The sequence below is a fragment of the Pseudanabaena sp. SR411 genome, from assembly GCF_002251945.1.
In the GTDB taxonomy this organism is placed as follows: Bacteria; Cyanobacteriota; Cyanobacteriia; order Pseudanabaenales; family Pseudanabaenaceae; genus Pseudanabaena.
Genome location: NZ_NDHW01000255.1, coordinates 1 through 57,671, shown reverse-complemented (window position 1 = coordinate 57,671; position 57,671 = coordinate 1). Strand labels below are relative to the sequence as shown.

56 protein-coding genes, 1 tRNA gene, 1 other RNA gene and 1 pseudogene (1 of these 59 running past the window's edge) are annotated in these 57,671 nt (G+C 42.7%); 31 read left to right on the top strand and 28 right to left on the bottom strand.

All coding sequences use genetic code 11. The features are described from left to right. The 12 genes from B9G53_RS26130 to B9G53_RS26075 all read right to left on the bottom strand — a co-directional run. Positions 1–524 carry the beginning of a hypothetical protein gene (locus tag B9G53_RS26130; RefSeq protein ID WP_094536337.1) on the bottom strand. 601 nt of this gene lie to the left of the window's left edge, so the window shows 524 of its 1,125 coding nt (coding positions 1–524); its start codon is at positions 522–524; the stop codon falls past the left edge of the window. A 124-nt stretch (positions 525–648) separates the two neighbouring features. Next, complete coding sequence (locus B9G53_RS26125) at positions 649–2,112, bottom strand: MBOAT family protein (RefSeq protein WP_094536336.1); 1,464 nt, start codon at positions 2,110–2,112, stop codon at positions 649–651. Next, positions 2,109–2,894 (bottom strand): cell division topological specificity factor MinE, encoded by a 786-nt coding sequence (minE, locus tag B9G53_RS26120; RefSeq protein WP_094536335.1) that lies wholly within the window; start codon positions 2,892–2,894, stop codon positions 2,109–2,111. Before minE ends, B9G53_RS26125 begins: the two co-directional genes overlap by 4 nt. An 8-nt stretch (positions 2,895–2,902) precedes the next feature. After that, positions 2,903–3,706, bottom strand: coding sequence for a septum site-determining protein MinD (minD, locus tag B9G53_RS26115; protein ID WP_094536334.1), 804 nt, complete (start codon positions 3,704–3,706; stop codon positions 2,903–2,905). A 2-nt stretch (positions 3,707–3,708) separates the two neighbouring features. Then, complete coding sequence (gene minC, locus B9G53_RS26110; RefSeq protein WP_094536333.1) at positions 3,709–4,797, bottom strand: septum site-determining protein MinC; 1,089 nt, start codon at positions 4,795–4,797, stop codon at positions 3,709–3,711. Positions 4,798–4,888: 91 nt separating this feature from the next. After that, on the bottom strand, positions 4,889–7,378 hold the full coding sequence (locus tag B9G53_RS26105; protein ID WP_094536332.1) for an ATP-dependent Clp protease ATP-binding subunit: 2,490 nt from the start codon (positions 7,376–7,378) through the stop codon (positions 4,889–4,891). Positions 7,379–7,760: 382 nt separating this feature from the next. Beyond that, a complete protein-coding gene (locus B9G53_RS26100) occupies positions 7,761–8,693 on the bottom strand; it encodes a ribonuclease Z (RefSeq protein WP_094536331.1) in 933 nt (310 codons plus the stop codon). Positions 8,694–8,695: 2 nt separating this feature from the next. Further along, entirely contained in the window at positions 8,696–9,256 is a 561-nt protein-coding gene (locus tag B9G53_RS26095) for an OmpA family protein (RefSeq protein ID WP_094536330.1), read from the bottom strand. Between the two features lie 2 nt (positions 9,257–9,258). After that, positions 9,259–9,459 carry an NAD(P)H dehydrogenase subunit NdhS gene (locus tag B9G53_RS26090; protein WP_094536372.1) on the bottom strand — a complete coding sequence of 67 codons (201 nt, stop codon included), beginning with the start codon at positions 9,457–9,459 and terminating at the stop codon, positions 9,259–9,261. A 148-nt stretch (positions 9,460–9,607) separates the two neighbouring features. Continuing rightward, on the bottom strand, positions 9,608–10,723 hold the full coding sequence (locus tag B9G53_RS26085) for a DnaJ domain-containing protein (protein ID WP_094536329.1): 1,116 nt from the start codon (positions 10,721–10,723) through the stop codon (positions 9,608–9,610). A gap of 135 nt (positions 10,724–10,858) precedes the next feature. Then, positions 10,859–11,743, bottom strand: a complete 885-nt coding sequence (locus tag B9G53_RS26080; protein WP_254923823.1) for a M56 family metallopeptidase — start codon at positions 11,741–11,743, stop codon at positions 10,859–10,861. Between the two features lie 4 nt (positions 11,744–11,747). Beyond that, on the bottom strand, positions 11,748–12,176 hold the full coding sequence (locus B9G53_RS26075) for a BlaI/MecI/CopY family transcriptional regulator (protein WP_094536328.1): 429 nt from the start codon (positions 12,174–12,176) through the stop codon (positions 11,748–11,750). A gap of 191 nt (positions 12,177–12,367) precedes the next feature. Here B9G53_RS26075 and B9G53_RS26070 point away from each other — a divergent pair, with 191 nt between their 5' ends. The 4 genes from B9G53_RS26070 to dprA all read left to right on the top strand — a co-directional run bounded on the left by B9G53_RS26070 (position 12,368) and on the right by dprA (position 17,597). Further along, positions 12,368–14,425, top strand: a complete 2,058-nt coding sequence (locus B9G53_RS26070; RefSeq protein WP_094536327.1) for a serine/threonine-protein kinase — start codon at positions 12,368–12,370, stop codon at positions 14,423–14,425. Between the two features lie 130 nt (positions 14,426–14,555). Continuing rightward, positions 14,556–15,806 (top strand): SufS family cysteine desulfurase, encoded by a 1,251-nt coding sequence (locus tag B9G53_RS26065; RefSeq protein ID WP_094536326.1) that lies wholly within the window; start codon positions 14,556–14,558, stop codon positions 15,804–15,806. Positions 15,807–15,810: 4 nt separating this feature from the next. Then, a complete protein-coding gene (locus B9G53_RS26060; RefSeq protein ID WP_094536325.1) occupies positions 15,811–16,374 on the top strand; it encodes a nucleoside monophosphate kinase in 564 nt (187 codons plus the stop codon). Positions 16,375–16,487: 113 nt separating this feature from the next. Next, the gene (dprA, locus tag B9G53_RS26055) at positions 16,488–17,597 is read left to right on the top strand and encodes a DNA-processing protein DprA (RefSeq protein WP_094536324.1); all 1,110 of its coding nucleotides are present in this window, start codon (positions 16,488–16,490) and stop codon (positions 17,595–17,597) included. Positions 17,598–17,737: 140 nt separating this feature from the next. Here dprA and B9G53_RS26050 read toward each other — a convergent pair whose 3' ends face one another. The 3 genes from B9G53_RS26050 to B9G53_RS27775 all read right to left on the bottom strand — a co-directional run bounded on the left by B9G53_RS26050 (position 17,738) and on the right by B9G53_RS27775 (position 19,638). Further along, complete coding sequence (locus B9G53_RS26050) at positions 17,738–18,256, bottom strand: hypothetical protein (protein WP_254923822.1); 519 nt, start codon at positions 18,254–18,256, stop codon at positions 17,738–17,740. Between the two features lie 324 nt (positions 18,257–18,580). After that, on the bottom strand, positions 18,581–19,498 hold the full coding sequence (locus B9G53_RS26045; protein ID WP_094536323.1) for a hypothetical protein: 918 nt from the start codon (positions 19,496–19,498) through the stop codon (positions 18,581–18,583). Then, the gene (locus B9G53_RS27775) at positions 19,495–19,638 is read right to left on the bottom strand and encodes a hypothetical protein (RefSeq protein WP_176453361.1); all 144 of its coding nucleotides are present in this window, start codon (positions 19,636–19,638) and stop codon (positions 19,495–19,497) included. Before B9G53_RS27775 ends, B9G53_RS26045 begins: the two co-directional genes overlap by 4 nt. A 161-nt stretch (positions 19,639–19,799) precedes the next feature. Between B9G53_RS27775 and ssrA the strand changes: the two genes are divergently transcribed. The 5 genes and pseudogenes from ssrA (at position 19,800) to B9G53_RS26025 (ending at position 24,301) form a co-directional block, all read left to right on the top strand. Then, positions 19,800–20,187, top strand: a transfer-messenger RNA (tmRNA) gene (gene ssrA / locus B9G53_RS26040). Between the two features lie 143 nt (positions 20,188–20,330). Continuing rightward, a pseudogene (locus tag B9G53_RS28820) lies at positions 20,331–20,480 on the top strand (IS1 family transposase); the annotation flags it as partial. A gap of 54 nt (positions 20,481–20,534) precedes the next feature. After that, positions 20,535–22,547, top strand: coding sequence for a prolyl oligopeptidase family serine peptidase (locus B9G53_RS26035; protein ID WP_254923827.1), 2,013 nt, complete (start codon positions 20,535–20,537; stop codon positions 22,545–22,547). A gap of 91 nt (positions 22,548–22,638) precedes the next feature. Beyond that, entirely contained in the window at positions 22,639–23,748 is a 1,110-nt protein-coding gene (locus tag B9G53_RS26030) for an ATP/GTP-binding protein (RefSeq protein ID WP_094536322.1), read from the top strand. After that, a complete protein-coding gene (locus tag B9G53_RS26025) occupies positions 23,741–24,301 on the top strand; it encodes a DUF3226 domain-containing protein (RefSeq protein WP_217901684.1) in 561 nt (186 codons plus the stop codon). The genes B9G53_RS26030 and B9G53_RS26025 overlap by 8 nt, the downstream gene beginning before the upstream one ends. 223 nt (positions 24,302–24,524) lie before the next feature. On the opposite strand, the gene psbO is transcribed toward B9G53_RS26025, so the two are convergent. Further along, complete coding sequence (psbO, locus tag B9G53_RS26020; RefSeq protein WP_094536321.1) at positions 24,525–25,367, bottom strand: photosystem II manganese-stabilizing polypeptide; 843 nt, start codon at positions 25,365–25,367, stop codon at positions 24,525–24,527. Positions 25,368–25,601: 234 nt separating this feature from the next. Between psbO and B9G53_RS26015 the strand changes: the two genes are divergently transcribed. Then, the gene (locus tag B9G53_RS26015; protein WP_094536320.1) at positions 25,602–25,922 is read left to right on the top strand and encodes a hypothetical protein; all 321 of its coding nucleotides are present in this window, start codon (positions 25,602–25,604) and stop codon (positions 25,920–25,922) included. A 198-nt stretch (positions 25,923–26,120) separates the two neighbouring features. On the opposite strand, the gene petG is transcribed toward B9G53_RS26015, so the two are convergent. The 5 genes from petG to B9G53_RS25990 form a co-directional block, all read right to left on the bottom strand. Further along, complete coding sequence (petG, locus tag B9G53_RS26010; protein WP_071590170.1) at positions 26,121–26,219, bottom strand: cytochrome b6-f complex subunit V; 99 nt, start codon at positions 26,217–26,219, stop codon at positions 26,121–26,123. Between the two features lie 189 nt (positions 26,220–26,408). Next, complete coding sequence (locus B9G53_RS26005) at positions 26,409–27,479, bottom strand: response regulator (RefSeq protein ID WP_094536319.1); 1,071 nt, start codon at positions 27,477–27,479, stop codon at positions 26,409–26,411. A 148-nt stretch (positions 27,480–27,627) separates the two neighbouring features. Next, the gene (locus tag B9G53_RS26000) at positions 27,628–28,011 is read right to left on the bottom strand and encodes a DUF1636 domain-containing protein (protein WP_094536318.1); all 384 of its coding nucleotides are present in this window, start codon (positions 28,009–28,011) and stop codon (positions 27,628–27,630) included. Between the two features lie 114 nt (positions 28,012–28,125). Further along, positions 28,126–28,404 (bottom strand): DUF2973 domain-containing protein, encoded by a 279-nt coding sequence (locus tag B9G53_RS25995; protein ID WP_094536317.1) that lies wholly within the window; start codon positions 28,402–28,404, stop codon positions 28,126–28,128. Between the two features lie 77 nt (positions 28,405–28,481). Then, entirely contained in the window at positions 28,482–28,799 is a 318-nt protein-coding gene (locus B9G53_RS25990; protein WP_094536316.1) for a DUF2605 domain-containing protein, read from the bottom strand. A 111-nt stretch (positions 28,800–28,910) separates the two neighbouring features. Here B9G53_RS25990 and mazG point away from each other — a divergent pair, with 111 nt between their 5' ends. Next, positions 28,911–29,732, top strand: a complete 822-nt coding sequence (mazG, locus tag B9G53_RS25985) for a nucleoside triphosphate pyrophosphohydrolase (RefSeq protein ID WP_094536315.1) — start codon at positions 28,911–28,913, stop codon at positions 29,730–29,732. Positions 29,733–29,759: 27 nt separating this feature from the next. On the opposite strand, the gene B9G53_RS25980 is transcribed toward mazG, so the two are convergent. Further along, positions 29,760–29,939, bottom strand: coding sequence for a hypothetical protein (locus tag B9G53_RS25980; RefSeq protein WP_094536314.1), 180 nt, complete (start codon positions 29,937–29,939; stop codon positions 29,760–29,762). A 115-nt stretch (positions 29,940–30,054) separates the two neighbouring features. After that, positions 30,055–30,135: transfer RNA gene (locus B9G53_RS25975), tRNA-Leu, on the bottom strand. A gap of 204 nt (positions 30,136–30,339) precedes the next feature. Between B9G53_RS25975 and B9G53_RS25970 the strand changes: the two genes are divergently transcribed. The 6 genes from B9G53_RS25970 to B9G53_RS25945 all read left to right on the top strand — a co-directional run bounded on the left by B9G53_RS25970 (position 30,340) and on the right by B9G53_RS25945 (position 34,933). Beyond that, a complete protein-coding gene (locus B9G53_RS25970) occupies positions 30,340–31,251 on the top strand; it encodes an alpha/beta hydrolase (protein WP_094536313.1) in 912 nt (303 codons plus the stop codon). Between the two features lie 227 nt (positions 31,252–31,478). Continuing rightward, on the top strand, positions 31,479–31,694 hold the full coding sequence (locus tag B9G53_RS25965; protein WP_094536312.1) for a hypothetical protein: 216 nt from the start codon (positions 31,479–31,481) through the stop codon (positions 31,692–31,694). A gap of 70 nt (positions 31,695–31,764) precedes the next feature. Then, entirely contained in the window at positions 31,765–31,992 is a 228-nt protein-coding gene (locus B9G53_RS25960; protein WP_094536368.1) for a DUF2281 domain-containing protein, read from the top strand. Further along, on the top strand, positions 31,989–32,282 hold the full coding sequence (locus tag B9G53_RS25955; protein WP_094536311.1) for a type II toxin-antitoxin system RelE/ParE family toxin: 294 nt from the start codon (positions 31,989–31,991) through the stop codon (positions 32,280–32,282). Before B9G53_RS25960 ends, B9G53_RS25955 begins: the two co-directional genes overlap by 4 nt. Positions 32,283–32,381: 99 nt before the next feature. After that, positions 32,382–34,430, top strand: a complete 2,049-nt coding sequence (locus B9G53_RS25950) for an endonuclease MutS2 (RefSeq protein WP_094536310.1) — start codon at positions 32,382–32,384, stop codon at positions 34,428–34,430. A 47-nt stretch (positions 34,431–34,477) separates the two neighbouring features. After that, positions 34,478–34,933, top strand: a complete 456-nt coding sequence (locus B9G53_RS25945; RefSeq protein ID WP_176453363.1) for a nitrate reductase associated protein — start codon at positions 34,478–34,480, stop codon at positions 34,931–34,933. 30 nt (positions 34,934–34,963) lie between these two features. On the opposite strand, the gene B9G53_RS25940 is transcribed toward B9G53_RS25945, so the two are convergent. Further along, positions 34,964–35,641: a response regulator transcription factor gene (locus tag B9G53_RS25940; protein ID WP_094536366.1), complete on the bottom strand. Its 678-nt coding sequence runs from the start codon at positions 35,639–35,641 to the stop codon at positions 34,964–34,966. 528 nt (positions 35,642–36,169) lie between these two features. Between B9G53_RS25940 and hemL the strand changes: the two genes are divergently transcribed. The 3 genes from hemL to B9G53_RS25920 all read left to right on the top strand — a co-directional run bounded on the left by hemL (position 36,170) and on the right by B9G53_RS25920 (position 39,007). Continuing rightward, positions 36,170–37,477, top strand: a complete 1,308-nt coding sequence (gene hemL, locus B9G53_RS25930) for a glutamate-1-semialdehyde 2,1-aminomutase (protein ID WP_094536365.1) — start codon at positions 36,170–36,172, stop codon at positions 37,475–37,477. A 181-nt stretch (positions 37,478–37,658) separates the two neighbouring features. Beyond that, entirely contained in the window at positions 37,659–38,285 is a 627-nt protein-coding gene (locus tag B9G53_RS25925; protein ID WP_094536308.1) for a hypothetical protein, read from the top strand. Positions 38,286–38,428: 143 nt separating this feature from the next. Beyond that, complete coding sequence (locus tag B9G53_RS25920) at positions 38,429–39,007, top strand: hypothetical protein (RefSeq protein WP_094536307.1); 579 nt, start codon at positions 38,429–38,431, stop codon at positions 39,005–39,007. A 45-nt stretch (positions 39,008–39,052) separates the two neighbouring features. On the opposite strand, the gene B9G53_RS25915 is transcribed toward B9G53_RS25920, so the two are convergent. Together B9G53_RS25915 and B9G53_RS25910 are read right to left on the bottom strand one after the other, a co-directional pair. Next, entirely contained in the window at positions 39,053–39,610 is a 558-nt protein-coding gene (locus tag B9G53_RS25915) for a pentapeptide repeat-containing protein (protein WP_254923820.1), read from the bottom strand. 220 nt (positions 39,611–39,830) lie between these two features. Continuing rightward, positions 39,831–40,283, bottom strand: coding sequence for a DUF29 domain-containing protein (locus B9G53_RS25910; protein ID WP_094536306.1), 453 nt, complete (start codon positions 40,281–40,283; stop codon positions 39,831–39,833). A 361-nt stretch (positions 40,284–40,644) separates the two neighbouring features. On the opposite strand from B9G53_RS25910, the gene B9G53_RS25905 reads away from it, so the two are divergent. From B9G53_RS25905 to B9G53_RS25875, 7 genes are all read left to right on the top strand, one after another. Then, the gene (locus B9G53_RS25905) at positions 40,645–43,359 is read left to right on the top strand and encodes a valine--tRNA ligase (protein ID WP_094536305.1); all 2,715 of its coding nucleotides are present in this window, start codon (positions 40,645–40,647) and stop codon (positions 43,357–43,359) included. A 134-nt stretch (positions 43,360–43,493) separates the two neighbouring features. Then, positions 43,494–44,315: an ATP-dependent sacrificial sulfur transferase LarE gene (gene larE / locus B9G53_RS25900; protein ID WP_094536304.1), complete on the top strand. Its 822-nt coding sequence runs from the start codon at positions 43,494–43,496 to the stop codon at positions 44,313–44,315. A gap of 774 nt (positions 44,316–45,089) precedes the next feature. After that, positions 45,090–46,157 (top strand): septal ring lytic transglycosylase RlpA family protein, encoded by a 1,068-nt coding sequence (locus B9G53_RS28815; RefSeq protein WP_254923819.1) that lies wholly within the window; start codon positions 45,090–45,092, stop codon positions 46,155–46,157. Positions 46,158–46,382: 225 nt separating this feature from the next. Further along, entirely contained in the window at positions 46,383–47,960 is a 1,578-nt protein-coding gene (locus B9G53_RS25890; RefSeq protein WP_094536302.1) for a bifunctional pantoate--beta-alanine ligase/(d)CMP kinase, read from the top strand. Continuing rightward, entirely contained in the window at positions 47,957–48,568 is a 612-nt protein-coding gene (locus B9G53_RS25885; protein ID WP_254923818.1) for an LptA/OstA family protein, read from the top strand. The genes B9G53_RS25890 and B9G53_RS25885 overlap by 4 nt, the downstream gene beginning before the upstream one ends. 94 nt (positions 48,569–48,662) lie before the next feature. Beyond that, on the top strand, positions 48,663–49,391 hold the full coding sequence (gene lptB / locus B9G53_RS25880) for an LPS export ABC transporter ATP-binding protein (protein ID WP_094536301.1): 729 nt from the start codon (positions 48,663–48,665) through the stop codon (positions 49,389–49,391). Positions 49,392–49,460: 69 nt separating this feature from the next. Continuing rightward, positions 49,461–50,648 carry an LptF/LptG family permease gene (locus B9G53_RS25875; RefSeq protein WP_094536300.1) on the top strand — a complete coding sequence of 396 codons (1,188 nt, stop codon included), beginning with the start codon at positions 49,461–49,463 and terminating at the stop codon, positions 50,646–50,648. A gap of 27 nt (positions 50,649–50,675) precedes the next feature. Here B9G53_RS25875 and B9G53_RS25870 read toward each other — a convergent pair whose 3' ends face one another. Then, positions 50,676–51,254 (bottom strand): Uma2 family endonuclease, encoded by a 579-nt coding sequence (locus tag B9G53_RS25870; RefSeq protein WP_094536299.1) that lies wholly within the window; start codon positions 51,252–51,254, stop codon positions 50,676–50,678. 88 nt (positions 51,255–51,342) lie between these two features. Further along, the gene (locus tag B9G53_RS25865) at positions 51,343–51,984 is read right to left on the bottom strand and encodes a hypothetical protein (RefSeq protein WP_094536298.1); all 642 of its coding nucleotides are present in this window, start codon (positions 51,982–51,984) and stop codon (positions 51,343–51,345) included. A 340-nt stretch (positions 51,985–52,324) separates the two neighbouring features. Here B9G53_RS25865 and B9G53_RS25860 point away from each other — a divergent pair, with 340 nt between their 5' ends. The 4 genes from B9G53_RS25860 to B9G53_RS25845 all read left to right on the top strand — a co-directional run bounded on the left by B9G53_RS25860 (position 52,325) and on the right by B9G53_RS25845 (position 57,440). Next, positions 52,325–54,550 carry a GAF domain-containing protein gene (locus B9G53_RS25860; RefSeq protein ID WP_094536297.1) on the top strand — a complete coding sequence of 742 codons (2,226 nt, stop codon included), beginning with the start codon at positions 52,325–52,327 and terminating at the stop codon, positions 54,548–54,550. A 48-nt stretch (positions 54,551–54,598) separates the two neighbouring features. Then, positions 54,599–56,245: a YARHG domain-containing protein gene (locus B9G53_RS25855; RefSeq protein ID WP_094536296.1), complete on the top strand. Its 1,647-nt coding sequence runs from the start codon at positions 54,599–54,601 to the stop codon at positions 56,243–56,245. A 188-nt stretch (positions 56,246–56,433) separates the two neighbouring features. Then, on the top strand, positions 56,434–56,862 hold the full coding sequence (locus B9G53_RS25850) for a hypothetical protein (RefSeq protein WP_094536295.1): 429 nt from the start codon (positions 56,434–56,436) through the stop codon (positions 56,860–56,862). 116 nt (positions 56,863–56,978) lie between these two features. Then, positions 56,979–57,440, top strand: coding sequence for a hypothetical protein (locus tag B9G53_RS25845; protein WP_094536294.1), 462 nt, complete (start codon positions 56,979–56,981; stop codon positions 57,438–57,440). Positions 57,441–57,671 lie beyond the last annotated feature (231 nt).

Here is a 57,671-nt window from a genome sequence, read left to right as displayed (position 1 = left end):
TGACGAATATGTTTAGGTATATATTCTGGATAAATAGAATATTTGTCAGGGATAACTATAAAAAGATAGGGAATACCCTGTTGTTTTAACCATGCATGTTTTTCTTCTAATCCAATTTTCCAACTTCTAAGTTCCTCTGGTGTCAAAGGATCATTTCTTCGATAATCCTCAAGACTATTACCCGCCGCAGGATTAATATAAAACAACCAATCATCAACTCCAATCAGTACTTTAGGATTAGAGGAGCTTTTCAAGAGAATGCTATAGAGGGAATAAATCTGAGTGAGTTGATCGCGTAATCCGAAATGGTCATTAAAGAATAATTCAAACTGTGATGGAAATTTAGTTAAAGCTCTTGGACTCCATTCTAATTTAGGAAAATCAGCAAGCTTACGTTTTTCTGTAAGCGATTCTTTACGGTTATGGGTTAAGACTAGAGGTAAAAACAGACCAATGATAAAAGTTGCAATCAATAGATTGTCAAATGTCCGAGATACTTTATTTTTATGATCTTCTGTCTGCATAGAGCAAGCAATTTGTCTAGAGATTTGTAAATTAAAAGAGGATTTGGAGACCAAATCCCTACATATTTGTAAAAGTAGGGGCTTGGTCTCCAAGCCCCAATCTCAGCGTTCCACGTAACATCTATTAAAAGCGATAATAGATAAATGGATTATAAGTTCCTGCGGCTAAACTAGCAGTGGAAAGTATAAATAGACTCAATAAAAGAGAATAATACCCACCATACAGCACAGGCTGAAGTTGACTAAATTGAGGAGAAATAATTCTCTCTTGTAATTGTTTAGTAACCCAAATAGCTATTGGTGTTGCTAATATACAGCCAATGATTAAGTTGAATAGAGTTTTGAGATCAAAATAGAGCAGTGTAAAGTATTCGACCCCATCGGCATTAGTAACACCAATCATACTTCCTAAATATTGGATTGCTTGGCTCACAGATTCTGATCGAAAGAATACCCATCCAACCATTACTAGTAATAACGTGTACAAATGCCTTAGTGGTTGCCACAAGCTATCAAGATATTTATGCCATCCCATTCTCTCAATTACCAAATAGGCTCCGTGCAAGGCTCCCCAAATGACAAAATTCCAACTCGCGCCATGCCATAGCCCACATAGTAGAAACACTATCCACAAATTGAAATATGTCCTCAGTGCAGAGCCACGATTGCCGCCCAAAGGAATATATAGATAATCACGAAACCAAGTTGATAGAGAAATATGCCATCTGCGCCAAAAGTCTCGCATGGATTGAGCCACATATGGATAATTAAAATTCTCTAGAAATTCAAAACCAAAAAGTCGCCCTAATCCGATCGCCATGTCGGAATATCCTGAGAAATCAAAATAAACCTGTAATGTATAGCAAACAATCCCTAACCAAGCCATGCCTGTTGTAACTTCACTGACTGGGACGGCAAAAATTTTATCAGCGACTTCCCCTAATGGATTGGCAAGCATTGTCTTTTTAGCTAACCCAAAAATAAATCTCTGAATTCCTGCCGAAAATTGTGGTCTAGTGACAGTTCGCGACACAATCTGCTTAGCAACATCATGGTAACGGACAATCGGTCCCGCAATGAGTTGGGGAAATAGACTCACGTATAGTCCACAATTAATCGGATTTAACTGCACATCGGTTTCTTGACGATAAACATCAATCACGTAGGACATCGCTTGAAAAGTAAAAAAGGATATCCCTATCGGTAATGGAACTTGAGAATAGGCGATCGCTGGAATTGAAAGATTGTGTAGAACTAAGTTGAGATTGTTAATAAAAAAATTGGCATATTTAAAATAGAATAACAACCCTAAATTAATCACAATTGAGCTAAAAAGGATCTGCTTTTCGTTAATGAATGGGAACAGTTTTTGACGCTGAAAATGTAATAGTAGCCCTGATATATAATTCAGCAATATAGAAGCAATCATGAGGAACACATAAACTGGTTCTCCCCATGCATAAAAAATCAAGCTCATGATCAACAGAAAAATATTCCGTAGATACAGTAACTTTGAGCTAATCAGGAAATATCCTGCTAAGGTGAGCGGTAAAAATAGAAATAGAAACAGAGCTGATGCAAAAATCATGTTTCGCGATCATTACACTCTTGCTCTTGGTTATAAAGTTTGGGAGATTCTTCAACTAATACTTCTTGAGATTCTAGAGAATCAGGTAAACCTAAAGATAACTCCAACTGATCACTTGACTGCTCATTAAGTTCTTCTAATTCTTCATGCTGATCATTAACAGAGTCCTCTAATACAACGTCAGAATTAGCTGACTCAGAACTTTCAGCAATATCCATAATGACATTTTCATTTTGGGGTATATCAGCTTCTACTACGGCGCGATCGCTGAGTTCCTCATTTTGCGACTTATTTGCAGCAGTTCTGATTTTGCTAGTAACTTCGATAGTCCGTTCTGCAATTACCGCAAGACTCTCAGGAGAAATATCCTCTGTGGTCGATTTGATATTTTCCTTTGCCGCGATCGCATCAAGAGCATCTTCAGCTGACTGATCCATTTCTAGAGATAAGGATTCAGAATTATTTGATGTATTGACTTCTTCAGTGGGTTCATCAAAAAGACTAACCAGATCAGGTAGATCTTCACGTACCATCCTGATTGGTAAATTTGCAATCAATGCTGTCATCCGCTTATCAGACTCTAGGCGAATATCTAAAGTATTTTCATCAAGTTCCACATATTTAGAAACTACACGCATAATCTCATGGCGCATATTTTCAAATACCTGTGGCTCGATCGCCGCACGATCATGGGCAAGGATAAATTTCAACCGCTGCTTGACTTTTGCCCCACTTGGGACGTTACTTCTTTGAAATAGGCGATCGAGCAGTGTTGAAATCATCTCAAACCTCAGGAGTTCCCACTAATCCAGCTTGACAGACGCGCCAAAAATCCTTTAGGAGGAGCTTCGAGCTGTAAAAACTCAATGTTTTTTCCCTCAAGACGTTTTGCCACATTTTCATAGGCAGTGCCTGCCAGAGATGGTTTATCTGACAACACCAATGGTTCCCCTTTATTAGTAGAAACGATCACCTGTTCGTCATCAGGAATTACGCCAATTAATTTAACAGACAAAATATCTAGTACATCTTCGACACTCATCATGTCGTTGTTTTTTACCATAGCTGGGCGAATACGGTTCAAAATTAATTTAATATCCGTAATTCGATTTGCTTCTAGTAAACCAACCACGCGATCGGCATCTCGCACCGCCGAAATTTCGGGGGTCGTCACAACGATCGCCTCTTTTGCCCCAGCGATCGCATTTTGAAATCCCGACTCAATACCAGCAGGACAATCAATTAAAACATAATCAAAATATCGACCCAAAACTTCAACTAAAGCTTTCATATGTGCAGCCGTAATTGCAGTTTTATTGCGAGTTTGGGGAGCTGCTAATAAAGACAGATTAGGCTGACGCTTATCTTTAACTAGGGCTTGGTCGAGTTTACATTCTCGCGCAATCACTTCTAAAGCTGTATATACAATGCGATTTTCTAATCCCAATAAAAGATCGAGATTGCGTAAGCCAAAGTCAGCATCCACCAAAACCACTTTGCGTCCTAGTTTGGCGAGCGCCATGCCGAGATTTGCTGAAGATGTGGTCTTGCCGACACCACCTTTACCAGAGGTAACAACGATAATGCGACTCATGTTTACGAATTACTGATTAGCGATGGATAGTTTAGCGAAGAATGATTAAATGCTGAAAAATCAACAACTTGGACAATTTTAATCGCAGGAGTACCTTGCGTACTTACAAATGCGACTTCTGGGCAGAAAGAAGTAGTCGGACTCTCAACACGGGCAATAAAACTCGCAATCCTAACTTGGGTTGCATTAAGGTGTAAAGCCATGACTACGGCTTGGGCATTGCCTTTAGCACCTGCATGAGCCATGCCTTTGAGCTTGCCGCACACAATAATATCACCTTCAGAAATTAGTTCTGCACCAGCATTGACATCACCGAAGACAATAATACTGCCAGAGTGACGAATTTCTGTACCCGATCTTACGGTCATCTTAATGTATAGCGGATCATCCGTCGGTGCGTTAGGAATTGGATTAAATCCTAGCAGCTCACGAAAGATTGTCCCTTGCTCTACGCAGAAGCCCATACTAGCAGCATTAACCGCAGTTTGACGGCGATTGGTGACTATACAATGCAGCAAAAGTTGATAATTTTGCAAGGCCTCAGATAATTCTTGGAGTTGGCGCGTGTCCAAGAGGCGATCGCCTGATTGCAAATATACTTGTGTACGCGGTTTCCAGTCATGCCCACTCGCCGCCATACGTTGCTCTAGCTGAGAAAGTATTTCTTCCCAAGTTAAGGTCAGCAGTGAAGTCTCAGAATTATTGAACTGATTGCTATCCAGCCCAATTGGAGGAATTTCGCCGTTATCATTCGATTTATTAAATGGCAACTTGATCTTCTTGTCAGTTGGTAACAACAGATTCAACTTGCCATCAAGGGTCTTAAAACGAACTTGCGAGATTTCAGGATCAGGTTCTGGATCGGGCTGAGATTTTTTGGTAAGTGAAGTCGGAATTGGTTTAAGTTCACCACCCTCAACATCGGCGATCGTCAGAGGAGCAGGCACATTCCCCAAATACTCCTCATTCTGGTCAGCCACTACAATAACTTCAGGCATCTCCGCAGATGACAAATCCCCTGCAACCGACTGTAATTTTGTAGGAGGCAGAGGATTAGATTTCACGGCAATATTACGCTGGTTGGCATTCATGAAGCTTGTTTTAAATTTAGCGCTATGCAAGTTACCTACATCTAGATAAATGCAAGCCCTGCGCTGAGCGTAGGGCTTGCATTTATCAATCTTAAGCTGATGGCAGCAACTGAAGATTATTTTCAGAGCCACTTAGAGCTTCTTGTTCGATCACTTTGACTTTGCCATCGTCATCGACATCTACTTGCACCGATGCACCTTCACGGACTTTACCCGTCAAGATCTCTTCAGCAAGAGAATCCTCGAGTAAGCGCATGATTGCCCGACGTAGTGGACGCGCACCGTAGCTAGGGTTATAGCCTTCTTGAACAAGCAAATCCTTGAATCGCTCGGTCACCGTAAGCACGATATGCTTATCGAGCATCCGTCTGAAGAACTCGTTGAGCATGAGATCGGCGATCTCCTTGACTTCGGGTTTAGTCAACTGACGGAAGACGATAATTTCGTCAAGACGGTTGAGGAACTCTGGACGGAAGTATTGCTTAAGTTCTTCGTTAACCAGAGATCGAATGCGGGTATAAAGCGCATCCTCTTGGCTAGCCGCAAAGTCAAAGCCAAGTCCACCACCACCTTTTTCGATGACTTTAGAGCCGACGTTAGAGGTCATGATCAACAGGGTGTTCTTGAAGTCAACGGTGCGACCTTTCGAGTCGGTCAAGCGTCCATCTTCAAGCACTTGCAATAGCAAGTTGAAGACATCAGGGTGAGCTTTCTCGATTTCGTCGAATAGGACGACGGTGTAAGGGCGACGACGTACGGCTTCGGTAAGCTGACCACCTTCGTTGTAGCCGACATAGCCAGGAGGTGAACCGATCAGCTTGGATACGGTGTGACGCTCCATGTACTCCGACATGTCGAGACGAATCATCGCATCTTCGGAACCAAAGAAGTAAGCGGCGAGTGCTTTGGTTAACTCAGTTTTACCAACACCTGTAGGCCCTGAGAAAATAAAGCTGGCGATCGGACGGTTAGGACTCTTCAGACCCACACGGGCGCGACGGATCGCACGGGAAATAGCTTTTACTGCTTCATCCTGACCGATTACGCGGCTATGCAGGGTTTCTTCCATCTGCATCAGCTTGACGGACTCGGATTCGGTAATCTTGAGGACAGGTACGCCAGTCCAAGAACTGACGATGTAGGCGATGTCCTCTTCGGTCACATGGATTTCAGGTACATCTTCGGCGGGAGTTTCAGCCTTTTTGGTTTGGCTGAGGGCGCGAATTTGTTGTTTGAGGTCGATTTCCTTATCGCGCAATTCCGCAGCTTTATCAAAGTCTTGCTTACGAACAGCATCATCCTTATCTTTGAGAGTTTGACGCAATTCTTTGTCAAGTTCTTTGGCAGCAGGAGGCAATTGTGAGTTAATCAATCGCACACGCGAACCAGCTTCATCGATTAAGTCGATCGCTTTGTCTGGCAAGAAGCGATCGCTGATGTAGCGATCGGATAACTTCGCCGCAGCGACTAGGGCTTCATCGTCAATCTTCAGCTTGTGGTGTTCTTCGTAGCGCTGACGTAAACCGATCAGAATTTCAATGGTTTCTTCAACACTAGGCTCACCGACCATCACGGGCTGGAAGCGGCGCTCAAGGGCGGCATCACGTTCGATATGCTTGCGATATTCATCAAGGGTAGTTGCACCGATGCATTGCAGTTCGCCACGGGCAAGGGCAGGCTTGAGAATGTTGGCGGCATCGATCGCACCTTCCGCAGCACCAGCACCAATCAGGGTATGGACTTCATCAATTACCAAGATCACATTACCAGCCGTGCGAATTTCTTCCATGATCTTTTTGAGGCGTTCCTCAAATTCACCACGATATTTTGTACCCGCGACCAGTAAGCCGATATCTAAAGTAACAACCCGCTTTTCTTGCAAAATGTCGGGGATATCACTATTAGAAATACGCTGAGCTAAACCTTCAGCGATTGCGGTTTTACCCACACCTGGTTCACCGATCAAAACAGGGTTGTTTTTGGTACGGCGACCGAGAATCTGGATGACTCGTTCAATTTCTTTTTCACGACCCACAACGGGGTCAAGTTTGCCATCTTGGGCTAGCTGGGTCAGATTGGAGCCAAACTCGTCAAGAGTGGGGGTTTTGGTGCGTCCTGATGAGCCGCCACCTGCGGAGACTTCGGCAGTCTCACCCAACATCCGAATTACTTGGGTGCGGACTTTGGACAAATCTACGCCCAAATTTTCTAAAACTCTAGCGGCAACACCTTCGCCTTCGCGAATTAGTCCTAGCAATAAATGCTCAGTACCGATATAGTTATGTCCTAACTGGCGAGCTTCTTCTAAGGACAACTCTAGGACTCTTTTGGCGCGAGGTGTGAAAGGAATTTCGACTGCGACAAAACCAGAGCCGCGTCCGATGATCTTTTCAACCTCAATGCGGGCATCTTTGAGGTTTACACCCATCGACTTCAGTACTTTGGCGGCAACGCCAGTTCCTTCTCCGATCAGACCCAATAGGATTTGCTCTGTGCCGACAAAGTTATGACCGAGGCGGCGAGCTTCCTCTTGAGCCAGCATGATGACTTTAATTGCTTTTTCTGTAAAGCGTTCAAACATGGCGTTTCCCCATACTTTGCTGCGTTCTGGTTAAAGTTAATACTAGCACAGCCTTAACAGCATTCTGTGTGTACGGATCTCACTCCTTTTTAACCAAAACTTAAAGCTATGTCTTAGGGATAATTTTTACTTTTTACGGGCTATTTAACTCAATATTTTTAGTTTTTTGTTGCTTGTGAAACCGATTAAAGAGCCTCTTTGCTGTATTCGGATGTGATATAGCAACGCAAAATATGAGTGGCGGCGCGAAGCGCCGCCACTCATATTTTGCGTTGCTATATTGCTTTAAAAACAGTTCGCCTACTCGCATATTAAGTAAGGTTATGTAACATAAAAGTTATGTAGCATAGAAACAAGATTTTTGAATCGATAATTACCTCGATTAATGAGAAGGAGATATCTCGTAAGTCATAAAGTCATAGGCAGGAATGGTATTCGCAAAAATCATTCTCGCTTCATTAACTAAATCTTCTAATAGAATGGGATTACCAGGGGAATAGCGAGGACTGAAATGAGTCATGATTAGTCGCTTCACATTAGCTAATAGCGCTACTTGGGCTGCCATCGTACTAGTGGAATGTAACCGCTGAAAAGCCATGTCAGAATCTTGATGAGCAAAGGTGGTCTCATGGATTAGCACATCCACATTTTGCGCTAATTCCACTGAACTGTCGCAAAAAATTGTATCTGTACAGTAGGCAATCTTCCGCCCGATCTGGGGATCTCCACAGAATTCTTTTCCATCTATTTTGCGCCCATCGGGAAGCGTCACCGTTTTACCTTGCTTCAGTTCACCAAAAATAGGACCTGGGGGAATATTCATAGCGATCGCCTTATCGACATCAAACTTACCAGCGCGATCGCGTTCCACCAAGCGATAGCCATGGGCTGTCACCTTATGCTTGAGAGGAGCAGCCATCATATAAAATTCTGAATCTTCGCAAACTAGTCCCGCCTTGACCTTATGCACCTTGATCGAATAGGAGAGGCGCGTCTCGCTATAGCGCAAACAAGCATCAAGATAGTCACCTAAGCCTGATGGTCCATAAATATCAATATGGCTAACATTCCCCGCCATGCCACAACTTGCCAGCAACCCTGGTAAACCAAAAATATGATCGCCATGCATATGCGTGACAAAGATCTTGGTGATTTGACTAATTTTTACATCACTTCGCAGTAACTGGTGTTGAGTTGCCTCACCACAATCGAGCAGCCAAACTTCGGCACGTTGAGGTAGACGCACTGCCACACTGGAGACATTGCGTCCGCGTGTAGGCACACCCGAACTAGTACCGAGAAAGGTGATTTGCATATCTAGTCATCTACAAAAATCTCGATGCGACGGTTACTTTTGCCATTGCTATCAGCCGCACTACTAGCCAAGGGACGACTAGCACCATAACCAACCACCATCCAATAATAGGTCTGATCTCCGCGTAGTCTTGCCAAATAGTCCTTAACGGCTGTAGCTCGTAAATATGAAAGAGTTAGTTCATCCCCTGCACTACTTAAATCCATATGACCATTAATCCTGACTCTTTTGCCCGTAGATAATGGCAATTGAGCAGCGACCTCATCGAGTAAGCGAAAACTTTCTGGGCGAATACTTGACTTGTCCACATCAAACAACGCATCAGAAGAGAGGGTAAATTGCTGTTTTTTGTAATTTAAAAAGTTAAAGGAGGGTTGCCATACTAAATCTGGTCGCGTAAAGGCGATCGCTAAGCCAATGCTCGTACCTGCGATCGCACCCACGCCCAGAACCACGCTGCGAACGATAAATGTCACAGCCGAGCGTCCCGCTTGACTAAAATCGCCAGATGGTTTGCCCGAAGATTTACCTATTGACTTATCTGGAGTCGGTAAATTTGCCACAATTATTTCTTCTTCGCCTTAGAGCTAACGGTCGTATCAATCAGTTCTAACTCCGTAGCGCGAAACGAAACAATCTTTTCCCAGTTACCACCACCAAAAATCACGGCGACACGACCATCGGTTACCCGTTGCACTTGTCCCTGAAACCCATAATAGGTATCACCTTCATTGATAACCCGCACCGCAGAACCTGGAAAAATGATTGGCTGCATACTCTCTCAAAACTCCTTGCTATGGTTTTAACTAGGTTCATTCTATATCTTTTGCCGCCGCTCTGTGTACTGTTGCGATCACGACTACCCAGCAATTCTCATAAAGATGGTGTGCGGCGCGAAGCGCCGCACACCATCTTTACTTACGTGAGTCATCACGATCATCGGATGAAGTCCATCCGAGCAGATTGGACAGCCAGCCGCGTTTTTGTGGCGGTGGTAGAGGTGCTTTTTTGGTACTCACATTTGGCTTAGGCTCACTTTTCCTATTGTCTTTAGAGCCAGTTTGACTAGTATTTGGGCTAGGATTTGGATGATTAAGCTCTTTAATATGTTTGAGTGCTAATGGCTCTTGAGGATTAATCTGAAGCGATCGCTGCAAGCTAACTTTTGCCATTTGCGGCTGATTGATATTTTTATACACCACACCGAGCATGGCGTGACATTTACTATTATTTTTGTCAAGTTGCAAGATCTCTCGCAAATCCTTGAGTGCAGATTTCCAATCACCCTGACTAATATAGATTTCACAGATTCTCAGGCGATCAGCGATCGCGCTAGGATCACGCTCCTCAATTCTGGTTTGAATTACGGTTTCATCGGGGTCAGGTTTCCGATTAGTGGGAGGCTGGTAACTTGAGTATTGAGGAGGCTTTGGATAACTAGTTTTTGGGGTTGAAGTAGGATAGGGCGCTACATAAGGATTGGGGGTTTTGGTAGGTGACATGGGCATCAGCACTGGCGGCATATTGTCTGCGCCGTATTGATAGCCCTCTTTGTAGAGAATATAAACCAGATTTAGTTCACTGATTTGGGCTGTATATTCCAGAATAGTTTTGATTGATTGATACTGTACTTGCGCGATCTTGGAAACTGAGCGCTCGTAAAGACCATCGTTAGGAGCCATCATTAACTCACAGGCGATCGCCGAATGAATCGGGACATTGCGCGATTTTTGCATTAACCGTTTAGCAAGCAACTTAAAGATGCCTTGATAAGCTTTGCGCTCTTCCTCCTTCATCAGGACGTTATAGGCTGGGTTAACTAGTTTCGCTAGGTATTGCGTAGCGATTTCCTTTTCTTCAGCCGAAAAGCCATAAACATCGGGATGGAGTATGCGCGCAATGCTCAAATAGACATGGCGAATGTAAACAGGACTGCTAATGATTGGCAAGCCCAGTGCGGCGTAGTAGTCATGATTGAACTGACTAATACCTCGATCAACGCGGATAAACTGGGGCTTGGGCTGATTCATGTTTACTCGCTTTGCTCATGGCTAGATGATGGTGGCGATCTGATTTATCGAGATTTATTTAATACTTATACCAATAAAACCAAAAAGTAGAGAGAGCCTTTCATGCCCTCTCTACTTTTTGGTTTAATACTAAATTTAATAATGCAATGGCAATACAGTAAGCGGTAACAGGGAAAAGCCAATCCAAAAGAGCGATCGCCAAGAAAATTGTGGTAATGGTTCAGGCTCGGCAAGTAAAAAACTCACCCGTTCCTCTAGGCGATCGCTCGTATTGGTTGCACCAAAGGCTGCGGCAAAGGTTGAGTTTGGTTGCATATTGCTACTAACCATCGCCAGTAATGACTCGGCAATTAATAACCCATCTGTATATTGAGCTGCCCAGCGATCGGCGCGAAGTTCTCGCAATAGTAGCAACTCTTCCCATAAAGCCTGTGTATTTGGCAGCCAAGGCATCACTTGACGCAGGCAACCAAGCCAGAAAAACCAGAATGTATCGCGGTAGTGGGCATGGGCGCGTTCATGCCATAAAACTGCTTCAAGATGATCGGCATCAAGGGTGTCAAGTAAACCTTGGCTCACAAAAAGTTGCGATCGCCAAAACCCAATTTGAGCGGCAAATAGCATCGGCATATTCAGCAAGCGGATAGGTTGATTAACCGAGTTAACATTCTCAAAATCGGTAACCATCTCTTGCAGTTTTTGCAAAGATTGCCAGCCGCTCCAAGCGAGTTGACCACTCCGAACCATGCTGTAAATCAAAAATATTAAGGCGATCGCATAGCTGAGCCGTCCTGCTTGCAAGCCGATCATTTGTCCTTCGGCTCCCATACATAGCACAGCGATCGCGGTCATCACCACTAGCAATGGCGGCAGCACAAAGCATACTAGCGCTTTCTGCCAACGCATCTGCCAACTTATAGGGTAAATAGCATCACTGCTATTTTGCCAACCATAGCGCAGTCCCCATGCAAGGCAGAGAGAGCCAAACAGCATCACAAAATGTATAGAGAAAAAGGGCATGGGCTTAACCTTCTTGTGACTGTTCTCTCGATTGACGGATGTTTTTAAGACGGACAGCGATCGCTTCAAGCTTGTCCATACTGGCATGATCAAGATCATTAGCAAAAGCAGCGACAATATCTGCATCACCTACTTCTAAAAAGCGATTGAGTTGGTGATAGGCTTCCAATGCTTGGGCTTCTTCGCGAGAAATTCTTGCTTGCCAATAGAGCGATCGCCCTTCTTTTTCGCAATGAATCCAGCCCTTCTGCTCTAGTCGGCGCAGTACCGTCATCACTGAGCCATAGGCTAATTCGCGATCGGGATCAGACAAGATGCGATCGTGAATATCTGTCGCACCTAGCCTTGTATTATCCCAAATAATATTGAGGATTTCTGACTCTAAACGTCCTAAAGATAATTGTTTAGGGCGATATTTCGGTAAAGGGGTCATAGCGTCTTAAACTGCACTTTAGCTATCACTATACTGCTTTAAGTTAGCGCAAAGCTGTGCTTCGTAAACCTTTAGAATATGAGCGCAAAGAGCAGTAAGACTGGTGACAGCCATAGCAAAAACTTACATTGCTACATAACTTTTGTATGGCAAGATTGTAATCAAGTCCAAGACATCAATAGAAATAGGTTATGAGTCTTACAACTGGGCAAATAGTCGGTGGGCATTATGAAGTTACGACACGTTTGGGTGGTGGTGGATTTGGGGAAACCTATCTTTCACAGGACATACACCTGCCCGATCGCCCCACGAGAGTAATTAAAAGACTAAGTCCGCACATCAAAGAAAAGAGTGTCTTGCAACTATCACGACGACTATTTGAAACTGAAGCTCAAGTTCTCTATCGACTCGGAACTCATCCCCAAATCCCCCAACTATTTGCCCACTTTGAAGAATTATCAGAATTTTACTTAGTTCAAGAATATATTGATGGCAAAGATCTGAGTCATGAACTACCACGAGGCAAGATTTGGGAGCAGTTTGCAGTTGCGGATTTATTACAGAACCTCTTAACTGTTCTCAGCTTTGTCCATCAAAATAATGTAATTCATCGTGACATTAAGCCCGAAAATATTATTCGTCGTCGGGATGGAAAGCTTTTTTTAATTGATTTTGGGATAGTGAAGCAAATCATTACACCCACGGCAATATTGGAGGGACAATCAGACGATGGCGGCTATACCGTAGGAATTGGTACTCCTGGATATATGCCCAGTGAACAGGCGCATGGTGAGCCAAAATTTGCTAGCGACATCTATGCGATCGGAATGCTTGGCATCCAAGCGCTGACAGGTATTCCACCCAGTCATCTGATGAAGGATGAGAACTTAGAAATAGAGTGGCGTGCATCGGCTCCAAAAGTCTATCCCGAATTTGCCGATATTCTTACACGAATGGTAAAGTTTGATTTTCGGCAACGCTATCCTAGTGCGGAAGCAGCCTATGAGGAGATCAAGGAATTTATCGATCACTATCCGAGTTCTCAGGTCAATCACAGTTTGCCAACGGTACTGATCAGTGCAGAGGCGACTCAAGCCAGCAATCACAGAAGCTCTGCTAACAATGAGACTGTGCGCGATCGCCATTCAGCCCAGAAACAGGGAATATCTAAATTAGGTATTTGGCAACATTTTCAGCCTTGGCACTTGGGCTTAGGAATCATTACTCTAGGAGCTATTACAATTACGGCTCTAGTTCTGATGTTTGGATATTCTAAATCAATAAATTCCAACAATAGTCCTGACGAGTCTTTAGAAAAAGCGGGATTGTCAGAATCTCCAACTAATTCATCGAATATAGTTCCATCCTCAGTCAGAGAATTTACAATCGATGGAGCCAAGGATGCAATTTATGGAGTTACGATTAGTCCTGACAGTAAAATCTTGGCAGGGGGAAACTCAGAGAGGATCATTGAGCTATGGAACTTACAAACAAATCAAAAATTGCGGACTCTGAAAGGGCATACAGGAAGAGTCTATGATGTGAACTTTAGTCCCGATGGCAAGCGTTTAGTCAGTGGCAGTGACGATCGCAAAGTGATTATTTGGGAAGTAGCCACAGGGAAAATTTTACATGCTTTAGAAGGACATCAAGAACGGATATACACTGCCATCTTCAGTCCTGATGGGAAGATGATCGCTAGCTCTAGCGGCGATCGCACCATTCGTTTATGGAATGCCGAAACGGGTAAACCGATCAGGACGCTATCTGAAAAATCATGGGTTTATGATGTTTCCTTTACACCTGATAGCAAAGTTTTAACTAGTGGTAGTAAAGATGGAGCAATTAGATTATGGAATGTGGAGACAGGAAAAGCCCTCAAAACCTTAGTGGAAAGTGGTAGCGCTGTGCGCTCAATTGTCTATAGCAACGATGGTAAAAATATAGCTAGTGCAATGGAAGATCATACTGTTCGTCTATGGGATGGAGGGACAGGACAGTTAAAGGAAGTTCTCACAGGACATAACGGAGAAGTACATACGATCGCTTTTAGCAATAATGGGAATTTACTAGCTAGCGGCAGTGCCGATAAAACGATTCGGATTTGGTTTTTAAAAAACAAGCGATCGCCTCAAGTTTTATCAGAGCATGAGCGCGGTGTGTCATCGGTCGGATTTAGTACTGATCAAAAAATGTTGATCAGTGGCAGTCTTGATGGCAAGATAAAAGTCTGGAAATTAGCCAACTGAATAGACAGCGCTTTACTCTTTGTTCAAAACCCCAAAAAGGATGAGGTGGCGCTTCGCGCCACCTCATCCTTTTTGGGGTTTGAACTGTTAAAATGCAGGTAGCAGTTACGACAGCAAGCATCTAAGCCTCATGACATTAACCTACGAAAAGACCTTGGCAGATCGGGTCAGAGCAGACTTTGAAATTTTAAATCAAGAGGTCAACGGCAAACCCCTCATTTACTTTGACAATGCCGCCAGTTCGCAAAAGCCTAAAGCAGTAATCAATGCTTGGAAATATTATTATGAGCATGACAATGCCAACGTTCATCGTGGCGCTCATACTCTTAGCGCAAGAGCCACTGATGCATACGAAGGAGCGCGGGAAAAGGTTGCCAAATTTGTTAATGCTAAGTCATCTCAGGAAATCATTTATACCCGTAATGCCAGTGAAGCAATTAATCTAGTTGCCTATACTTGGGGTTGGGCAAACTTGAAAGCGGGGGATGAAGTGATTCTCTCGGTCATGGAGCATCACAGCAATATCGTACCTTGGCAATTAATTGCTCAGCGTACAGGCGCAGTTCTTAAGTTTTTAGAACCGACTAGTGAGGGAATATTGAGCGTAGAACAGTTCAAATCCTTGCTCAATCCTAAAACCAAATTAGTTTCAATTGTCCATGTTTCCAATACTCTCGGCTGTGTGAATCCAGTGGAAGAGATGATTCCCTTAGCTCATGCACAGGGCGCGAAGGTATTGCTGGATGCTTGCCAGAGTGTGCCACATATGCCGATTGATGTAAAGGCTCTCGAATGCGATTGGCTCGTGGCTTCAGGGCATAAAATGTGTGCGCCGACGGGAATTGGCTTTCTCTATGGTAAGCGTGACTTATTGCTAGAGATGCCTCCATTTATGGGCGGTGGTGAAATGATTGCCGATGTGTTTCTCGATCATTCCACCTATGCTGGTTTACCTCATAAATTTGAGGCAGGAACTCCTGCGATTGGGGAGGCGATCGCCCTCGGTGCAGCCGTGGATTATTTAACATCGATCGGCATGGATAAAATCCACGCTTACGAACAGGAATTAATTAATTACTTGATGGATTATCTTGATGATATTCCCGACATTAAAATTTATGGTCCCCGTCATAATCGCGCAGGTTTAGCCTCATTCACGATCGCTCACGGGATTCATGCTAATGATCTATCAGCAATGCTCGATCAAGATGGCATTGCGATTCGTTCAGGACATCACTGCACTCAACCATTGCATCGCTTTTTAGGAATTAGTGGTACGGCAAGAGCAAGTGTTTATTTCTATAACACTAAAGCCGAAATCGATACCTTTGTTGCTTCTCTAAAAGATGCGATCGCCTTTTTTAAAAATGTAATGGCATAGACCTATGGTAAGACTTGTTCTATTAGGCGCTTCTGGCTCAGGGAGAACTACCCAAGCTACACATCTACAAGCTTTGCTAAATATTCCTGTGATCTCAACTAGCGAAATTTTGCGATTAGAGATGGCAACGGAGACGGATTTAGGCTTAGAGGTGAAAAGCTTTGTTGATGCGGGTGAATTTGTTCCCGATCTACTGATGATTGCGCTGATGCGATTACGGTTGCAGATGGAAGATGCTCAGCAGGGATGGATTTTAGAAGGTTATCCCCGCACTGCGTTTCAGGCCGAAGAGTTAGATTTTTTGCTGGATGAGTTGGGCTGTCCTCTTGACCAAGCCATTTATTTACAAGCTTCGGAAGAGACATTAATGCAGCGATCGCGATCGCGTGGTGGTTCCGATGACACCATTGAGGTAATTCAGAAACGGATTGAGCAGTTTTTAGATCTAACTATGCCTTTATTGGAATATTACGGCTATAAACAGAAATTACTGACTATCGATAGTGAGTACGATGTAGCCACTGTCAGCGCTCGTCTAGAGCATGGTATTAATCATTTACTGAAATAAGCAGATGGACATAATTAATTACAAACCCAAACCCACAAAGTTGCGCCCCTGCGGGGCGCAACTTTGTGGGTTTGGGAATTGATTTTGCACGAGTACTTAACACCGTAGAATTCATGAGCCTTAGCCCTAATTCTGAAAGAGCATATTGGTTAGCATGGTCGCAAATACGCGGTATTGGGCCTGTGTTAATCAAGCGACTATATCAAGCTTTTGGCTCTATGTCAGAAGCTTGGCAGGCTTTGCCGAGCGATTTGCAAGTAGTGGAAGGTATTGGCGGTCAAACGTTAGAAACCATTCGTCAAGCTCAGCGCGAAGTCGAACCCTTGTCACTATTGGCGATCCATGAGCATAATAATCTCAATTTCTGGACTCCCAGCGATCGCGAATATCCGCAGTTACTTTGGGAAATCCCTGACCCACCACCAATTCTCTACTATCACGGACATCTCATCGATTGGAATGAAAGGAATACAGTCGCGATCGTCGGGACGCGCAACGCTACACCCTATGGAAAGCGTTGGACAAAGAAACTAGTTTCAGCTTTAGCAGGTCGTGGTTTCACAATTATTTCTGGCATGGCGGAAGGTATCGATGGCGAAGCTCACAAAGCTTGTTTGGAAGTTGGCGGTCAAACATTGGCAGTAGTGGGTACAGGCGTTGATCGCATTTATCCCTACAAACACAAATCTCTTTACGAACAAATCGTCGCTTCAGGGTTAGTGGTGAGCGAATATCCCCAAGGTACTGCACCTGATAAAACTCATTTCCCTGCCCGTAATCGGATTATCGCAGGATTGAGCCGTGTTACTTTAGTAATGGAAGCCCCTGAGCGATCGGGAGCCTTAATCACAGCCTATCAAGCCAATGAATATGGACGCGATGTCTATGCTTTACCGAATTCCCTTGAAGTGAGCGAAGCAAAGGGTTGCTTGAAATTATTGGGTAAAGGCGCACAGGCGATTTTAGGTGTAGATGAGCTATTGGAAGCTTTAGGTATGTTACCAAATCTAGATCAGCCTACACCTGCGATCGCTATTTCGGATTTGCCCCTATTACAACAAAACATTCTCCAAGTGATCGGTTTTGGCGATCCCGTTGGCTTAGATTGGATTGTCGAACAAACAAAGTCACCTTCGGGTGAGGTTTTGGGCGCTTTAACTCATTTAGAACTGGTGGGTGCGATCGCGCCATACCCTGGAATGCGATATCAACGTTTAGCATAATCCCTGTACCAAGAAAACCCTTAAAAGTATGGCTTAGCGATACTTTTAAGGGTTTTCTTGGTTTGAGCGCAAAGCGCTGTAGGTTACTTATGGGGCATGACTTCCAATTTTTAAGTGGATGGGGTCAGCAGAGAAATTTACTAAAAGCGTAACTGACTAGAATGAATCAATCCCATTGAGCCACATACATCGGTGTAGTACCATTCCCCATTTGCACCATAAAGGTCAATGTTTTGAGGCGATCGCACTACACATAAAATATTACCGTTAGGAGAGACCCTCACATTTGATGGAGGATCAAAAACAAAAGCAGAATCTGTGCGACTAGAGGGTCGTGTATCAAAGTTACAAACATAGTTAAGCATCTTCATCGTCGCCACCGATTGAGGACTATAGACAGCGCGTTCAGGGAAAGTTGTCCATACTCGATCTTCGCAATTGGCTTGGCTTTCAATGCGATCGCTGCCTAAATAATAGACAAAATCAACACTACGATAACTAGCTCTCGAAATGGAACAAGTATCAATATTGATCGTTTGACCACCTACAGCTCTACCCGCGTAATAGTTACAAGATTGTGCAGCCGACGATTCGCTAAACAGGAAACTAGCAGCGATCGTGGCAAGCAGGATCGGAATAGAAAATCTGCGAGGCTTCATATATACCTCCAAACTCCCACGAGTATATCCTTAATTGTATCATTTAATACAATTAAGAAGAATGACAAATACATAGCTTTACTTACAGCAATAATCAATCAAACTATAGCTATAGCAATCCTAAATGGTTTGTGGAAGGACACCCCGATGGGGTGTCCTTCCACAAACCAAAAAAATCCACAAATGATATAGGACTGCTATATAACCATAAGAAATTTTTTAAAAGCGTTGCAAAGCAACGCTTTTAAAAAATTTCTGGGTTTGAGTTACAACGCAAAATGCTGTAAGTATTGCCTCATATTTCGAGCAACTTCTCAAACACATTCAATAAGAGCAATCAACCCCAGTACAAAGTCTTGTAAACCAGTTTTTCGAGATTACTCTCAGAGCAAAGTCATGTCCTAATGAGCCACCTGTAACCGCATAGCGCAATGCAAATTCTAGGCTTGGATTGTATTGATCTCTCACGATTGGACGCAATTTCTTTAAATCAAAGACAGGAATTTTAAAATTACTAGGAAGCTCTCCCGCTTCCCATAATTCCTGAAGCGCAGTCCATCGGTGATGTCCAGAATCCAGCATCATTTTTGTTGAATCTTGGCGATCGCCAATCATCAGACTTACAAGGGGAATTCCCCTCCATCCATCTGTCAAGATACTCGATTTATATTCATTTACTGCATCTGGACTGTCTTTGCCACCCTTACCATATTGACTAAAAGCCTTGAAAAAATCTTTAGGCTCAAACCAATAGGAAGCTGCCAACATTTTTTTGACTGTGGTAACTGCATGTAATTGCTGCTCTTCTGAGGATTGATCATCATCTTCCTCTCTAAAATGTTCCCATTGAAAATCAACCCAATCCGCAGTTTGTAATAGCGATAATCCATGCTCAAAATCAAAGGCATTTGCCTTAACGACAGACTCAACAATAGCGGTAGATTTAGCAGGTACAACCACATCAATATTTTGCACAGCCTCGACATTGACAATCGATTGTTTGCGTTTAGTGGTTGATGATTGTTTCTTGCTTTGCCATTCAACGAATGATGGATCGTCTAAAACTGCATTAACTCGATCAATGCGATAGAGTTTGAGCAGAGTTGTACTCTTGCTTTTTGGATTTTTCTCCGTCTTGTCACATTCACCCAAAAACTTTTTGATCGCGGGGTCAGTAAAACCATGCAACTCTTTGAGTTCCTTAGATGATATATATTCCGTCTCTGTGCTTGCAATCGTCACTTTATTACCCTTTCCTTCATGCCCAGTAAATTAGTGAAATCAACCGTAGGATGTGGGCTAGCGATCGCTAACCCATGCTTGATATTTACCGTAATTCTCCCAGAGCCGATAAGCGATGGAAACACCAAAATCGGTTTCATAATGAGAATTGCTGTGACATTTACTTTGATGAGTAAACATCCTAATTTAATATCGCGATCCGAAATGAATTGTAAGATTTGGAGGGTTGTGAGAGTGCGCCCCTTCGGGGCGCACTCTCACAACCCATTTAGGATTGCTATATGCTATATTTAAAATATAGGGGATCGTAAGGGTTTCGACGTGTTAGTAGAAGCTATCCCTTGATGCAGGTCGAGAGCGGGCTATCTCTCGTAAATCAATGGCTCAAACAAGTACATGCGAACAACATTGTATCTTTCTCTCGTAAAGCAGCTCCTGTAGCCGCCTAAGAACCTTTTCGGTTTCGAGGTGTGATGTATGACTCCGTTAAATATGTCACTCCAACCCCCAACGGATGCTGCTTATAACTTTCTCTGGTAGGTTATTCGCTCAAGACTTTATCAGTGCATCTTTCGTTGCTAGAGATAATTAGCAATTCCCTCCGTGAGGATCAAATCGGATAAACCTGTGAATGACTGGGAGGTTAGGCGCTAGTGCGGACGGCAGTTCGACTCTGCCCGATTCCATTAACCTAATAAAAAAGGCACTTGCTAAGCAAGTGCCTTTTTTATTATCGGTGTTTCCAGTACCTTCGACACTGGAAACACCAAAACCGATTTTTTGAAAGCCCGCCTACGGTGGGCTTTCAAAAAATCGGTTTTTATAATGAGAATTGCTGAGACGGTGCAGCGCTTATCGACGTAGACAAAACCTGTATGCTAAAAATACAGAAGAATTGCCACAAGCAGTTACAGTAAAACGATCAGTTCACAACTGGGTGAGACATCATGGGGGCTTAGGGAAGAACAAGACTCCAGCTATGGTGAATAGCGTAGCCATTTTGTATTTTGATATTAATCTCCCCGTTAACTTAACTATGAAGAAGACCGCAACCATTAAATCCAAGTCTATGAATAAGCGATCGCTAATTTTCCCAATCATTTTTGCTAGCCTTGCACTTACCACTTTACCTGCGGCAGCTCAATATACGGGCTTAGGTAAAGATAGTCTTGATCCTGCAATTCTCAAGCGCTATGCTCCCCCTGCATTACCGCCAACGGTGACGCGACCGATTGAGTCAATTTTGGATGTGCGATCGCCAGGGCTAGGCATGGTGACACCCGATGGCAAGCAGATGTTTTTTACTTGGGGAATTACAGGAACATTACAGGTATGGCGATTGGATGGGGCGCAAAAATTTCCTGTACAAGTAACGGGAGGACAGGATGCCACAACTATTTCAGGGATGACTCCCGATGGTAAATATCTCTTACTATCCCGCGATCGCCAAGGTGAGGAAAATCCGGGATTATATTTGCAATCAACTAAGGGGGGCGAATTAGAAGAAATTCAACATTTAGCAGGGGTGAGGACTTCGCTGCAATATATCGGAAATGACTCACGCACGATTTATTTCAGTGCCAATGATATTAAGCCCGACTCGGTTGTAATCTATCGCTACGATTTACAAACCAAGAAAAAAGTCCAAATCTCTGGTGGTGATGGCATTTGGTGGATTGCCGATGTGTTTGTCAATCTAGAAACAGGCGATCGCGAGAAGTTTCTCTTTGCCAAAGCAACGGGCAGTCTATCCCGCGAATATTACGAATACGATGTCAAGACTCGTCAAACTACACCACTGCTTGGTCAGAATGAGCAGGAAGAGTATGGCGTTACCTATGGTGTTAGTAAAGACGAATATCTTGTATTAACCCCAAAATTCGGTGAATTTCGTCGCCTTTATCGTTACAAAGACAAAAAATTCACGCCAATTACACCAGAGCTAAAAGCGGATGTATCTGACTTTGATATTGATGATCAGCGCCAGCGCATTCTTTACTCAATTAATGATGGAGGGTACACACGCCTTAAAGCGATCGCGACAAATACTTTGGAGGAAATAAAACTACCTGAATTTGCCAATGCCGATCATATCTATACAGGCTCCACCACTCGCAATGGTCGCTTTACAACTATCGGTGTCGAAACTGCTAAAGCCCCACGCCTCAGCTATGTTTACGATTGGCAGACTCAGAAACTCACCCAATGGGTATTGCCTAGCACGCCCGAAATCGACACCAGCAAGTTTGCCAAGGCTAAGCTCGAAAACTACACAACGCGGGATGGCATATCAATTCCCATGTTTATCTATAACTCACCGCAATGTGAAAATACTGCTCAAAATCCTTTGGAAAAGCCTTGTCCTGTAGTTGTGCATTTTCATGGGGGACCAGAAGGACAAAGTACGGCTGGATTTAATCGGTACGCCCAGTTATTTGTGAATGCAGGATTTGTATTTGTGGAGCCGAATGTGCGCGGTAGTGATGGCTATGGCAAAACTTGGCTGAATGCTGATAATGGTCGCGATCGCCTCAAGGTCATCACCGATATTGAAGATGCAGCAATCTACATTCGCAAAAACTGGCAAATTAATGGGATCACTCCCAAAATCGGCATCGTTGGCGGTAGTTATGGCGGCTATGCAGCACTGATGGGTATGTCTAAGTTTGCAGGCAGTTATGATGCAGGTGTATCAAGTGTTGGCATTAGCAATCTGCTCACATTTTTAAACAATACTGCTCCCTATCGCCGCATTTTGAGAATTAGCGAATATGGTGATCCTGTCAAAGATCGCGAGGCTCTGATTGAGTTATCACCTGTAACCTATAGCGATCGCATCAAAGCCCCATTACTCATCATCCAAGGTGCAAACGATCCGCGCGTTCCTGTTGGTGAAGCCATCCAAATTCAAAAAATCCTAGAACAGAAAAAAATCCCCTCGCAACTAGTCATTTTCCCCGATGAAGGTCACGGCTCCAGCAAGCGCAGCAACCAAGTACTAGAAATTGGCTATACTCTAGACTTCTTTAAAAAATATTTACAAAACTAGCCTTTAGAGAAGGGGTAGTTCTGCGACTTACCCTTTCTCTCTTTCAGCCTAAAATATTGTTTTGTTGTGTTCTAGTAAATCGACAAAAACTATGATTAGAGATATCTCAATTCAAAATTTCAGATGCTTTGAAAATACCTCAATCTCTGGGTTTAAGACAGTCAATCTTATTACTGGTAAAAACAATGCAGGGAAAACGGCACTCCTAGAATCATTATTTGTAGCTAACTCGCCACGACCAGAAACAATTATTTCTCTTAAGAGATATCGTCGAGAATCACCAGAGTTTGAACAAACTTTACCTGAAAGCTCTTGGGATAGTCTATTTTTTAATCAAGATAAATCCAAAAAGATTTCTATCCAAATTAATGAGGAAAGAAATCTTTTTAGTAAGGTCGATATATTTATCAACAATGAGCTTGCTGATTCTCTTATAGAAATAGATGAATCAAATAGTACTTCTGGAAGAATAGCAAAAAGATACATAGATCCATTCCTAAATAGTAAGTCTAAGAGGTCTGGTCTTCAAATAAGTGTAACTGTTAATAATAACACCTATTCTGAAGCTAGCTTGCTTGCCACCAGTCAGAATATTACAGTTCTGCCTAAAAATGTTGAATTCCCAAATATTAAAAATGTATCTTTAATATTAGCATCTGATCTATTTCTAAATATATACCTTGCTAATGAATATGATAAGGCTAGATTTAATAATAGAGATCAAGAAGTATTAAAAGGATTTAAAATCATTGATTCCTCTATACAAGTTGTTGAATCTTTTAACATTGGTAGTCCTATGATTTATCTACAAAAAGAAGACAAAAAAAGATTCCCGTTATCATCATTTGGAGATGCGATCAATAGAGTTGCTGCTATTATTCTTTCGATGGTAAATAACCATAGTAGTGTTCTACTTATAGATGAAGTTGAAAACGGTATTCACCATACTAACCAAGCTAAACTATGGGAAATGATCTTTCGTTTAGCTAGAGAGTTAAACGTACAAGTATTTGCTACTACACATAGCTTAGAAATGCTCACAGCATTTACTAAAGTTGGTTTAGACAATGAGTTTAGTGACTTGGCTGCACACTTTGAAATGGCTCGAAGTGTAAAAACTGGTCAGATTATTGGTATTAAACGCGATATGGAAACTCTTGAGTATAGCTTGTCTCATAATAGGGGGGTTAGAGGTGAGTAATCGTCTAATTGTTGAGAGTAAGAACGATAAATTTTTTATCCAATCTATAGTGAATTACCTCAATATAAGCAATGTAGATGTTTTAGAAATCAATGTAACTGAAAATGATTATTTAGATTTAGATGGTCTAAGTGTAGCTTCTCTAGAAAGAGAGTTAAAAACTATAGAGGCTGATGCTCAAAAAAGTTATGTAAATAAAGTAGGGATAATTTTAGATGCAGACGACTCTCAATTAAAAAATTTAAACAAAATAAATGAAGCGATCATCAAAGTGAAAGTGTTTCCTCAAAATCAAAAGCTAGAAAGAATTAGTCATTTTGTTCCTATTCATTCTATAAATCTTGAAGACCCAATTCAAATAGCTTGTTATTTTGTTAATGTAAATGGAATAGGAGAGCTAGAAACATTATTAAAAGAGATTAGAGCTAAAGATGCAACCTATGCTGATTGTCTTAATAGGTGGCAAGTTTGTCTCCAGAAAAACGGTAAAGATCCAGTATCTTCAAAAGATTTTGATAAATTTTGGATTAGCAATTATCTAAGGTTTGATTGATACTTGCTCTAATCGTGACAAAAAGCAATCTGAGAGAAAGTGTAGTATGTCAGGATTTAGTTACGTTATGACTAAAAAGCTAGATATTTGGAATTTTGAACATCCTGCTTTAAATGAACTCAAAGAGTTTTTAAAATTATTTGACTAAAACAAACTCAAGACTAAAAGTAGAAAATAAAAAAGAGCGCTTTCTAATTAGAAAGCGCTCTTTTTATAGACAAGATTAAGAGTTAACTTTGCCGTAGAATACGCCGCGAATGATTACTTCCTTGGGTTCAACACCACCGAGGTCGTTGTCAGAGGTTTGCTCAGTCTCGAACGTACCAGCGATTTCGCCAGTATCAGCATTCAACTTAGCGATTTGTAAGGACATCGTACCTTTGGAGGTGGAATCATCCTTTACACTTCTGTTGTCAAAAGAGTTGCGCTTTGCAGGTAAAGCTTCAGCAGAGTCATAACCGATCGCTAGACCACGACCCTTAGGATCGATAAAGCCAGAACCACGATAGGTAGGTACATCAGTAGAACCAACGAAATCAACCGATGTGGTGATGCCATTTACACCAGGAGCAGTTTTAGCGTTGAAACCTTTGATCGTGAATAGGATTGCTACCAGTTCACCACCAGGCATTTTGACAGTGATCGGTTGATAGTCTAAACCATCGGTTTCCACTAAGCTGAGGCTACCATCGCTATTGCCAGTAACAGTTGCCTTCACGAAGTCAAGACTAGAGGTTGAGCGAGTCATTAACTTGCTAGCTACAAACTCAGATTTTTTGCGCTTATTGCTGGATTCTTCTTTAACAAAAAAGGAGGTTGGCTCTAGGCAAAGATCTGTAATTTCTACAGATTCACCAGCACCGACGGGAATAAAGTTACGCCCACCACGAGAGGAACCCAAAATGTCGGAACATTTGTTAGCTAAGCCAGTATTTACAATTTGGTCGTAGGTCAAGCCTGGTTCAACAGCAGCGATCGCATTACTTGCAAACACGCCGCTTGCTACTAACATACATAAACTGATACACAATGTAAAAATTGCTTTCGTAAAACTACGAAATTTCATAAATAACCTCTTCTTAATTTAATGGGATTTAACGGGTAGTATTTTAGAGTTAGGACAGATCACGCAAAGCGCAGCCTATGATAACTCTGTAAAAAAATACGATCTAGTTTGGGATTTTAAATTGAGATCGTTAAGGAGTTGGCGGTGCTTTAGACTAGCCATAGAGGTTAGCTAACTAAAGACTTAATTTGTAAAATTCCAATCATCATATTATCGCGCACGAGGGTACTTAGCTTGGCACAAACAGAAATCCAATCACAACAGGGGCAAACTGCTAATTTATCTGAGCTTGAGGCAATCAGCGATCGCCTATGGCAAATTGCTCAGGATCAGCAAAGCGATCCAGCTAATCTTTTGCAAATATTGCGAGTCATAGAATCAATCCATAAACGCATTCGTGACGATTTATTTCAGCCTGCTTTACCGACTAGTCGGCATGAGCTATTTAATCTTTTGCGCGATATTGAGACAAATGGGGGCTGGCCGCATATTTATCGGATGAAAATCAATGAGATTTGTCGATATTTAGCACAGCCTGAAGATTTAGAAGAATAAACTAATATTTCTGGCAAGAATTACTCCTTAAAGCGCTTTACTCTCAAATCCAAACCAAGGAAATGTTTAAAAGTGTTGCTTAGCAATGCTTTTAAACATTTCCTTGCAGTTCATTTGATCAGCAATTGCTGTAAGTTTGTACCAAAAAGCAGAAGAGGCATTTTCAGCCTCTTCTGCTTTTTGGTTTTTATGCTAGAACTAGACGCGGCGATATTGCTGATAAGCAGCAAAAAACAGCCCGCCAAGGGTAATGAAAATAAGACCGAGGCAAATGCCTGACAAAATTGGTTCTACCATAAATATTTATTAAACTCACTGACTTATATCCTACATTCAGCAGGTGATCTGGACAAAAAAATATTTGCCACTAAAGAATGAGGGCTTCAGAGACCCTATTCTCAATAAGAGGATTTTTATTGAATGTACTGGCAATTAAGTACTTATTTGCGATCGCTTAATAGAACGTTAGTCATCCACAAAAGTTGACTAACGCTTACTATACTTTTCTACAGTTGTTAATAATTCCTTCTCTCCAAACGGTTTGGTTAAATATTCCGTAGCTCCCACCATCCGCGCTTTGACGCGATCAATAAAACCATCTTTGCCCGTTAGCATGATAATCGGAACCTTGGCAAACGCACTCGACTTACGCAGCATTCCACATAGCTCATATCCATCAATCTCTGGCATCGTGATATCACACAAAATCAGATCAGGATTATGTTGAAAAATCAAGCTTAAAGCCTTAATCGGACTAGACACCGCCATAACTTGAAAGCCGTGATTATGCAGAATATACTCCACAGCCCGACAAATTGTCACACTATCATCAATGCATAAAATTCTGGGCGACTGTACCTTTACTTGTTGTGGCACACTCATCGCTAATGGCGTAATTGCAACCTGTCCAAGAGCGATCGCTTCACAGATCAACTGTCCAATTTGGCTAATATCCTTCCCCGCATATCGTGACAACTGACGAATTGTCGTTTTGCCATCAATCCAAGAACTTAAAGATGGCAAAGACTCTTCAGTGAGCAATACAGGACATTGATCGATCGACTGTAAAACTGGATAAAATTTCTTCCATGTTTGCAGTTGGCGTAAATATTCTGAACTAAGCTGCGAAAACTTGAATCTGGTTAACTTTGGCGTGAGTGCAGCACTAATTTCAAAAACAAATGTACCTTGATAGAGACCGATAATATCAAAAAGCACCTCTCGGATTGTGCTTTCCAGAATTGTCTTAGCCTGATCAGGACTGAGAATTTTGGATTCTAGAAGCGCCCAAATTTGTCCATACTCTAAAACATTAATCCCCAGTTTCGAGCTAGATAACTGATCGAGCGCATGATCTAACCCCAACCCATGCAAATAATCGCGCAGACGAGTCAAGTTGCTATCAGTATCGGTAGCATAGATCAATTCTCCGTTATCAAAAAATAAAAACCAGAATTTCCCTGTACTAGATTCAATCAACAACTCACCAGTTCGCTGTCCAAACTCGATCAGGTTGATAATGGTATGTACGTCAATTTCTCTGAGCGTGCCTTGCATGAGGTGTTACAAATTTGAGTTTTATCTTGGATGTACAGAGATCTGTCTACATTACCAGAATTTCTTTTAGCCCCTTGATTTTAAGGCTTTTTTAGCAGTAATTCCCATGATAAAAATCATAAAAAAAGAGCGTCAAGCGCTCTTTTTTCTATAAAGGGGGTATACGGGCAATTACACCACTTTTTAGTGGTTCAGGACGCTCTTTCCAAGCAAGCATCCCATCTGAGCGATCGCCATATATTTCGGCACAGGACAAGATTGCTGATGCTGTAGTTGCCATATTGTCCACATCACTGGGTAAATCTCCAAACAAGTAGGAATATTTGCCCTCAGATGCGAAGGCTACGGCGCAAGCATGGCTACATGCACTCATACAGGAAACTGCGAGAATTTCAAACTGCGATCGCCATTCCCAATTTTGATGTAACTGAGAAAGCTCTTTTAGCAATGTTTCACCACCACTAACACCTACCTTTTTGCCATTTTGCCAAGTGCTGGCACAGGTAGTACAAACTAATAACCTATGGATCATCCGTACCTCGATAACAAAGTTTCAGCGCTTCGCACTAAAACCACAAACAAGATTTTAGTTAAAAGTGCTGCTTTGCAACACTTTTAACTAAAATCTTGGCTTTACAAATTACCATTATTTTTCGCCACTAGGTGACGAGTTATAGAGAGCATCAAGTCTGGAACGCGCATCATCAACATTAATTGATTTAATTACCATTAATGGCTCATCGATATATTTACCATCTTTATCCCACAATTCAGGATGAGCATATTGAGGCGATACTCGGCGACTACGATTATCTTGATAGCCTCGTGAATCATTTTGGGAAAGCGCGATCATGCTGCGAATGAGATTACTAATCGCGAAAATAGAGAGGATCGTAAAAGCGAGTATATAAAGAATCTGTACCATATCTACTTTCCTAAAAAAATATGTAAATTAAGTGAACTAAGGTTTAAGAGGAGAAATTAGGGATCAAAATTAAAGTTTTAAATTGCTTGATTACGATAGTAGCGCATCCCCACGGCTTGACACTCCATAAGTAGTTGATGCCAAGGTTTCATTGTTGCCATGTCTACGCCAACTTGATGTCCTGTAACGCGAAACAAGGAGATCGCTACAGCAACTTCTTTAAGAGCGTTTTCGACTCGTTCCAGCAAATTTCTTTGTTCTGACTCTTGTAAAAAATCTATGCGTTCACTAGAGAGTAGTTTTTGAGAGCGGTCAAACCAATAGGTGAAATCTTCTAGTAATGGCTCTAGAAGTTGTCTAAGCATTTCAGGATCAGGACTAGCAGTATTACTCATGGGTCAGATCTTTAGCAGCAAGATTGGTGCTGTGTATAGTTTGTTAAAAGCAGTATTTTTATACTGGCTATTATAGCATTTTGTTACTTTTCTTAACATTAAACAAATCTTATGACTTTTGAGCCAACCGTTGAAGCTTCGGCGAACTTGATCGCACTACAACACTTAATCGATGTGGTGGCAAAGTTACGATCGCCTGATGGTGGATGTCCTTGGGATTTGGAGCAAACGCCTAAAAGCTTGATTCCCTATGTGATTGAGGAAGCCTATGAGGTGGTGGATGCAATTCAGGGTGGTGATAGTAAGGCGATCGCCGAAGAGTTAGGTGACCTGTTAATGCAAGTGGTCTTGCAGTCCCAAATTGCCAGTGAAACTAATCAATTTGCGATCGCCGAAGTTGCCGAAGGCATCGCCCAAAAGTTAATTCGTCGCCATCCCCATGTATTTAGCGATATTAAAGCCGACAGCATGGACGAAATTCATCAAAACTGGGAAAGGATTAAAGCCGAAGAAAAGGGTGAAGATTTAGCCGACACTCAAAAACTGAGCTACAAACTCAAGCGGTATGCGCGATCGCTTCCACCTTTAACGGCTGGGATGAAGATTTCTCAAAAGGCTGCCGCAAATGGGTTTGAGTGGGACAATGCCGATGGAGTATGGGCAAAGTTTCATGAAGAGTTAGATGAGCTGCGCCATGCACTAGAACATGAGTCTAAGGAAAATCAACAGGCGGAATTGGGAGATTTATTATTCACGCTGATCAATGTGGCTCGTTGGTACGATCTCGACCCATCGGAGGCTTTGCAGTCAACTAACCGCAAATTTATTCAGCGTCTAGAGATGATTGAAACTTTAAGCGATCGCCCCATTGATAGTTTCACTGCCGAGGAGCTAGATAATCTCTGGAAACTTGCCAAAGAAAAGCTCAAATAAATAAAGACTCGCAAAGCGAGTCTTTATTTATTTGGTGGTGGGCGCATCTGGAGGCAGAAAACGGGAATCAGAAATTTCAATCAACTTATCAATTGAGGTTTCAGCTAGGAGTTTACGGGCTTTAGCTAGATATTCTAAATGTGGGCATTTATCCCCAAGGACACAGCCATTGGTGCATTCTTCTTGACAATTAACTTGGCGAGACATGGATTTTAAAGCGGTTTATAAACTAAGATTCAAGGCTACTACAATCTCAGAACAGTCTCAATGCTGACCGCATAAAATAAAAAAGAGAGCGCTTTGCGCTCTCTTTTTTATTTTATGCGGTCAGAGAGACTCGAACTCTCACAGCTTTCGCCACCACCACCTCAAGATGGCGTGTCTACCATTCCACCATGACCGCAATTGCTTTTTTAGTGCTTAACTATATTACAGCAGTGGTGCATATTTGCAATACATTTTTGCGCTTTCTAAAGATAAAATCCAAAAACCTGTGGCGCACGCTGCGCGTGCGCCACAGGTTTTGAATCTGGGTTTCATTATGCCTAGCTACTTAACCTGAAATTTTACAAATACCTTCACTGACACTATGGAATCTAAAACTTCAATGACTGAATCATCTCTGCAAAATGATCAGAGCGGGAAGCGATCGCCGAAGCGTTGGTTGCGTCCTGTGGGGATTGCGGGAATTGCGATCGCTAGTTTTTATGGTTCAGTTTGTGCAGGATTATGGTTTGGGCAAACAAAGCTGGTTTTTTCACCAGAAAAGGAAATTACTACCACTCCCGCTCAGTTTAATGCCAAGTACGAGGATGTCTTAATTCCAGTCAAAAATGCTGATGGTACAAGTGAAAATATTCATGGTTGGTGGTTACCCAATGCCAAACAGGAAGAAAAAGCAAATTTAAGCGATCGCCAAGTAATTTTGTATTTGCATGGCAAGGGTAAAAATATTAGTGCTAATGCTAAACATGCCAATCGATTGATGCGAATGGGCTTCTCAGTATTATTGATTGATTATCGGGGCTATGGCAGAAGTGAAGGTGGATTTCCTAGTGAATCATCGGTGTATACAGATGCCCAAACAGCTTGGGACTATTTAATCCAAAAAGGATATCAGCCAAATCAGATCATGATCTATGGACATTCGTTAGGTGGGGCGATCGCGATCGATCTTGCTATTAAGCATCCAAATGCCTTAGGAATGATTATTGATGCTTCGTTTACATCGATGAGTGATATGGCTCAAATCGATCCTAAATATCGAGTTTTCCCCATTGATTTATTAATTCATCAGCGCTTTGATTCGATCGCTAAGGTGCGATCGCTCGCTATACCTGTACTTTATATTCACGGTACTGCGGATGATTTGATTCCTGCGGTCATGTCTCAGCGCTTATATGAGGCAACCCCAACTAGAAAACAAATTGTGCTTATTCCCAATGGCGGACATAACAATAACGCCTCTACCAATGAGCCGTTATATTTAAATTCTATTCGCAGTTTCTTTAAGCTGTAGACACTACTCCCTTCCTAGTCAAGGATTGGTGGTGTAGGGCGAAGCCCTGCACCACCAATTATTAAGTATTGCGTCAAAAGATTACGCTTCGTATCTAGACACATCTACTGAGATCGCCTGTATGATAAGTTCTATATCGAAAGTTATAGAAGAGACTTCTCTTAATCTAAACAAAACGAAAGATTAGTCTTAGAAAATTTACATTTAGTTTACATTCACATAATCAAATGAGAGGTAATGCGGTGACTAATAAATCTGTAGCGTTCAAGCAAATTGATGTACAAGGCGATCTGAGTGAATATGTCGCACATTTACAGTTACACATGGCATTACAAGCCCGTAACCTCGTCCCGAATTTAAGTGGCGATCGCGCTCAGGATAGCCGTAGCAGAATGCTATCAAGTACTCAAGCCGATTTTGAGAGATTAGCTTCTCGCTTGTAATTTAAAAAAGGGGAACGCGATGCGTTCCCCTTTTTTTATTTGCTATGATTTAGAAAAAACAGTCAAAGCAATGACTACAAAAGAAAAGCTTATTCAAGAAATCGAAAAAACCCCCGATATACTGCTAGATAATTTATTGGATTTTCTTCTGTTTGTTAGAAATCGTTATGAAGATAATCAAATTTCTGAAGACAATGAAATTTCTATAGAAGAGCAAGAAATTATTATTGCTTCAAAGCAAGCTTTTGCATCTGGAGATTATCTTACGCTTGATGAGTATCTAGTCGGTCAGGTATGAGCTATCAAGTTATTATTCCGCAACCTGTCCAGAAACAACTGAGCGTTTTTCCAAAATTATTTCAAAGTCGAATTATCACTGCTATTCAGCTTTTGGCTGAAAACCCTCGTCCAAACGGAGTTAAAAAACTCAAGGGGTATGAAAATACATATCGCATTCGGGTAAATGATTACCGTGTTATTTACGAAATTCAAGATCAAGAGTTAATAATTCTTTTGCTAAGTTGTAGTCATCGTAAGGATGCTTATTTACAAGCAAATTTTTACCTTGATCAAGAACAAGGGGCTTAAGCCCCCTGTTCTTCAATTTTTTGGCACAATAGAAAAGTATGATCAAGACAAGTCAGCACTGCTGACTTGTCTTGATGAAAAAAGCTATTTTGAGGTGTCATGCAAGCTGAGACGTTGGATCTGTTGGAATGGAATCGTTTATGTCAGCATTTATCAACATTTACAACGACAAAGCTGGGGGCGATCGCCTCGGCACATTTACCCATACCTGATCGCTATGAAGACACCTTAGAGTTACTCACCCAAACTAAAGAAGCCTATGCCCTCGAAGAGCGAAGTGCAGGCGTATCTTTAGATGGGATTCAAAATATTACGGAAGCGGTATTTCGTGCTGAAAAACAGGGGATTTTGTCGGCTGCTGAGCTATGGGCGATCGCGACGACTTTGGCAGGAGCGCGAAACTTGCGTCGTCAGCTAGACAATGCTGATTACTGCCCAAATTTGCAAATACTGGCTAGCGAATTGCGGACTTATCCTGATGTTGAACAGGAAATATATCGCTGTATTGATGAAGGCGGAAATGTACTGGATCGGGCTTCGGTGCGGTTAGGGGAAATTCGCCATGAGTTAACTTCGGTACGCGATCAGATTATTACCAAGCTGCAAAATATTATGCAGCGTAATGCTAGCTCGCTACAGGAGCAGATTATTACCCAAAGGAGCGATCGCTATGTTTTATCGGTGAAGTCGCCTCAACGCGATCGCATTCCTGGGGTAATTCATGATACTTCCAGCACAGGGATGACGCTATTTGTGGAGCCGAACTCGATCGTACAGTCCAACAATCGCTTGCGGCAATTGCTAAAAATGGAGCAAGCCCAAATCGAGATTATTTTGGCGGAACTGAGTGCCAAGATTACGGCGATCGCGGAAGACTTGCAAAGATTGCTAATTATCGTTACTAAGATCGATCTTGCCGTGGCGCGTGCAAGGTATGGCTATTGGCTAGGAGCAAATCCGCCACATTTTCTAGAGGGTGAGGCGATCGTCTTGCGCCAGTTGCGTCACCCATTACTGGTATGGCAACAACAAAACGAGGAAGGTCGCGAAGTTGTGCCTGTGGATGTGTTGATTTCACCGCAGATCTCCGTAGTTGTGATTACGGGACCCAATACAGGCGGCAAAACTGCAACTTTAAAAACTTTTGGCTTAGCGGCTCTGATGGCAAAGGCGGGAATGTTTATTCCCGCTAAAGAACCTGTAGAAATGCCTTGGTTTGATCTCGTACTTGCTGATATTGGTGATGAGCAGTCACTACAGCAAAATCTATCGACTTTTTCGGGGCATATTCGCCGCATTGGGAGAATTTTGGACTCACTTTCGCACCAATCTCTAGTACTTCTAGATGAAGTTGGGGCAGGGACTGATCCATCCGAAGGCAGTGCGATCGCTACAGCATTATTAGAATATCTAGGCGAACATACAAGACTCGCGATCGCCACGACGCACTTCGGCGAACTCAAGGCTCTGAAATACCAAAATCCTAAATTTGAAAATGCGTCTGTGGAATTTGATGATGCATCCTTTGCGCCCACCTATCGTTTGTTATGGGGTATTCCTGGACGTTCTAATGCCCTTGCGATCGCAGGTCGTTTAGGTTTACCACAGGACATAATCGAAGCCGCCCAAGTGCGTGTCGGGGTTGGATCTGCGGAAATGAATGACGTGATCGCCGAACTGGAAGCTCAGCGCCGCGAACAAACTCAAAAAACCGAAGCAGCAGCACATTTACTCGCGGAAACCGAACGCTTGCATAGAGAAATTTTGGCTCGTGCGGAACTAATGCGATCGCAGGCTAAAGAATTGCGTGAACGGCAAGAAAAAGAGGTGAATGCGGCGATCGCCCAAGCGCAAAAGGAAGTCGGTCGCGTAATCCGCAAGCTGCAAAAAGGTGAACAATTAGGCGAACAGCTAGTTGCGGATGTCCAACGTACTGAGCAGAGAATTGAGGAATTAACTAAGCGCCATATGCCTATTACTCCTGAGCAAAAAGTTGAGGTGCAAGTAAAAATCGGCGATCGCGTTCGCATTCCTAAATTTGGCAAAATTGCTCAAGTATTAACAGTTCCAAATAGTTCAGGTGAATTTTCTGTAAGGTTAGGAACTATGAAGCTAACTGTTAATATCACAGACACCGAAAAAGTCTAAAGTAAAAGCGGCGCAAAGAGCCGCTTTTAATGTTTGGGGTTTTGATGATGTTGCAATTTTTTGAATTTGAAGCCGATTTTGTCACTGCCTTGCGCTGTATTCCTATGCAAGTACGTTACAAACTCGATACCTGTGGCATTAAACTCAAACTACAACATTGGTTAAGTTTTTCCACCATACAACGCCAAAAACTAATTGATTTGCCCTGTACTACTAGCGAAGAAATCGAAAAATACAGAGAACATCTGCGATCGCAAGTTTTTCAAAATTTCAACATATACCCTAGCGACTTGCCCATTGAACAAGATCCTGCGTGGATGCAAACCAATGTGATTCCCCTTAGTGTTTTACAGCAAGCTCAGAAGTTAAACATGACAATCGCCCTAACTCAATGGCAAAATCTCACCCCACTACAACGTTTCGCTCTAATTAAGCTCAGTACATCCGATCACGAAAACAATAATTTCTTACCTGCCTTGCAAGAATTTGGACTTACCACGTAAAAAAAAAGGAGTGCAAAGCACTCCTTTTTTTTATGAAAGTTGGCTCAAACGATAGCCAACACCGTGAATCGTTTCGATCAAATTGTGAGGCGCAGCAGCACCCTTCAACTTGTTCCGTAGACTCTTGATCGTGGCATTGATCGTATCTTCTCTAGGTGGATCAGTAAGCGACCAAACATGTTCCACAATCGTGATCCGCTTCAGGACTTGGCGACCATGATGGAGCAACAACTCTAGGATGTTGTATTCCTTAGGAGTCAAATGCACAGATTGCCCAGCATAGGAAACCTCATGCATACCAGGATCGAGTTGCAGTTCCCCCCAACGCAAAACTGTGGGTTCTGCAATCTGAGCGCGACGTGACAAGGCACGAATACGAGCCATCAACTCAGGTGGATCAATTGGTTTGACGAGATAATCGTCAGCACCAGCATCTAGCCCCTGAACCTTGTCAGTACTCATATCCAGCGCAGTCACCATCAAAATCGGGATGTTATTGCCATGCGCCCGTAAGCGACGACATAAGTTAATCCCATCCAGCTTTGGCAGCATGACATCTAGCAAGATCAGGTTATAGTCGTCAGCTTGAGATTTCTCCCAGCCTTCTTCACCGTCTCTCGCAATATCTACAACACAATGTTGACTAGTTAGCACTTCGGCTAACGTGTCAGCTAAATTGGCATCATCTTCTACAAGGAGAATTCTCATTGGATCGATCAAATCTCAGTTATTTAAGTTTGATAGGTGCTTAGCTATATGCTAACGGATACCTTTACAGGTTTATGAAGAATATGAACTTTATAAATCTCGTTAACATGATTCACCCCTATCTAATTGCATCATATACGAAAGATCGAATGCTTTTTCATAAATGCAAAAATTTTAAGTATTATTGCGACAAAAAAAATCCGCGGTCGTTTTTATTTAAGAAATTTTAAATAAAAAAATCATATACGGTACTTAGTACTGCATAAAAAAACAGAGAAATTTTTGAAAGCGGCGCTTTCAAAAATTTCTCTGGGCTACGGCAACTTTCTATTTGATTTCTGTGACGCTTGGATCGTTGCTGAGTTAAATTGATTCTATAGGTAGCTAGCTGGGCATCATTATCATTAAAAACCAGAGCCAAAACCTGTGGCGCACGCAGCATGTGCGCCACAGGTTTTGGGGATTTATATTTAATTGCACCTAGCTACTTATGGACTCACAAACCCTCAAAATCTTTGTTAAAAAATGATTGCGAATTTATCTACCTTTAAAACAACAGCATCTCAAGAAATTTTTGCTAAAGCCAAGGAGCTAATGCCCGGCGGCGTAAGCTCTCCCGTGCGAGCCTTTAAATCAGTTGGTGGTGAGCCAATCGTGTTTGATCGCGTAAATGGTGCTTATGCATGGGATATCGATGGCAACAAATACATCGACTATGTTGGTTCATGGGGACCTGCGATCGTCGGACATTCCCATCCTGAAGTCATCGAAGCACTACATAAAGCTCTCGAAAAAGGTACAAGTTTCGGCGCTCCCTGCGTTCTTGAAAACCAACTTGCCGAAATGGTGATCGAAGCTGTACCTAGTGTTGAAATGGTGCGTTTTGTGAACTCTGGTACAGAAGCCTGTATGTCAGTACTGCGGCTGATGAGAGCTTTTACAGGTCGTGACAAAATCATTAAGTTCGAAGGCTGCTATCACGGTCACGCGGATATGTTCTTGGTCAAAGCAGGTTCAGGTGTCGCGACCCTCGGCTTGCCCGATTCCCCTGGTGTACCTAAATCCACAACAGCGAATACCCTCACTGCTCCTTATAACGATCTGGAAGCAGTCAAAGCCTTATTTGCGGAAAACCCCGATCAAATCTCTGGCGTAATTATTGAACCAGTAGTCGGTAATGCTGGCTGTATTGTGCCTAAAGATGGATTTTTACAAGGTTTAAAAGAGCTTTGTCAGGCAAATGGTGCTTTGTTAGTATTCGATGAAGTGATGACAGGATTCCGCCTTTCCTACGGTGGCGCACAGGCTCGTTTTGGCGTTACTCCTGACTTGACCACAATGGGCAAGGTCATCGGTGGTGGTTTACCCGTAGGAGCTTATGGTGGGCGCAAAGATATTATGTCGATGGTTGCTCCTGCTGGCCCCATGTATCAGGCTGGAACATTGTCGGGTAACCCTTTGGCGATGACCGCAGGTATTAAAACCATGGAAATCCTCAAACGGACTGGTTCCTATGAATATCTCGAACAGATTACCAAGAAATTAGCCGAAGGTATGTTGGCGATCGCCCATGAAACTGGACATGCTGCAACGGGTAATATTGTTGGGGCGATGTTCGGGATGTTTTTCACTAGTCAACAAGTCTATGACTATGAAGATGCCAAAACCAGCGACACAGCTAAGTTTGCTAAATTCCATCGGGGAATGTTAGAGCATGGCGTTTATCTTGCGCCTTCACAGTTTGAGGCTGGTTTCACATCCCTTGCCCATACTGATGCTGATGTGGAGGCGACATTAGCCGCGACTCGAGCCGTATTGTCGCAAATTGCCGCTTAAAACAATTTTGATGAGATGGGCTTTACTCATCTCATCAAAAATTGTTCATCTTGTAACAGCTTTCGCAAAAAGTCATTTACAATGTTGGTTAATTATTTCTAGGCTGATTCGCTTAAGCTCATTTCGCAAGTCAATTCAGCTTAGAACATCAAAGCATTGAAATTTCTCCTACACAAATCTGATGCTGACAGAAAACTCAACTGCTAGTACTAAATCTAATAATGGTAATTACAACGGCTCTCCTGCGCCTTTACCAAGAGCCGATTACTACATGAGCTTACACAAAGAGCTAGACCATCTTGAAGAAATGGTGCTGGAAAGTGGCCCTCGCGTGATGGGTCATACCGTCATCGATGAAGAAAAACTATGTCAGCAAATTGATCGCGTGAGATTGTCTGTACCTGAGTCGATCGCTAAAGCCGAAGAGATCCTGCTCTACAAACAAGATTTAGTTGCCGAAGCCCAACAATACGCTGAGGATTTGATTAAGTCGGCTGAGCTAAGAGCAAGTCAGCTATTAGAAGAGTCAGTAATAATTCTTCAAGCGGAGCAGGAAGCCAGTCAAATTCGTCGCGAACTCCAAGAGGAATGCGAACAGGTGAAATCGCAAACCCTTAATGAAGTTAACCAAATGCGCCGTCAAGCCCAAAAAGATCTCGATTTATTGCATCAACGGGTAACGGGTGAAGTCCAAGATATGCAGCGGGGTGCTGATGAATATAGCGATCGCGTGCTAGGCAATCTGGAATCTCAGCTAATCGACATGATCAAAATTGTGCAAAATGGACGCAAGGAGTTACGACTATAGTAAGCACTCCTCGATTTTTGATTGGAAATTAAGATGGCGATCGCGGTAGATAAGCAAAATAAATCAGATCTCTTTGAGCAGAAGTTATGGAAAACTAACGAAGCAAGCTAAAATCTACGTCTTAGAGCCAATATATTTGTGTCATGAGAAAATTTGCAGCGCGATCGCTAATTACCCTTGCAGCTATGACCACCGCAATGTTAGCTGCGTCAATATCTGTGCGATCGCAGACCAAGCCAAACACAATGCCAAGCGCAACACCAAACACAACAACGTCAGTCGAGATCTCGCGACCAGAGAAACCAGCAATTCCTTCAAGCAAAAAAGCTAGTTTCGTAAAAATGTTTGAAGATATCGCGATCTCGCCGAAATTTACCCCAAAGGAAATCGAACTGCGGGGCATTAGTGGTGGCGGAGTCGAAACTCAAAAAAAATCAGGACGTAAAGTAACCGAGACAGGCGACTGCATTGGTTTTGTTGACGCAGAACCCGATCACAAAATCACCCTTACAAAACCATTTCGTTCTCTAAAAATGCAGGTCAAAAGCTCTGGCGATACAATTCTGCTAGTGCGCGGACCTGGGGGCAGTTGGTGTAGTGATGATGTTAGCGATCGCAACCCAGAAATTGGCGGCGACTGGCTAGCAGGAACTTACGAAGTATGGGTTGGCTCCTACGAAGAAAACACCTCTTTTCCTTATTTACTTCAACTTACCGAGTAACCATAAAACAATTATGGGCGGCGCTTCGCGCCGCCCATAATTAAATTAAATTGGACAACCTAAAGTTTGGCGGCTGTCATTTTTGGTGAATGGATGCGTACCACTCGCGATCGTACAAAGATATAAACGAGTGCGATCGTCCAAGTTCCGCACGCCACTAAACTCTGTATCCGCACAGGTTCGCAAGTTCTTGAAGATTGCACCACGTAAATTTGTCCCACGTAGATTAGACCCCTTCATAATTGAGCCTGTAAAATCCGCTTCTATCAAATTTGCTCCACTAAAATTAGTGACACTGAGATTAGCCCGAATAAATTTACTATTAGAAGAGTTTGACCAAGTTAAATTTGCCCAGCTTAGGTCTGCATCCGAAAAATTGGCTCCCCTTAGTAAAGCACCTCTCAGGTTTGTCTCAATCAAGTTAGCCCCTGTCAAATTTGACTCAATTAAATTAGCACTACTGAGGTCAGCTTTATTCAAGGTCGAGCCACGCAAATCAATACCAATCAAGACAACGCTGCGTAGTTGAGCGTTGCTAAGATCTATGTTAGAAAAGTTACGTTGTCCCTGTCTGTATAGTTCCAACAGTTGCGCGACTTCCAAAGCGATTACTCCTAACAAAATGATATTGCTTAATTATCTTGAGTTGCTAGCAATAAAAATATAGCGATCACAGGCAACTAGCAAATTTATTTGACAATTTCGGTCTGGGCTAAAATTTTAGCTTACTTTAAGCTTTCACCTCAAGCCAAACTCTGAAAGTCAGAGTATAACAACAAGCTAACAAATAGCGGCTATTCAGTGCGATCGCTATTCCCAAAAATCAATCCCAAAAATCAACATTGAGCATTGTGTCGATATCGCGACCAAATTGCCATGTATCTGGGAATTGGTAGTCAGGATATTCAATCTTGATCCGCTTTAAAGAATTTTCAAAGCAATCATCAAACATTTTTAAGAAGTGCCGTTTCAGACTGGGAGATTGCCGAATCAGCTTATTAATATCTCTACGTTGATCAAATATTGTCAGCAACCAGCCTCTATAGCATTCAGGCATATCTACATAGCATCGTTTGAGAATATGCTCGATTAATCGCTCTAATCTATGCTCAATCTCACGCTTGTTACTGCCTGACAAACCCTCTAACTCCTCTATTAAATTTTCGACATCAAGATTGTGAAAGTCACCCGCCTTCAATTGGGCGATCGCAGTCTCTAGCCATAGATCAAGATCGCGATCGTACAAAGATAATGATGGTGCAATTGCTTGAGTCATATTGCCTCATTTGATTTTTAGTTACAAATTCTATATGAATAGCATTAGGACAGATTGAGCTACTCCCTTCCCAGTCTACAACTAGACATTAAAACCTTAGTGATGCGGCGCTTCGCGCCGCATCACTAAGGTTTTAATGTCGCTTCTATGAATACCATCAGGGGCTTTCCTATGGTCTGGGAAACACTATAAGATATAAGCTAAATATAAACTTTAATTACAGCAATTTCCGAGTAGCCGAACCAAGAGATTTTTAGAAAGTGTTGCTTTGCAACACTTTCTAAAAATCTCTTGGTTCGAGTCTGAACGCAAAGTGCTGTAAGTTGCCCATTACTTTTGTCTAAATTTTCAGTAACCTGCTATGAGTACGACCGAACTTCCTAAACAATATAATCCTCTCGAATCTGAAGCCAAATGGCAAAAATATTGGGAGGAAAGTGGCGTATTTGTAGCTGCCAGCGAAAGTGAAAAAGAACCCTACTGCATCATGATTCCGCCACCCAATGTCACGGGTAGTTTGCATATGGGTCATGCTTTTCAAGAGGTATTAATCGATATCCTGATTCGCTATCATCGGATGCGTGGGTTTAATGCCCTGTGGTTGCCAGGTACAGATCATGCCAGCATTGCTGTGCAGACGATTCTCGATAAACAGATCAAAGCTGAAGGCAAAACCAATCAAGAGATTGGACGCGAGCAGTTTTTAGAGAGAGCATGGAAATGGAAAGCTGAATCGGGCGGTACGATTGTTTCGCAGTTGCGGCGCTTAGGTGTATCCGCCGACTGGACTCGTGAACGCTTCACGATGGATGAAGGCTTATCGAATTCGGTAACCGAAGCTTTTGTCAAACTCTACGAGGCTGGTTTGATTTATCGGGGCGAATATCTAGTTAACTGGTGTCCCGAATCACAATCCGCCGTATCTGATCTAGAAGTTGATAGTAAAGAAGTAAATGGTCACCTTTGGCATTTTCGTTATCCTTTAGCCGATCGCTCTGGATATCTAGTGGTTGCGACTACCCGACCAGAGACAATGTTGGGTGATACGGCTGTGGCTGTCAATCCTGAAGACGATCGCTACAAGCATCTAATTGGCAAGACAATCTTGTTACCAATCATGAATCGCGAAATTCCGATTATTGGCGATCAATATGTAGATAAAGCCTTTGGCAGTGGTTGCGTCAAAATTACCCCTGCCCATGACCCTAATGACTTTGAGATGGGTAAACGTCATCAGCTTCCACTGATCAATATTCTCAATAAAGATGGCTCGATCAATGAGAATGGCGGCGAGTTCCAAGGACAAGATCGCTTTGTAGCGCGTAAAAACGTCGTAGTAAAGCTCGAACAATTGGGCTTATTAGAAAAAATTGAAGACTATACCCATACTGTTCCCTATTCAGAACGGGGTAAAGTGCCTGTCGAACCATTGCTTTCAATTCAGTGGTTTGTGAATATCAAGCCGCTTTCAGACTTTGCGCTTGAACAATTTGATAAGCAGAACTCGCCCACCTTCGTACCCGATCGCTGGGGAAAGGTTTACCGTGATTGGCTAATTCGTCTTAAGGATTGGTGTATTTCCCGTCAACTATGGTGGGGACATCAGATTCCTGCGTGGTATGCCCCTGACGGCACAATTTTTGTAGCACGGACTGAGGCTGAGGCATATGCCCAAACTAAAGCAAAATTTGGTGAAGATGTAACTTTAGAACGTGATCCAGATGTACTCGATACATGGTTCTCGTCAGGTTTATGGCCATTCTCGACTTTGGGCTGGCCAGAGCAGACACAGGACTTGGAGACTTTTTATCCCACAAGTGTGCTAGTTACTGGGTTTGACATTATTTTCTTCTGGGTCGCACGGATGACGATGATGGCAGGCTATTTCACGGGCAAGATGCCTTTTCACACGGTCTATATTCATGGACTGGTGCGAGATGAAAATAATCAGAAGATGTCCAAATCCAAGAATAATGGCATTGATCCATTAGTTCTCATTAATAAATATGGAACTGATGCATTACGCTATTCGCTTGTTAAGGAGGTAACAGGCGCAGGGCAGGACATTCGCCTTGACTACAATCGCAAAACCGATGAATCAACAACCGTAGAGACAGCCCGAAACTTTGCCAATAAGCTTTGGAATGCTTCACGATTTGTGATGATGAACCTCAACTTGGAGCGTGGCGGAGCCATGCTCCAAGTTGAGAATTTAGAACTTGCCGATCGCTGGATTTTGTCGCGTTACTACCAGACGGTTTTGCAAGTGCGTGAACAACTTGATGCCTACAGCATGGGCGAAGCAACCAAGAGCCTGTATGAGTTCTTCTGGGGTGATTTCTGTGATTGGTATATTGAGCTAGTTAAGTCACGTTTACAGGAAACTGCCGACGCTACTTCTCGCGCTACCGTGCAGCAAACCCTTGCCTTTGTCCTCGATGGGATTTTGCGCTTATTGCATCCGTTTATGCCTCACGTCACTGAGGAAATCTGGCAACTACTTACCTACGGTACAAGTGAGCCATCGAGCGATCGCCCAGTGCTCGCGATTCAGCCCTATCCTGAAATTGACACCACCCACATTAATGAAGAATTAGAAGAACAATTCAAGTTAATCATTGGCACAATCCGTACTATTCGCAATCTCCGTGCTGAAGCTGAGATTAAGCCTAGTCTGAAGGTGAAAGTAATTTTACAATCCGACAGCGATCGCGAAAGAGCATTACTAGAAGCAGGACAAAGCTATATTCTTGATTTGGCAAGGGTCGAAGATTTGGCAGTTGTGGCAACCGTCGATGAATCAGTGACCGAAGAGGCGATCGCAGGTGTTGTTGGCACGGTACAGGCGATCGTGTCGCTAGTCGGTGTCGTCGATATTGCCCAATTAATTGCCAAGTTAGAGCGTAGTCTCAAGAAACTAGAAGGGGCGATCGCTTCTAGCCAAGGTCGTTTAAACAATGAAGGCTATATCAAAAAAGCTCCCCCTGACGTGGTGGCAACTGCCCGTGCAGAATTGGAAGAGTCTTTGAAACAACAAGAGATTCTCAAAGCACGTCTAGCTCAGTTGCAAAAATAAATTAGTGATTCCCTAGATCTGCCTGCCCAGATCTCCGACTTTTTCTTTGCAGCCAAAGATTACTTGTGTTAGTCAAAGAAAAAGTCGGAGATCTCAATCTCTCAGCAACTGCAAGTAATAATTAATTTATTGAGATGTTAAACGCTACCCTATCCGACAAGCTCGATCGCCTACGTCAAATATTTAATGAGTCATCACAAGTAGTAGTTGCCTATTCAGGTGGTATCGATAGCACCCTTGTCGCCAAGATTGCCTTTGATGTTTTGGGTGATCAAGCTTTAGCCATTACTGCTAACTCCCCCTCATTATTACCTGCCGATCTTGCTGCGGCTCAAGTACAAGCGGAATTTATGGGACTCAAACATCAAATCGTCCAAACCGATGAGATGAATAACCCCAACTACACCTCCAATCCAATTAACCGTTGCTATTTCTGCAAAAGTGAACTACACGACACGCTCAAGCCATTGGCGAAAAGCATGGGCTATAGCTATGTCGTCGATGGCTTAAATGCTGATGATTTGCAAGATTATCGACCAGGAATTCAAGCAGCAAAAGAACGTGGCGTGCGATCGCCTCTTGCCGAAGTGGGGATTAGCAAACTCGAAGTCCGTATGTTATCGCAATATTTAGGAATGCCTTGGTGGGATAAGCCTTCGCAACCATGCCTCAGTTCGCGATTTCCCTATGGTGAAGAGATTACAATCGAGAAATTACGTCGCGTAGGCAATGCCGAACAGTATCTACGCGATCGCGGCTGGAAAGGCGATATCCGTGTGCGATCAATGGGCGATACAGCAAAAATCGAAGTTTCAAGCGATCGGCTGCTCGAATTTATGAACTTTATGGCGATCGCGGATCTGACTAAAACCTTCCGTGAATATGGATTTAGTTCGATTACCTTGGATTTAGAAGGCTTTCGGAGTGGAAAGCTGAATGATGCGATCGCGAAATAGCCCCCAAAAAGAGTCTGCTTGAAGTGCAGACTCTTTTTGGGGGAAACATTGTGATTTTTTGAAGATTTTTGAAAAAGTTTCTGTTGATTGATTAAAAATTCTTATACTTTGTCTTTAAATGTTTTGCTTAACTTCTTAGTTATTCTGAGCCAGTTACGATTTTTTTAACGCAAAAATCTAAATTTAGTTTAAATCGAACATATTTATCAAAATAATTCTAAATAGTTTCTATAAATTGGGTTTTAGTATCTACCTTTAGATTGATTTATTACTATTTCTGACACTTTATTTCTGAGATCAAGTCTTCATAAGGTTTACATACGAACAAAACTCAAGAGTAATTGTCAACTAAACTGAAATTTTCTTGTATATTGAGGCGTTATGCATATAAAACTTGTTTGACAGCAAAAATACCTACTTCTAAAGACATACTTTTATGGATATTTTTTTGTGACTATTGGCACAAAGTTCCATTTTTATAAAGAATTCTAATGAGAAAGAAGCAAAATTTCGATTTTCAACAAAAAAGATAGCCTCTAAGCTTTTCCCAGTAAGGATTTGAATAGCAAGTTATTGCCATTTTGAATAACCATGTTAATCTGATCAACGAGGACAAGATTATTAATGTTTTGTTCCTAATTAGCGAAATTGCTTTTCAGTAGTTTTGTCTGTAATCACTTAACAGTCGAGCTTTTATCAATAATTTAGTCGTTTATCTTCTTTTCTGCTTTACCTATGCTTAATTGGAACTGGAGCTACACTCTCTCTACCTCAGTGGTAGCTCTTGCTATCGTCTCAAGTCTTGCTAGCCATAGCGCACAGGCTCAAACAGGATCTCAACTAGAAGTCAAAGCTACTAATGCATCTTCTCTATCCAACCCTGCTAATTCTTTAAAGGTTGGAGAAACGCGATCGCAGTCTTTAACTAGAACTAAAGATGATTCGATCGCTCGTATCCATACCCATAAACTAAATGGCAAAAATGCTGCCACAGTCTATGTTCGTGGTATCCCTGTAGTTACTTATATTGAATCCGAAGAATCTGCAAAATCAGCTTCAGAAAATACTGCAAATACTTCGTCAGGTTCATTAAAAACTAAAGGCGAAACTAAAAAGAACTCAGAATCAGTTAAGTTACCAGCAAGTACTACTGACTTAGAACCTAGTAACTCAGATAGCCCTGCCAAATCAGCAGATGATAGTTCTGAAAACCTGCTAACTTCAGCTAACCCTGTCGAAAGAGCTACCGCCGCCGCCGCCTTGATTAATCAACTTAATCGTGATGGTATTGACGCAAATAAAATCATCCCAGCTTGGAAAAATGGCAACTACGTGATCAAATTAGGCGATCGTGCCATGTTGAAATTTGATCAGCAAGCAGTTTTCCCAGAATCCTTACAAAATCAAACACAGGATGTTTTAGAGTCCGCAAATCTGCTGCGCCGACTCCTTGGTGGTGCTAATCCTGTACTTGAGGTTGTCAATGCTCCCAAGACTCAATTTGCGACTAGATCATCCTTGACCCCAGCATTAAATAATCGCATTGTGGGCGTAATGTCTGGCATGGCTTCATGGTATGGACCTGGCTTTGATGGAAACTACAGTGCTAGTGGGGAAATCTTTAATGCTAGTGAGTTAACTGCCGCGCATCCTAGCTTACCCTTTGGTACTTTGGTAAGGGTTGTGAACATGGATAATAATCAGTCTGTAGTAGTACGCATTAATGATCGCGGTCCCTATGCCCATGGTCGAGTGATCGACATTTCCACAGCAGCCGCTAGTGTCATTGGTCTAATTTCTTCTGGGGTTGCTCCCGTCAGACTCGAAGTATTGTCTAAGTAACCAGCAATTCTCATTATGAAACCGATTTTGGTGTTTCCATCGCCAAAGGCGATGGAAACACCAAAATCGGTTTTTTGAAAGCCGATTTTTATAATAAGAATTGTGCTAAACACCAAAAAGAGAGTGCTTTGCACTCTCTTTTTGGATGATCAGTTATAAAAAGCATAGTCATCTCCTACCTGAGACGGCTATGCTTTTTATGGTGATTTCGTTGAGGTTGATTGCTTGACACAGCTATTTACTACGATCGCTTCTTTGCGTAATTACTTAAAGACCCAAAAAGCACAACAGTCCTTAGGACAAGTATCTATTGGGCTTGTACCAACTATGGGGGCTTTGCACATTGGACATTTGAGCCTAATTGATCGGGCCAGAACTGAAAATGCTTGCGTAGTTGTCAGCATTTTTGTCAATCCTTTGCAATTCGGGGCAGGGGAAGATTTTGATAAATATCCGCGCACATTAGATCATGACTTCCAACTTTGTGAAAATGCAGGAGTTGATGCAATTTTTGCGCCAGATCCTCAAGAGATGGGCATAAATGACATCAGCAAAATCACCCAAGTAATCCCGCCACCCGCAATGACTGAGATTCTATGTGGGCGATCGCGGGTTGGACATTTTCAAGGTGTCGCCACAATCGTGACCAAGCTCTTGAATGCAGTACAGCCTGATCGAGCTTATTTTGGTTGCAAAGATGGACAGCAACTAGCGATTATTCGAAAACTGGTAGCTGATTTAAACTTGCCTATGGAGATTATTGGGTGTCCGACGGTGCGCGAACCAAGTGGATTAGCCTACAGTTCTCGTAATCAATACTTGTCTATCAGCGATCGCGTTTTAGCAGCCCATATTTATCAAGGCTTAATCCAAGCTCAACAGCAATTTTTTCTTTGCTATGAACTTTGTTATCCAGACCAAATTATCGAAGCAGCCCAAAATTATTTAGCGAAGCTACCTGAAATTAATCTAGAGTATATTGAGTTAGTCGATGCCAAGACCTTGCAACCATGTACTCAAATTACTTCTGAAGCAGAGTTAATGCTGGCGATCGCGGCTCGAATTGGAAATACACGCTTGATCGATAATATTTTGCTGAGTCATACTATCACCCCTAGAAAACCGATCATTGCGATCGATGGGCCCGCAGGTGCGGGCAAATCCACGGTTACCAAACAAGTTGCCAATAAATTAGGTTTGTTGTTTTTAGATACAGGCGCTATGTATCGTAGTGTTACCCTTGCTGTGTTACGCGAAGGTATTGATTTACGAGAGCAAGACAAAGTGCAAGCGATCGCCGCCAACTCAAAAATCCAACTATTTGCGAATCCAATCGCAGGTAAGCCGATGCAGGTGCTGCTCAATGGCGAAGATATCACCACCGAGATCCGCACCCCTGAAGTTACCGCCAATGTTTCCGCGATCGCCGCCCAAGCCGCTGTACGTGAAATTTTGGTAAAGCAACAACAATTGATTGGGCAGACAGGCGGTGTGGTCATGGAAGGGCGTGACATTGGAACCCATGTATTTCCTGATGCTGAAGTTAAAGTCTTTTTGACTGCCTCAGCAGAGGAACGCGCCAAACGTCGGCAAGCCGATCTGATCGCACAAGGTCAAGTTGCGCCCGACCTCGCTACCCTTGAGCATGAAATCCAAGAACGAGATCGCAAAGACTCCACTCGCGACCATTCACCCCTAACTCAGGCGGTCGATGCAACTTTAGTCAACACAGATGGTCTAACTATAGAAGAAGTGGTCGCAGCCATTGTAAATTTGTATGAACAAAAGGTACAAAACCTATGAAGCCATTAAGCATGATTTACCAATCGCTGTTGCAAGGAAAAGGGAAAAAGGAAAAAGGAAAAATTCATAATCAATCACCAATTACTAAATTGTTTTTAATTGCAATTCCAATTTTGGCGATCGCTTCTAGTTCATTTTCATCGACACAAGCCCAAACTAACACGGCGCTAACAATCCGTGCTGATGTCCAAGAAGCAAACTCAAACACGGGTGTGGTTACGGCAACTGGCAACGTAAAGATGAGCTATCCTGCCCGACAGATTGATGCGATCGCTGAGCAAGCACAGTATTTTTCTAAGGAGCAGCGTGTAGTCTTAACAGGTAATGTGATTGTTACCCAAGAAGGTGTCAATAGCATCAAAGCCCAAACTGTCACCTATCTCGTCAGTGAAGGTAAATTTGTCGCGTCACCACCCGCTAATCAACAGGTCGAAACTATTTATGTAGTACCAGATCGGGATGTTGCTAGTACACCAGCAACTTCAGCAACGCCTGTAACCCAGATCAAACCTGCCTTTAAAAAACAACAAATCAGTCCCCCCACAGCGATAATTTCTCCTGAAAAGTTACAACCAAAACCACAGGAAATTATTCTTGATGATAAGTAGGATCAATTACGAATTACAAATTACGAATTAATAATTCGTAATTCGTAATTCGTAATTATTAATTCGTAATTGCCAACCAACTATCAACTGAGTAATGCAAATCTCCCTCGACAACGTTAGTAAAAACTACAGTGGCCGGCAAGTCGTTCAGCAAGTGAGCCTCACCGTCAAGCAGGGGGAAATTGTTGGACTGCTGGGACCAAATGGTGCGGGCAAAACTACATCGTTTTACATGGCAACGGGACTAATTCAGCCCGATAGTGGCAGTGTCTGGCTCGATCAACAAGATATTACCCGTTTACCAATTCATAAAAGGGCGCGAATGGGCATGGCTTACCTAGCCCAAGAAGCGACCATCTTTAGACAATTATCGGTGCGTGATAATTTGCTATTGGTGATGCAGCAAACCAATGTACCAAAGAAATTACAAGTTCATCGACTGCGTACTTTGTTGGAAGAGTTTCGGCTGACCAAAATTGCTGATACGATGGGAATCCAAGTGTCAGGCGGAGAGCGTCGGCGTACTGAAATCGCTAGAGCGTTGGCGGTTGGGCAAGAAGGACCCAAGTTTATCTTGCTAGATGAACCCTTTGCGGGTATCGATCCGATCGCTGTTAGCGAAATTCAGACCATCATCAAAAACTTACGCGATCGCAATATGGGCGTGTTAATTACGGATCATAATGTTCGCGAGACTTTAACAATTACTGATCGCGCCTATATCATGCGTGAAGGCGAAGTTTTTGCTGACGGTTCTAGTCGAGAATTAGCGGACGATCCTGATGTCCGCAAATACTATCTCGGCGAAAAGTTTCATTTTTGATTATTTTTTGCAACACCTACGGTGTTGCAAAAATAATTAACCCAAAAACCTGTAATCTCGATAAAGGAAATGGCAACCTTACAAACGACTCAACCAAGGAAAAAAGTTACAAACGTGTCGCTAGGATGGCTACCGAGATTGTCGATCATGGATCGCTATTTATTCACGCAGATGCTGACCCCATTTTTGTTTGGGGTGGGTGCATTTTCCTCCGTGATTTTAGCGATCGGCTCTTTATTTGAACTGATTCGCCTGATTACTGATGCAGGATTAAGCGTATTAACAGCGTTTCAGATTTTTGGTTACCAAATCCCAGGCTTCATGGTGTACTCATTCCCGATGTCGATGTTGTTAGCAACATTGCTTTCCTATAGCCGTATGTCAGGCGATGGTGAGACAACGGCTTTACGCAGTTGTGGGGTAAGTGCTTACCGTTTAGTTTTACCTGCGTTGGTGTTGAGCCTATTTGTGACGGGGCTGACCTATGTATTTAATGAGGCGATCGTCCCTGCGGCAAACTGGCAATCACGCAGCACCTTGCGAGCGGCTCTAAATCAAGAGAATGTGCAGTTTAAAAACCAAGATATTTTTTATCAACAATATGGAGAAGTGCCACAGGAAGATGGCACATCGAAGCAAGGATTAGTGCGGAGTTTTTATGCCCGCAGCTTTGATGGTAAAGAGATGCGTGGCTTAACGGTTTTAGACTTTTCGCAAGGACAGCTTCAGCAAATTCTTGCTGCCGAGTCCGCAGTCTGGATTCCTGAGCAAAATGTTTGGAGATTTAGCAAAGGCACAACCTATCTGGTGGGACCAGATGGTAATTACCGCAGTATTCTCCGCTTTGAAGATCAAAATCTGCAATTGCCTCGTGCGCCCCTTGACGTAGCTCAAGAGCAGCGTAGTGCTGAAGAAATGAATATTGCGGATATTCGTCGTAATATCGATTTGCTCAAGCAATCTGGCAATACTAAAGAAATCCGTAAGCTCGAAGTCAGACTTGAGCAGAAATATGCGTTGCCGTTTATCTGTGTGGTCTTTGCGATCGTTGGTGCATCATTAGGAATGCGTCCTCAGCGTACTGGTGCGGCGATCGGTTTTGGCTTGAGCGTGTTAATTATTTTTGGCTATTATCTACTGCTATTTATCTGTGGCGCTTTGGGTCAAGTGGAATTTCTCTCACCGATCGCGGCGGCCTGGATGCCTAATTTAATTGGGATCACGGCTGGCGTGATTATTCTCACTCGTGTTACATAAGAATAGAGGGGGCGCAAAGCGCCCCCTCTATTCTGTTTTCTGCTCAAATTGAATTTGTTGATATAGATCGCTAACTGCTATTTCAACGTTTACGGATTTGAGAAATAGGCGATCGCCCAAACCATATTCAAAAAACACCCATTGCCCCTGCTCATTGCGCTGAAATACTTCTACCATTGGCTGCTCGACTTGAACTAATACATATTCTTGTAAAGTGTCGAACTGGCGGTATTGTGAAAACTTGAATCCACGATCATAGGCTTCGGTTGATGGTGAGAGGACTTCGATAATTAGACAAGGAAAAGCAACTACTAGAGCATCATTGCGATCGCGTTCATCACAGGTAACCACCACGTCTGGATAAAAATATTTGCGTTTGGGTTTTACCTGTACTTTGACATCAGCGATATAGACTTCGCAGGGGTGATCGACGAGGGCATCATCTAAAATTTTAGAAAAGTTAAGTGAGACACGATTATGGTCACGAGTGCCGCCAGCCATGGCGATCACTTCACCATCACAGAACTCATGGCGCATTTCTTGGGTTGATTCCCAAGCGATATATTCTTCGTAGGTCATCAATAAGCGATCTGGTAAAGCAACCATAATTTCCAACAGTAGGTAGTGGTTTATAGATTTAATTTTAACTTCACCGAAAACGCCAAAAGGCAACGCTTCGCGTTGCCTTTTGGCGTTATTTCTTTTTGGTAGATTTGCTCACAGGAACTTCAACGATCGCATCCTCAATTTCCGTTACAGTTTCTTCCTCATCAGCATTCTCTGCAACTGCAACAGGTTCGGGATCAGCAGTAATGTCCCCAGAAGTCTCTACAGCTACACTTTCGACAGGAACCTTAACTTCTGCATTAGGAGACTTAAGAGCTTCATCAAGGACTTGACGTGCATTCTCAGCTTGCGATCGCGCATCGAGAAATTTCATATTAAGCTGAGCAAAGCTTTTGAGGGTTTTAAAACCTTCCTTAAGACTATTGATTTGCTCCTCAGTGACAATCTCATCGCTAAACAAAATATCGATTTGCGATCGCACCTGCATCGCATCAGAACGTAGTTCTTGGACTTTGATTTTGAGTGTGGCAAGATTGTTTAGGACTTGCACGGCTTGAGTTATGGGATCTTCGCGATCTTCAGACATGGAAAGTTCTCTCACTTCGATAAATTGGTCGGGACTAAAGCCATCGGCAAGATCAGTATCAAGTTTGCCTGAGTCCATCAGTTCCATTAGCTCTGCCATCGCCTTTTCACGCGCTTTTGGCGAATCTTTTCCAGCAACGGTCAAGACAACTTCGGGACTCTGGGCAAGGGTATAGCGTGCCATATTTTTTAACTTACATTAGTTTGCAAATAAATAAGCGGTAAACCTATGCAAATCAAGGCTTTTCCAAACTATTTATTGTTGAATTACGATCTTAACTTGTTTTTAGCATGAGAGTTCGCATAGCAAACTCTCATGCTAAAAACAAAAGTTACATCCAAAGTTACGCTTTGTGTCTCATGCGATCGCCAAATCAAGTCCGCTAAGATTCATGGTCTAGATAGAATTATGCCAAAACACAAAACGGCTACGCTGTTTTATGTTTTAAAACCCTTACGGGGTTTAATTTTTATTTTCTATCTGAGTAACGCTAGAACATATTCGGGGATAGTCGTTCGTACCCATGGATTCTACCCTCCTAGATCAAATCCGCCACCTATGCCGCGATCGCGCCGCCTATGAACACCTCAAAGCCATCTTGGTGCAGCAGGAGCGCGTCCATCAACTTAGCTGGGAAGAGCGGTATGAAAAGCTGATCTCAGCACAGTCCACCGAGGCTCCAAACTCAGATATTTTTAGCAATATCATTGCTAGGGAAAAAGCGCTTGCCCAACTTGCTGATGCCATTCAGAGATCGCCATCCTTAGAACTAGTTTTACAAATTGCCGTCCAAGTCGCTCAAAAACTATTGCAGGTAGATCGGGTCGCGATCTTTCGTTGTCATCCTGATGGACGGGGTGAGTTTGTCACTGATGCGATCGCCACAGGGCTAGCATCTTTGGCTGATATGCCCGAAAGACAGCTTTCATTGGCTCGTCACATGATCGAGTCTACCCATACAGAACATTCAGCTCAGACCATTGATAGCATTCGTACTTCTAGCTTGTCGTCTCATATCGTGACGCTGCTGGAACAGATCGGGATTTCATTCTATGCTGCAAATAAGATCTATGCAGGTCAAGAAGTTTGGGGAACTCTGGTGGCTTTTCATGGTAGCGCTTATCATAGTTGGTCAGATAGTGATCGCACTTCTCTATCGTTAATTGCGGCTCAAATTGGAATTGCCATCGCCTTAACTAATTTACGTCAACAGTCTCAGGAGCTAACCGATGATTTACAAACTCTACAGGTTGAATTAGACAATTTACAGCAAACAGTTGTAGAGATTGCTGAGAGAGAGGCTAAGTCAACTATTGCATCAGCAATTTCATCTATTGAACAGATTACTGAGCCAACTATTGCCCAAATCATTCCGCCAATTGCTCAAGATTTAGTTGAAGATAATTCTACTAAATCTGCAAATAATGATTTAGAGTCTAATGATTTAGTTGTTAGTCAAGCAGATCAAGCTTTAGATGAAAAAGAGAGTGAATTAAAAGAACCATCTGTTAATCCAGAAGAGACAGAAGAAATTACAGATTCTAAGACAGATTCTCAATATGTACCAATTCCCCAAAATGGATTGCCACCACTCTTTTTAGCTCCAGACTCTAGTGTGCCTTCCTCTGAAATTGAAGATGAGAAGTTAGATCATAATATTACGCCAGACGAGTTGGCGATCGCTTCTAATCAAGATGATATCTCTGCCGATATTACGCCATTGGAACCGTTGATTGAGTTCGAGAAAGATGATGACATTACCCCATTTGAACCACTGATTGATTTTGAGAAGGTTGTTATTCCTGAAAATATTACACCAGTTGAACCAGCAATCAAGTTTGAGAAAGCTGATATCTCCTATGTAATTATGCCTGATAATCTTAAAGTGATTTCAGTCAGCGAATCAGAATCAGAAGAAGCTGAAACCGCAGCAGTTGAGCGAGAGGAAGTTTCTGTTGCTGAGACAGATAGTTTCCTTACAGAGACTCCTAATCTAGAATCTAGTCCAGAGTTAAATAAAATTGATGAATTAGAAACAAGTCAGTTAGAAGCAAGTGAGCCAGAAAGCACTTCACCTGAAACCAGTTATCTAGAAAGCGCTGAAACTGAAATATTAGATTCACAACTCTCTCAGTCCGAAAATCTAGAACCAGAAAATCTAGAACCAGAAAATCTTGAGTTAGAAAAAGCTGAGTCAGAAGCGATCGCACTAGAAGCAGCAGAACTGCAACCTGTGGAAACAGAGGAGATCATTGCATCTCAATCCATTGAACTAGAACCAGAAACAATTACACCACAGCCTATTCAACAAGAAGATCTACAAGAAACTCAACAGATTGATGTAGATATAACTTTAGGATTAGAGAGGGATCACGATGATGATGAGCCAGCGATCGAGCCACAGTTTATGGAAACGATTTTAGAGATTGCGGGTAATGATCTCAAAGCAAAAGATTTTTTATTGAATGTGATTGACTCGTATTTAGAAGATACACCTCGTCTAGTCCAAGAGATCGACAAGGCTCTTGCCGTGAATGATCAGCCCCGACTATTGCAATCTTTGAATACCTTGCGCTCAAGTAGTGACTATATCGGTGCATTAACGCTTTCCTATCAATGTCGTCAACTCGAATCAGCAGTAAAGGCAAATTATGTAGTGTTGATTTATGCTTGCCTATCACGGGTAGCGATCGAGGCTCAGAGAGCAACTGATGCATTACGCATAGCGCGATCGCACTATAAGTTATAAAGTAGAGGAGCGCGTCACGCCCTTCTACTTTAATTGGTTTACCTGCACATGATTGGCAAAGTGATTAGTGGCAGATATCAAATCATCCAAAGCCTTGGAGGTGGAGGATTTGGGCAGACCTTTTTAGCTGAAGATTTGCAGTTGCCAGACCATCATAAATGTGTAGTCAAACGACTACAACCGACCTCAAACGAGAATTTTGTATGGGAAATTGCGAGTCGTTTATTTGAGACTGAGGCTAGGGTTTTACATAAACTTGGTAATCACGATCGCATTCCGCGTTTGCTAGCGCATTTTGCAGAAGATCATGAGTTTTATTTGGTGCAAGAGTTGGTTGAAGGCTATGACCTTGCTCATGAGATCACCTCCGTTGAGCGATCTGCTGATGGCTATCCAGTAGGGCGAATGAATGAAGCACAGGCGATCGCTTTTTTAATTGATGTACTGGAGATTCTCACATTTGTCCATCAGCAGGGCGCAATCCATCGCGATATTAAACCCGCCAACCTCATGCGTCGGCGCACCGATGGCAGGTTGGTATTGATTGATTTTGGTGCGGTTAAGCAAGTGGGAACGGCGATCGCCGCCTCGACTATTGGCTCTACGGTTGCCATCGGTACGGATGGTTATATGCCCAATGAGCAGGCGATCGGTAAGCCTAGACCCTGTAGTGATCTTTATGCAGTTGGGGCGATCACCATCCAAGGACTGACAGGAGTTGCCCCCAACTTATTATCTGAAGATTTAGAAACAGGCGAATTAGCTTGGCGACATTCTCCAGACCATGCAGCTTTAAAATATCGCGCTCAGGTCAGTGATGAATTTGCCATGATCATCGATAAGTTAGTCAAATATGACTTTCGCGATCGCTATCAGTCTGCCGAGGTTGTATTGATCGATTTACAAAAGCTAAAAGTACCGATCGCGCCAACGCTTTTATCTACGACTGTGCAGACTAATTTTCCAAAATTAACATCGGCTTTTAACCCAAATGATGATGTCGCAACAAAATTTTCGCCAATAGCTGCGCCCAAAGATCATCTGCAATTTGTCCATAAAAATCGGTTAGTACTCATTGCCGTGGGAATCGTATCGGTGATCGCCGTTATCGGTGCGGTGATGTTTCTCCGCCCATCACCTACGATCACAAACGAGGTGAAGATTACCGCTAGCTCAAGTGCCAAATATCTATTTCTGTCAGAACGAGCAATCCGTGATCAAGATTTGGCAGATAAGAGCGCGCTTGAACTAGATATCATGCGAAATGAAGTATTTGCCCGTTATGGTCGCCGTTTTCAAGATCCTGAATTGCAGTCATATTTCAGCAGCCAGCCTTGGTACAAGCCACTATATGCACCTGATCAGTTTCCTGAAGAGCTACTAACACCCATAGAAATGCAAAATGTTACCTATATCCGCGAGTTTCAAAAGCGCACAAACCCCAAATATAGCCCTTCTCAAAATACTGCTAACAATTTGCAAAATCCGCAATGTGACTACACTAGACGTTTAGTCTCCGATCCTCAGCCGCCGATCAATGTGCGTCAGGGTGCGGGAGTAGATTATGCGATCGTGGGTAAACTGGACAATGGCACGCAAATTACCGTGCAGAGCGAAAAGCAAGGTTGGTTGCAAATTTCTGCCCCGATCGCTGGTTGGATTGCAGCTAATCGCACCAAACCCATATGTTTATAAAAAACGAAATGCGCCGCATTTCATTTTTTATAAACATATGGGCGATCGCTGATGTTACGTTTCAAAAACCCAAATAAATGAAGGCGGCGCGAAGCGCCGCCTTCATTTATTTGGGTTAAATCACTGTAAAATTCATTTATGGTCGCACAACGCACCATTATCCAAATTCCACTTATTAGATTGATGCTGTGACAGAAATTTCTGATTGGAGCGATGTAGAAGCTCAACTCAAAGAAACTAGAGAACTATTAGAAGAAATCGAACAGCGTTTTCTACAGGTTCACCGTGACTCGCTCAGACAGCAGGAACTGCTAACCCAACAAGAAGAAATCAGATCGCAAATTCAAGATACTTCAGGCGATCGCGCTCAGCATAATAGCAACTCAAAAATTCGCCGCAAGCCTAATTCTCTCAATGGGCGAGCAACCCCTAGCCCTCATAAAGAAGAGCTACTCAAACAATTACAAGAAGTAGGCGAGCAACTTGAACAAATCGAAGCGAATCTCGAAAGCCGCCTGCTCTCTTGGAGTAGTTTTCGTGAACCATTTTGGCAGATCGTTCGTTTTGTCGGGATTGGCATAATTATCGGCGTAATTTTGAGAAGTTGTGCCAATTAAAAAAATAGATTTGGGCGCAGCCCAAATCTATTTTTTTAATTTTGAACCTTTTGATCGTGGTGCTTGTCAAAACCCTCGTACAGATAATTAAGCCTTCTCACAAAGGGGAAAATCAAATGTTTCGTAATATCAAAAGCTTGTTGGCGATCGCTTGTGTAACCGTAGCAGTTGGAGCCGTGGCAATTCCAAATCTCGTTGCTGCACAAAATACCACTCAAAATAGCACCGAAAAACGCAAACCCCGTCAAGGCGAAGGCTGGAAACAGTTGAACTTGACTGAAGCCCAAAAGACTCAAATGAAGTCTATTCGCGAAAGTGCAAAAGCTCGTAGCCAAGCTGTTTTGACTGCTGAACAACGCGCAATTATGGAACAAGCTCGTCAATCTGGCGATCGCAAGGGTGTACGCAAGTCTCTCAATTTGACCGATGCTCAAAAGCAACAGATGAAGGCGATCGCTGAAGATACTAAGACACAAATGAAGAACGTCTTGACTCCTGCTCAGCAACAACAAGTTGAGCAAATGAAACAACAACGCCAGTCAAATCGCAGCATGATGCGTCAAGGTACTCCTCGCTAGGAAACATAAAAGTGGCGGCGCTTCGCGCCGCCACTTTTATGTCCTACTCCCTTCCCGCTGTAAGGCATGGTAAAATATGAAATAAAAAGACAGTAAAAAAATGAACCAAAACGAAGCGCTTCTGAACAAGCCGTTAGATCTCAAAGATTGGCAGAAGCAGTTCAATCGACATCAACAAGAGTACCTAAGGCATCGATTGGAAGCAATCAAATTACTTTATGAAGGATATAG

Excerpts from the sequence above, each read along its gene's own strand:
- B9G53_RS26105 (WP_094536332.1), bottom strand. The coding sequence starts at position 7,378 with ATGTTTGAACGCTTTACAGAAAAAGCAATTAAAGTCATCATGCTGGCT.
- B9G53_RS26085 (WP_094536329.1), bottom strand. The coding sequence starts at position 10,723 with ATGAATCAGCCCAAGCCCCAGTTTATCCGCGTTGATCGAGGTATTAGT.
- B9G53_RS25950 (WP_094536310.1), top strand. The coding sequence starts at position 32,382 with ATGCAAGCTGAGACGTTGGATCTGTTGGAATGGAATCGTTTATGTCAG.
- mazG (WP_094536315.1), top strand. The coding sequence starts at position 28,911 with ATGACTTTTGAGCCAACCGTTGAAGCTTCGGCGAACTTGATCGCACTA.
- minD (WP_094536334.1), bottom strand. The coding sequence starts at position 3,706 with ATGAGTCGCATTATCGTTGTTACCTCTGGTAAAGGTGGTGTCGGCAAG.
- B9G53_RS25995 (WP_094536317.1), bottom strand. The coding sequence starts at position 28,404 with ATGGTACAGATTCTTTATATACTCGCTTTTACGATCCTCTCTATTTTC.
- B9G53_RS26100 (WP_094536331.1), bottom strand. The coding sequence starts at position 8,693 with ATGCAAATCACCTTTCTCGGTACTAGTTCGGGTGTGCCTACACGCGGA.
- B9G53_RS25980 (WP_094536314.1), bottom strand. The coding sequence starts at position 29,939 with ATGTCTCGCCAAGTTAATTGTCAAGAAGAATGCACCAATGGCTGTGTC.
- B9G53_RS26125 (WP_094536336.1), bottom strand. The coding sequence starts at position 2,112 with ATGATTTTTGCATCAGCTCTGTTTCTATTTCTATTTTTACCGCTCACC.
- psbO (WP_094536321.1), bottom strand. The coding sequence starts at position 25,367 with ATGAAATTTCGTAGTTTTACGAAAGCAATTTTTACATTGTGTATCAGT.
- B9G53_RS26000 (WP_094536318.1), bottom strand. The coding sequence starts at position 28,011 with ATGATCCATAGGTTATTAGTTTGTACTACCTGTGCCAGCACTTGGCAA.
- B9G53_RS26030 (WP_094536322.1), top strand. The coding sequence starts at position 22,639 with ATGATTAGAGATATCTCAATTCAAAATTTCAGATGCTTTGAAAATACC.
- B9G53_RS25945 (WP_176453363.1), top strand. The coding sequence starts at position 34,478 with ATGTTGCAATTTTTTGAATTTGAAGCCGATTTTGTCACTGCCTTGCGC.
- petG (WP_071590170.1), bottom strand. The coding sequence starts at position 26,219 with ATGGTAGAACCAATTTTGTCAGGCATTTGCCTCGGTCTTATTTTCATT.
- dprA (WP_094536324.1), top strand. The coding sequence starts at position 16,488 with ATGAGCCTTAGCCCTAATTCTGAAAGAGCATATTGGTTAGCATGGTCG.
- B9G53_RS25885 (WP_254923818.1), top strand. The coding sequence starts at position 47,957 with ATGAAGCCATTAAGCATGATTTACCAATCGCTGTTGCAAGGAAAAGGG.
- B9G53_RS25865 (WP_094536298.1), bottom strand. The coding sequence starts at position 51,984 with ATGGCACGCTATACCCTTGCCCAGAGTCCCGAAGTTGTCTTGACCGTT.
- B9G53_RS26005 (WP_094536319.1), bottom strand. The coding sequence starts at position 27,479 with ATGCAAGGCACGCTCAGAGAAATTGACGTACATACCATTATCAACCTG.
- B9G53_RS25845 (WP_094536294.1), top strand. The coding sequence starts at position 56,979 with ATGTTTCGTAATATCAAAAGCTTGTTGGCGATCGCTTGTGTAACCGTA.
- B9G53_RS25920 (WP_094536307.1), top strand. The coding sequence starts at position 38,429 with ATGAGAAAATTTGCAGCGCGATCGCTAATTACCCTTGCAGCTATGACC.
- B9G53_RS25990 (WP_094536316.1), bottom strand. The coding sequence starts at position 28,799 with ATGAGTAATACTGCTAGTCCTGATCCTGAAATGCTTAGACAACTTCTA.
- B9G53_RS25870 (WP_094536299.1), bottom strand. The coding sequence starts at position 51,254 with ATGGTTGCTTTACCAGATCGCTTATTGATGACCTACGAAGAATATATC.
- B9G53_RS26070 (WP_094536327.1), top strand. The coding sequence starts at position 12,368 with ATGAGTCTTACAACTGGGCAAATAGTCGGTGGGCATTATGAAGTTACG.
- B9G53_RS26060 (WP_094536325.1), top strand. The coding sequence starts at position 15,811 with ATGGTAAGACTTGTTCTATTAGGCGCTTCTGGCTCAGGGAGAACTACC.
- B9G53_RS25940 (WP_094536366.1), bottom strand. The coding sequence starts at position 35,641 with ATGAGAATTCTCCTTGTAGAAGATGATGCCAATTTAGCTGACACGTTA.
- B9G53_RS25965 (WP_094536312.1), top strand. The coding sequence starts at position 31,479 with ATGAGAGGTAATGCGGTGACTAATAAATCTGTAGCGTTCAAGCAAATT.
- B9G53_RS26050 (WP_254923822.1), bottom strand. The coding sequence starts at position 18,256 with ATGAAGCCTCGCAGATTTTCTATTCCGATCCTGCTTGCCACGATCGCT.
- B9G53_RS26080 (WP_254923823.1), bottom strand. The coding sequence starts at position 11,743 with ATGCCCTTTTTCTCTATACATTTTGTGATGCTGTTTGGCTCTCTCTGC.
- larE (WP_094536304.1), top strand. The coding sequence starts at position 43,494 with ATGTTAAACGCTACCCTATCCGACAAGCTCGATCGCCTACGTCAAATA.
- B9G53_RS27775 (WP_176453361.1), bottom strand. The coding sequence starts at position 19,638 with ATGAAACCGATTTTGGTGTTTCCATCGCTTATCGGCTCTGGGAGAATT.
- B9G53_RS26075 (WP_094536328.1), bottom strand. The coding sequence starts at position 12,176 with ATGACCCCTTTACCGAAATATCGCCCTAAACAATTATCTTTAGGACGT.
- B9G53_RS25905 (WP_094536305.1), top strand. The coding sequence starts at position 40,645 with ATGAGTACGACCGAACTTCCTAAACAATATAATCCTCTCGAATCTGAA.
- B9G53_RS25860 (WP_094536297.1), top strand. The coding sequence starts at position 52,325 with ATGGATTCTACCCTCCTAGATCAAATCCGCCACCTATGCCGCGATCGC.
- minE (WP_094536335.1), bottom strand. The coding sequence starts at position 2,894 with ATGATTTCAACACTGCTCGATCGCCTATTTCAAAGAAGTAACGTCCCA.
- lptB (WP_094536301.1), top strand. The coding sequence starts at position 48,663 with ATGCAAATCTCCCTCGACAACGTTAGTAAAAACTACAGTGGCCGGCAA.
- B9G53_RS25955 (WP_094536311.1), top strand. The coding sequence starts at position 31,989 with ATGAGCTATCAAGTTATTATTCCGCAACCTGTCCAGAAACAACTGAGC.
- minC (WP_094536333.1), bottom strand. The coding sequence starts at position 4,797 with ATGAATGCCAACCAGCGTAATATTGCCGTGAAATCTAATCCTCTGCCT.
- B9G53_RS26035 (WP_254923827.1), top strand. The coding sequence starts at position 20,535 with ATGAAGAAGACCGCAACCATTAAATCCAAGTCTATGAATAAGCGATCG.
- B9G53_RS26065 (WP_094536326.1), top strand. The coding sequence starts at position 14,556 with ATGACATTAACCTACGAAAAGACCTTGGCAGATCGGGTCAGAGCAGAC.
- B9G53_RS25925 (WP_094536308.1), top strand. The coding sequence starts at position 37,659 with ATGCTGACAGAAAACTCAACTGCTAGTACTAAATCTAATAATGGTAAT.
- B9G53_RS25855 (WP_094536296.1), top strand. The coding sequence starts at position 54,599 with ATGATTGGCAAAGTGATTAGTGGCAGATATCAAATCATCCAAAGCCTT.
- B9G53_RS25875 (WP_094536300.1), top strand. The coding sequence starts at position 49,461 with ATGGCAACCTTACAAACGACTCAACCAAGGAAAAAAGTTACAAACGTG.
- B9G53_RS25910 (WP_094536306.1), bottom strand. The coding sequence starts at position 40,283 with ATGACTCAAGCAATTGCACCATCATTATCTTTGTACGATCGCGATCTT.
- B9G53_RS25960 (WP_094536368.1), top strand. The coding sequence starts at position 31,765 with ATGACTACAAAAGAAAAGCTTATTCAAGAAATCGAAAAAACCCCCGAT.
- B9G53_RS25970 (WP_094536313.1), top strand. The coding sequence starts at position 30,340 with ATGACTGAATCATCTCTGCAAAATGATCAGAGCGGGAAGCGATCGCCG.